The organism is Deinococcus koreensis, assembly GCF_002901445.1.
Classification (GTDB): Bacteria; Deinococcota; Deinococci; order Deinococcales; family Deinococcaceae; genus Deinococcus; species Deinococcus koreensis.
On sequence record NZ_PPPD01000001.1, the window covers coordinates 2,696,360 to 2,751,581 of the forward strand.

General features: G+C 69.8%; 50 protein-coding genes (1 of these 50 only partly in view). 18 read left to right on the plus strand and 32 right to left on the minus strand.

Translation table 11 applies throughout. The features are described 5' to 3' along the window. Positions 1–24: 24 nt before the first annotated feature. A complete protein-coding gene (gene ftsH / locus CVO96_RS12810) occupies positions 25–1,944 on the minus strand; it encodes an ATP-dependent zinc metalloprotease FtsH (protein WP_103312567.1) in 1,920 nt (639 codons plus the stop codon). A gap of 257 nt (positions 1,945–2,201) precedes the next feature. On the opposite strand from ftsH, the gene CVO96_RS12815 reads away from it, so the two are divergent. The 4 genes from CVO96_RS12815 (at position 2,202) to CVO96_RS12830 (ending at position 4,281) form a co-directional block, all read left to right on the plus strand. Continuing rightward, positions 2,202–2,705 carry a DUF4384 domain-containing protein gene (locus tag CVO96_RS12815; protein WP_103312568.1) on the plus strand — a complete coding sequence of 168 codons (504 nt, stop codon included), beginning with the start codon at positions 2,202–2,204 and terminating at the stop codon, positions 2,703–2,705. A 72-nt stretch (positions 2,706–2,777) separates the two neighbouring features. After that, the gene (locus CVO96_RS12820) at positions 2,778–3,155 is read left to right on the plus strand and encodes a nucleotide pyrophosphohydrolase (RefSeq protein ID WP_103312569.1); all 378 of its coding nucleotides are present in this window, start codon (positions 2,778–2,780) and stop codon (positions 3,153–3,155) included. Between the two features lie 99 nt (positions 3,156–3,254). Further along, positions 3,255–3,773, plus strand: coding sequence for a YfiT family bacillithiol transferase (locus CVO96_RS12825; protein ID WP_103312570.1), 519 nt, complete (start codon positions 3,255–3,257; stop codon positions 3,771–3,773). Between the two features lie 4 nt (positions 3,774–3,777). Then, positions 3,778–4,281 carry a Nudix hydrolase gene (locus tag CVO96_RS12830; RefSeq protein ID WP_103312571.1) on the plus strand — a complete coding sequence of 168 codons (504 nt, stop codon included), beginning with the start codon at positions 3,778–3,780 and terminating at the stop codon, positions 4,279–4,281. Between the two features lie 42 nt (positions 4,282–4,323). On the opposite strand, the gene era is transcribed toward CVO96_RS12830, so the two are convergent. Further along, on the minus strand, positions 4,324–5,259 hold the full coding sequence (era, locus tag CVO96_RS12835) for a GTPase Era (protein ID WP_165795294.1): 936 nt from the start codon (positions 5,257–5,259) through the stop codon (positions 4,324–4,326). Positions 5,260–5,560: 301 nt separating this feature from the next. Between era and CVO96_RS12840 the strand changes: the two genes are divergently transcribed. Continuing rightward, a complete protein-coding gene (locus CVO96_RS12840) occupies positions 5,561–6,040 on the plus strand; it encodes a fasciclin domain-containing protein (RefSeq protein WP_103312572.1) in 480 nt (159 codons plus the stop codon). A gap of 123 nt (positions 6,041–6,163) precedes the next feature. Continuing rightward, on the plus strand, positions 6,164–7,444 hold the full coding sequence (locus CVO96_RS12845; protein ID WP_243398342.1) for a VanW family protein: 1,281 nt from the start codon (positions 6,164–6,166) through the stop codon (positions 7,442–7,444). A gap of 76 nt (positions 7,445–7,520) precedes the next feature. Here CVO96_RS12845 and CVO96_RS12850 read toward each other — a convergent pair whose 3' ends face one another. Beyond that, positions 7,521–8,462: a dienelactone hydrolase family protein gene (locus CVO96_RS12850; protein WP_103312573.1), complete on the minus strand. Its 942-nt coding sequence runs from the start codon at positions 8,460–8,462 to the stop codon at positions 7,521–7,523. A 254-nt stretch (positions 8,463–8,716) separates the two neighbouring features. Next, on the minus strand, positions 8,717–9,526 hold the full coding sequence (locus CVO96_RS12855) for an SDR family NAD(P)-dependent oxidoreductase (RefSeq protein ID WP_103312574.1): 810 nt from the start codon (positions 9,524–9,526) through the stop codon (positions 8,717–8,719). Positions 9,527–9,674: 148 nt separating this feature from the next. Here CVO96_RS12855 and CVO96_RS12860 point away from each other — a divergent pair, with 148 nt between their 5' ends. Then, positions 9,675–10,334 carry a TetR/AcrR family transcriptional regulator gene (locus CVO96_RS12860; RefSeq protein WP_103312575.1) on the plus strand — a complete coding sequence of 220 codons (660 nt, stop codon included), beginning with the start codon at positions 9,675–9,677 and terminating at the stop codon, positions 10,332–10,334. A 94-nt stretch (positions 10,335–10,428) separates the two neighbouring features. Continuing rightward, positions 10,429–11,034 carry a YIP1 family protein gene (locus tag CVO96_RS12865; RefSeq protein WP_103312576.1) on the plus strand — a complete coding sequence of 202 codons (606 nt, stop codon included), beginning with the start codon at positions 10,429–10,431 and terminating at the stop codon, positions 11,032–11,034. Between the two features lie 60 nt (positions 11,035–11,094). Here CVO96_RS12865 and CVO96_RS12870 read toward each other — a convergent pair whose 3' ends face one another. The 17 genes from CVO96_RS12870 to CVO96_RS12950 form a co-directional block, all read right to left on the minus strand. Further along, positions 11,095–11,919, minus strand: coding sequence for a transglutaminase family protein (locus CVO96_RS12870; RefSeq protein WP_103312577.1), 825 nt, complete (start codon positions 11,917–11,919; stop codon positions 11,095–11,097). 236 nt (positions 11,920–12,155) lie between these two features. After that, positions 12,156–13,112, minus strand: coding sequence for an alpha-E domain-containing protein (locus CVO96_RS12875; RefSeq protein ID WP_165795295.1), 957 nt, complete (start codon positions 13,110–13,112; stop codon positions 12,156–12,158). Then, entirely contained in the window at positions 13,112–14,929 is a 1,818-nt protein-coding gene (locus CVO96_RS12880) for a circularly permuted type 2 ATP-grasp protein (protein ID WP_103312578.1), read from the minus strand. The genes CVO96_RS12875 and CVO96_RS12880 overlap by 1 nt, the downstream gene beginning before the upstream one ends. Positions 14,930–15,041: 112 nt before the next feature. Next, complete coding sequence (galK, locus tag CVO96_RS12885; protein ID WP_103312579.1) at positions 15,042–16,073, minus strand: galactokinase; 1,032 nt, start codon at positions 16,071–16,073, stop codon at positions 15,042–15,044. Continuing rightward, positions 16,070–17,269, minus strand: coding sequence for a galactose-1-phosphate uridylyltransferase (gene galT / locus CVO96_RS12890; RefSeq protein ID WP_243398343.1), 1,200 nt, complete (start codon positions 17,267–17,269; stop codon positions 16,070–16,072). Before galT ends, galK begins: the two co-directional genes overlap by 4 nt. A gap of 163 nt (positions 17,270–17,432) precedes the next feature. After that, positions 17,433–18,788: an alpha-glucosidase/alpha-galactosidase gene (gene melA / locus CVO96_RS12895; protein ID WP_103312580.1), complete on the minus strand. Its 1,356-nt coding sequence runs from the start codon at positions 18,786–18,788 to the stop codon at positions 17,433–17,435. Further along, on the minus strand, positions 18,781–19,563 hold the full coding sequence (locus tag CVO96_RS12900; protein ID WP_103312581.1) for a hypothetical protein: 783 nt from the start codon (positions 19,561–19,563) through the stop codon (positions 18,781–18,783). Before CVO96_RS12900 ends, melA begins: the two co-directional genes overlap by 8 nt. Continuing rightward, positions 19,560–21,269 (minus strand): FG-GAP-like repeat-containing protein, encoded by a 1,710-nt coding sequence (locus CVO96_RS12905; protein ID WP_103312582.1) that lies wholly within the window; start codon positions 21,267–21,269, stop codon positions 19,560–19,562. The genes CVO96_RS12900 and CVO96_RS12905 overlap by 4 nt, the downstream gene beginning before the upstream one ends. Positions 21,270–21,535: 266 nt before the next feature. Then, on the minus strand, positions 21,536–22,849 hold the full coding sequence (locus tag CVO96_RS12910; RefSeq protein ID WP_103312583.1) for an ABC transporter substrate-binding protein: 1,314 nt from the start codon (positions 22,847–22,849) through the stop codon (positions 21,536–21,538). Positions 22,850–22,939: 90 nt separating this feature from the next. Then, on the minus strand, positions 22,940–23,857 hold the full coding sequence (locus CVO96_RS12915; protein ID WP_103312584.1) for a carbohydrate ABC transporter permease: 918 nt from the start codon (positions 23,855–23,857) through the stop codon (positions 22,940–22,942). 24 nt (positions 23,858–23,881) lie between these two features. After that, positions 23,882–24,814, minus strand: coding sequence for a carbohydrate ABC transporter permease (locus CVO96_RS12920; RefSeq protein ID WP_103312585.1), 933 nt, complete (start codon positions 24,812–24,814; stop codon positions 23,882–23,884). Between the two features lie 94 nt (positions 24,815–24,908). Beyond that, entirely contained in the window at positions 24,909–25,910 is a 1,002-nt protein-coding gene (locus CVO96_RS12925) for a LacI family DNA-binding transcriptional regulator (protein ID WP_165795296.1), read from the minus strand. Positions 25,911–26,475: 565 nt separating this feature from the next. Beyond that, complete coding sequence (locus tag CVO96_RS12930) at positions 26,476–28,467, minus strand: beta-galactosidase (protein WP_103312587.1); 1,992 nt, start codon at positions 28,465–28,467, stop codon at positions 26,476–26,478. A gap of 79 nt (positions 28,468–28,546) precedes the next feature. Next, complete coding sequence (locus tag CVO96_RS12935; RefSeq protein ID WP_243398344.1) at positions 28,547–29,413, minus strand: carbohydrate ABC transporter permease; 867 nt, start codon at positions 29,411–29,413, stop codon at positions 28,547–28,549. Beyond that, positions 29,410–30,321, minus strand: coding sequence for a carbohydrate ABC transporter permease (locus tag CVO96_RS12940; RefSeq protein ID WP_103312588.1), 912 nt, complete (start codon positions 30,319–30,321; stop codon positions 29,410–29,412). Before CVO96_RS12940 ends, CVO96_RS12935 begins: the two co-directional genes overlap by 4 nt. Before the next feature lie 295 nt (positions 30,322–30,616). Further along, positions 30,617–31,888, minus strand: a complete 1,272-nt coding sequence (locus tag CVO96_RS12945; protein ID WP_103312589.1) for an ABC transporter substrate-binding protein — start codon at positions 31,886–31,888, stop codon at positions 30,617–30,619. A 302-nt stretch (positions 31,889–32,190) separates the two neighbouring features. Beyond that, complete coding sequence (locus tag CVO96_RS12950) at positions 32,191–32,520, minus strand: FKBP-type peptidyl-prolyl cis-trans isomerase (RefSeq protein WP_103312590.1); 330 nt, start codon at positions 32,518–32,520, stop codon at positions 32,191–32,193. 156 nt (positions 32,521–32,676) lie between these two features. On the opposite strand from CVO96_RS12950, the gene lepB reads away from it, so the two are divergent. From lepB to CVO96_RS12965, 3 genes are all read left to right on the plus strand, one after another. After that, positions 32,677–33,270, plus strand: a complete 594-nt coding sequence (gene lepB / locus CVO96_RS12955; RefSeq protein WP_103312591.1) for a signal peptidase I — start codon at positions 32,677–32,679, stop codon at positions 33,268–33,270. A gap of 83 nt (positions 33,271–33,353) precedes the next feature. Then, positions 33,354–33,869, plus strand: coding sequence for a hypothetical protein (locus tag CVO96_RS12960; RefSeq protein WP_103312592.1), 516 nt, complete (start codon positions 33,354–33,356; stop codon positions 33,867–33,869). A 150-nt stretch (positions 33,870–34,019) separates the two neighbouring features. Further along, positions 34,020–34,742: a DUF2259 domain-containing protein gene (locus tag CVO96_RS12965; protein WP_243398345.1), complete on the plus strand. Its 723-nt coding sequence runs from the start codon at positions 34,020–34,022 to the stop codon at positions 34,740–34,742. An 18-nt stretch (positions 34,743–34,760) separates the two neighbouring features. On the opposite strand, the gene CVO96_RS12970 is transcribed toward CVO96_RS12965, so the two are convergent. Both CVO96_RS12970 and CVO96_RS12975 read right to left on the minus strand, forming a co-directional pair. After that, complete coding sequence (locus tag CVO96_RS12970; protein ID WP_103312593.1) at positions 34,761–35,288, minus strand: MarR family winged helix-turn-helix transcriptional regulator; 528 nt, start codon at positions 35,286–35,288, stop codon at positions 34,761–34,763. 147 nt (positions 35,289–35,435) lie between these two features. After that, positions 35,436–36,755, minus strand: coding sequence for an aspartate aminotransferase type Ic (locus CVO96_RS12975; protein WP_103312594.1), 1,320 nt, complete (start codon positions 36,753–36,755; stop codon positions 35,436–35,438). Between the two features lie 179 nt (positions 36,756–36,934). Here CVO96_RS12975 and CVO96_RS12980 point away from each other — a divergent pair, with 179 nt between their 5' ends. From CVO96_RS12980 to CVO96_RS12995, 4 genes are all read left to right on the plus strand, one after another. Next, positions 36,935–37,510, plus strand: a complete 576-nt coding sequence (locus CVO96_RS12980; protein WP_103312595.1) for a LabA-like NYN domain-containing protein — start codon at positions 36,935–36,937, stop codon at positions 37,508–37,510. After that, complete coding sequence (gene queA / locus CVO96_RS12985) at positions 37,494–38,591, plus strand: tRNA preQ1(34) S-adenosylmethionine ribosyltransferase-isomerase QueA (RefSeq protein ID WP_103312596.1); 1,098 nt, start codon at positions 37,494–37,496, stop codon at positions 38,589–38,591. The genes CVO96_RS12980 and queA overlap by 17 nt, the downstream gene beginning before the upstream one ends. A gap of 383 nt (positions 38,592–38,974) precedes the next feature. Continuing rightward, positions 38,975–41,029 (plus strand): M3 family metallopeptidase, encoded by a 2,055-nt coding sequence (locus CVO96_RS12990; protein WP_103312597.1) that lies wholly within the window; start codon positions 38,975–38,977, stop codon positions 41,027–41,029. A 129-nt stretch (positions 41,030–41,158) separates the two neighbouring features. After that, the gene (locus tag CVO96_RS12995; protein WP_243398346.1) at positions 41,159–41,683 is read left to right on the plus strand and encodes a CAP domain-containing protein; all 525 of its coding nucleotides are present in this window, start codon (positions 41,159–41,161) and stop codon (positions 41,681–41,683) included. A gap of 141 nt (positions 41,684–41,824) precedes the next feature. Here the strand turns inward: CVO96_RS12995 and CVO96_RS13000 are convergent, their stop codons facing one another. The 9 genes from CVO96_RS13000 to CVO96_RS13040 all read right to left on the minus strand — a co-directional run bounded on the left by CVO96_RS13000 (position 41,825) and on the right by CVO96_RS13040 (position 52,046). Next, positions 41,825–42,607, minus strand: coding sequence for a 3-hydroxybutyrate dehydrogenase (locus CVO96_RS13000; protein ID WP_103312598.1), 783 nt, complete (start codon positions 42,605–42,607; stop codon positions 41,825–41,827). 34 nt (positions 42,608–42,641) lie between these two features. After that, the gene (locus CVO96_RS13005) at positions 42,642–45,644 is read right to left on the minus strand and encodes an AfsR/SARP family transcriptional regulator (protein ID WP_103312599.1); all 3,003 of its coding nucleotides are present in this window, start codon (positions 45,642–45,644) and stop codon (positions 42,642–42,644) included. Between the two features lie 53 nt (positions 45,645–45,697). Further along, positions 45,698–46,120, minus strand: coding sequence for a hypothetical protein (locus CVO96_RS13010; protein WP_103312600.1), 423 nt, complete (start codon positions 46,118–46,120; stop codon positions 45,698–45,700). Positions 46,121–46,284: 164 nt separating this feature from the next. Then, on the minus strand, positions 46,285–47,013 hold the full coding sequence (locus CVO96_RS13015) for an ABC transporter ATP-binding protein (protein WP_103312601.1): 729 nt from the start codon (positions 47,011–47,013) through the stop codon (positions 46,285–46,287). 133 nt (positions 47,014–47,146) lie between these two features. Further along, complete coding sequence (locus CVO96_RS13020; RefSeq protein ID WP_207795312.1) at positions 47,147–47,890, minus strand: ABC transporter ATP-binding protein; 744 nt, start codon at positions 47,888–47,890, stop codon at positions 47,147–47,149. Beyond that, complete coding sequence (locus CVO96_RS13025) at positions 47,887–48,864, minus strand: branched-chain amino acid ABC transporter permease (protein ID WP_243398347.1); 978 nt, start codon at positions 48,862–48,864, stop codon at positions 47,887–47,889. The genes CVO96_RS13020 and CVO96_RS13025 overlap by 4 nt, the downstream gene beginning before the upstream one ends. Beyond that, positions 48,861–49,736 (minus strand): branched-chain amino acid ABC transporter permease, encoded by an 876-nt coding sequence (locus tag CVO96_RS13030; protein WP_103312603.1) that lies wholly within the window; start codon positions 49,734–49,736, stop codon positions 48,861–48,863. The genes CVO96_RS13025 and CVO96_RS13030 overlap by 4 nt, the downstream gene beginning before the upstream one ends. A 28-nt stretch (positions 49,737–49,764) precedes the next feature. After that, a complete protein-coding gene (locus tag CVO96_RS13035; RefSeq protein ID WP_103312604.1) occupies positions 49,765–50,811 on the minus strand; it encodes an alpha/beta fold hydrolase in 1,047 nt (348 codons plus the stop codon). 74 nt (positions 50,812–50,885) lie between these two features. Then, positions 50,886–52,046: an ABC transporter substrate-binding protein gene (locus CVO96_RS13040; RefSeq protein ID WP_103312605.1), complete on the minus strand. Its 1,161-nt coding sequence runs from the start codon at positions 52,044–52,046 to the stop codon at positions 50,886–50,888. Positions 52,047–52,190: 144 nt separating this feature from the next. Between CVO96_RS13040 and CVO96_RS13045 the strand changes: the two genes are divergently transcribed. The 3 genes from CVO96_RS13045 to CVO96_RS13055 form a co-directional block, all read left to right on the plus strand. After that, positions 52,191–53,372, plus strand: a complete 1,182-nt coding sequence (locus tag CVO96_RS13045) for a low temperature requirement protein A (RefSeq protein WP_103312606.1) — start codon at positions 52,191–52,193, stop codon at positions 53,370–53,372. Positions 53,373–53,472: 100 nt separating this feature from the next. Beyond that, positions 53,473–54,567 carry an alpha/beta fold hydrolase gene (locus CVO96_RS13050; RefSeq protein ID WP_103312607.1) on the plus strand — a complete coding sequence of 365 codons (1,095 nt, stop codon included), beginning with the start codon at positions 53,473–53,475 and terminating at the stop codon, positions 54,565–54,567. Then, positions 54,560–55,222: the 5' portion of an alpha/beta fold hydrolase gene (locus CVO96_RS13055; protein WP_103312608.1), read on the plus strand. It continues 84 nt past the right edge of the window; the window shows 663 of its 747 coding nt (coding positions 1–663); it begins with the start codon at positions 54,560–54,562; its stop codon lies off the right edge, out of view. The genes CVO96_RS13050 and CVO96_RS13055 overlap by 8 nt, the downstream gene beginning before the upstream one ends.

A 55,222-nucleotide genomic window follows, 5' to 3' on the forward strand; every position in this document is an offset into this window, starting at 1 on the left:
CTCAGGTGGCAGTGTGCGCGACCCTCAGGCGGGCAGGGGAGGGGGCGGGTTGCCGGCGGGCGAGGGGGACGCCGGGGGCAGCACCACCGGCTCCAGCGTGCCGCCGGCCAGCAGGGTGCTGAATTCCTCCCCGATCAGGGTCTCGCGCTGCATCAGGATGGTCACGATCTCGTGGACGCGGTGCAGATGTTCGCGCACCAGCGACAGGGCGCGCTCGTAGGCGGCCTCGATCAGCGAGCGCACCTCCTCGTCGATCTGCTGCGCGGTCGCCTCGCTCATGGCCGAGAGCTGGGAGCCGCCCCCCAGGTAGGTGCCCTGATCGGACGCCAGCGCCACCTTGCCGATGCGCCCGCTCATGCCCCATTCGGTGACCATCCGCCGGGCGATGGTGGTCGCCTGCTGGAAATCGTTCTGCGCCCCGGTGGTGACCTCGCCGTACACCACTTCCTCGGCGGCGCGGCCCGAGAGCGCCACGCAGATCATGTCCTCCAGCGCCCCGCGCGTGACGTGCAGGCGGTCGTCGGCGTCGGGCATCATGTAGCCCGCCGCGCGGCCCCGGGGCACCACGGTCAGCTTCGCCACCCGGTTGGCGTGCGGGAGCAGCTGAGCGGCGAGGGCATGACCGACCTCGTGGTAGGCGGTGACCTTGCGGTCGGCCTCCCGCACCACCAGCGAGCGGCGTTCCGGCCCCATCAGCACCCGGTCACGCGCCTCGTCCACGTCCCGCCCCGTGATCCGGTGCCGCCCCTCTCTCGCCGCCAGGAGTGCCGCCTCGTTCAGCAGGTTCTCCAGATCCGCCCCCACCATCCCCGCCGTCCTCCTGGCCACCACCCCCAAGTCCACCGAGACGTCCAGCGGCTTCTTGCGCGCGTGGATGCGCAGGATCATCTCGCGTCCCCGCACGTCCGGCGCGTCCACCACCACCTGCCGGTCAAATCTCCCCGGCCTCAGCAACGCGGCGTCCAGCACGTCCGGGCGGTTGGTGGCCGCCAGGATGATGACCTCCTGGCCCGAGGAGAAGCCGTCCATCTCGACGAGCAGCTGGTTGAGGGTCTGTTCGCGCTCGTCGTTGCCGCCCTGCAGCGAGATGCCGCGTTTTCTCCCCACGGCGTCGATCTCGTCGATGAAGACGATGCAGGGCGCAGACTTGCGGGCCTGGTCGAACAGGTCGCGGACGCGGGCGGCGCCCACCCCCACGAACATCTCGACGAAGTCGGAGCCACTGATGGAGTAGTAGGGGACTTTGGCCTCGCCGGCGACGGCCTTGGCGAGCAGGGTCTTGCCGGAGCCGGGGGGGCCGACGAGGAGGACGCCGTGGGGGATGCGGGCGCCGAGGGAGTGGTATTTCTCGGGCGAGCGCAGGAAGTCGACGACTTCCTGCAGGTCGGCCTTGGCCTCGTCGCAGCCGGCGACGTCCTGGAAGGAGAGCTTGATCTGCCCCTCCGCGATCACCGCCGCCTTCGACTTCCCGAACGTGCTGGCGCTGCTGCTGCCCGAACTGCCGCGCATGCTGCGCCACAGCACCAGCAGGATCAGTCCGGTGAGCACCAGCGGCAGCACCTGGCCCAGCCAGCCGAAGGCCGAGCCGCCGGGCACGACGTTCAGGAGCACGCCGGCCGCCCGGATGCGGTCGAGGGTGGCGCCGTCGGCGGGCACCACCAGCGTGTGTCTGGAGCGGCCGTCCAGTGAGCGGGAGAGGTTCACGGTCGCGTTGCCCAGACTGTCCAGGGTCACGCTGGCGACCCGCTTGTTCGCCAGATCATCGAAAAAGCGGTTGGTGGTGTACTCCCCGGAGACCGGTCTGGACGGCGGGGCCGCGCCCTGGCTCAGCCCCTGGCCCCCGGCGGGGGCGGCCCCCTGACCGAGAGCGGCCGGGCCGGCCAGCAGCACGAGGCCGGTCAGCAGCGCCAGGGGCGTGGGCAGAGGGCGCAGCGGGCGGGACATGAGCCATGCTACGCCAGCGCCCGAACCCCGACCGTAATGCCGCTCGGGGAGTCCTGCCCGGAGGCACGCGGCGTGGCCCGGAGGGCTGTGCGTCCCGCTCGAGGCCCTGCCGATCTGTGGGCTCGATCTGTGGGCCCGGGCCGACCCGTCCACCCCACCCGTCCCGCCCCACTCCCTGATGCCGGGCTCCAGAAGGCTAAACCGCTCCCCCGACCCCGGCTCAGGTTTCCGTCAGGCCCGGCCCGTATGCTGCCCGAATGCGTAACGCACCCCTGTCCGTCCTGGCGCTCGGCACGCTGGCCCTGAGCCTCAGCGCCTGCACCGTGTCCGTCCGCCCGAACCTGAGCCTGCAGGTTCAGGGAGGCAACCTGATCACCAACCTGCGCCCGGATCGGGGCGAGGGCGGCACCTACGCCGTGGGCGAGTCCGTGCGCCTGAGCGTCAGCACGCGCAGCGCCGGCTACCTGACCCTGGTGGCCCTGCAGAGCAACGGCTACGCCAGCGTCCTGGCCCGCAACGTGTACGTGAATGCCGGCGCCACCACCTTCCCGCGCGCCCAGGACGGCCAGGTCTACACCGTGGCCCCGCCCCGCGGCATCCAGCGCGTCCGGGCGATCTTCACCCGCGTGCGCCCCACCACCGATCTGGTGGTCAGCGGCGTGTTCGACGGCACCCGCTGGAACACCGTGACCACCGCCTACGTCAGCCCCTACCCGCAGGCCGACCGCGACGTGCAGGAGACCTTCTTCTACATCCGCTGAGGGGTGCAGGACAGACCACCCCACCCGACCAGCCGCCCCCTTCGCGGCTGGTTTTTCTTCTACCCTCGGAACATGACCCCACCTTCCGAGCAAGTCCTGACCTTTCAGCAGGCCAGCGCCCGTGTCGACGCCTACATCTCCCAGTTCAGGGAGGGGTACTTCCCGCCCCTCCTGATGCTGGCCCGCCTGACCGAGGAGGTGGGCGAGGTGGCCCGCGTGGTGGCCCATATGAACGGCAAGACGCCCAAGCCCGGCGAGGACGTGGGCGACCTGGAGCTGGAGCTGGCCGACCTGCTGTTCGTGATGGTGTGCATGGCGAACGAACGCGGCCTGAGCCTGGAACGCGGCTTCGAGCGCATGATGGAAAAGGTCGAGACCCGCGACGCGGAGCGCTGGACGCGCAAGGAGGCGGGGAGCGGGACGCCGGGCGGCGGGGCGGAGCGGGAATGAGCGTCCGCCGGCCGCGCCGTGCCCTACCATCGGGGCAAGCGGCCCAGTCCCCGGGCCTCAGACCGCCCTCCCCAGTCCCTCATCTCCAGGAGCTGCCCAGTGAGCGACCCCCGCTATCCGATCGGCCCGATGCCCATTCACCTGAGCCTGAGCCCCGAGGAACGCCAGGAGGCGCTGGGGGCCCTGCGTGCCCTGCCGGCCGAGTTGCGCGCCGCCGTGCATGGCCTGGACGACCGGCAACTGGATACCCCCTACCGTGAGGGCGGCTGGACGCTGCGGCAGGTCGTCCACCACGTCGCGGACAGCCACATGAACGCCTACGTGCGGGTCAAGCTCGCCCTGACCGAAGAGAACCCGACCATCAAGCCCTACGACGAAGGGCGGTGGGCCGCGCTGCCGGACTCGCTGCTGGCCCCCGGAGTCAGCCTGGAGCTGCTGGAGGCCCTGCACGCCCGCCTGCTGGCCGTGCTGGAGGGCGTCCAGGACTGGGGCCGCCTCTGGACTCACCCGGCGCAGGGCCGCACGACCACGCTCGACACGCTGCTCGGCATGTACGCTTGGCACGGTCGGCATCATGTGGCGCACATCACGGGGCTGCGCGGACGTCAGGGCTGGTAGGCACGTGCAGCACGACGAGAGGACGCATGTTCCGGTGGCTCTGCAGGCGGCGGGCGTGGTCATCCTGAACGAAGCGGGCGAGATCCTGCTGGTGCGCGAACTGGGCACGCCGGGCCAGATGGGGAAGGCCGGGTTGTGGCACATCCCCAGCGGCAGCGTGGATGAGGGCGAGAATCCGCAGGACACCGCCCTGCGCGAGGCCTACGAGGAGACCGGGCTGCGGGTGCAGCTGGTGAAGTTCCTGGGCACCTACCTGGGCCGCTTCCCGGACGGCGCATTCATCCTGCGCCATATCTGGCGGGCCGAGCCGCTGCCCGGCCAGACCCTGCAGCCGACCTTCACCCACGAGGTCGCTGAGGCCCGCTATGTCAGCCGCGAGGAATTCGCGCACCTGTACGACGCCGGCCTGATCCGCATGTACCAGACCGCCCTGTTCTACGAGGACGCCCTGCGCGAGAGCGGCACAGCAAAACGCCCCCCGACCGTGGGGAGCGTTTGTTCCTCATAGCCCAGAGCTCAGACCTCGAAGCCCAGCGCCCAGCGCCCGGCCTTACTCGTACCCGAGTTCCCGCAGCGCCTCGGTGTCTTCGCGCCAGCCGGGGATCACGATGACCTCCAGGCCCAGGTAGACCTTGCGGCTCAGGAAGACCTCCAGCTGCTTGCGCGCGGCCTGGCCGATCTCCTTGAGCTGCTTGCCGCCGGCGCCGATGACCATGCCCTTGTGGGCGCTTTTCTCCACCACGATCTCGCCCTCGATGCGCTGCAGGCCGTCCTCGCGCTCCGTCCAGCGGTTCACGCGGGTCGCCACGGCGTAGGGCAGCTCGTCGCGCAGCTTCTTCATGGCTTCCTCGCGGATGATCTCGGCGGCCCACATCTCGCGGGTCTGGTCGGAAGCGCCGCCGCGCGGGTAGAAGAAGGGGCCTTCGGGCAGGATGTCGAGCACCTGCTGACGCAGCAGCGCCACCGCGTTCGGGTCGTTCTGGGCCGAGAGCATCAGCTCCTGGGTCTCGGCCGCGCGGCCCTCCAGCTGCGCCCGGTAGAGCTTCATGGCCTCGTCCGGGTACTTGGCGATGTCGGTCTTGTTGCCCACCAGGAACAGTGGTTTGGGCAGGTCGCGGATCTGGTGGGCCACCAGCCCGTCCTCGTCGGTGGGCGGGTGGCGCAGATCGACCACCCAGATGATGGCGTCCACATCGGCCAGGGCGGCGTGAACCTCGTGGTTCATGTACTTGCCCAGGGCGTCCTTGGGCTTGTGCACGCCGGGTGTGTCCACGAAGACGATCTGGTGCGTGTCGGTGGTGTGGATGCCGCGCACGCCGCGTCGGGTGGTCTGGGGCCGGGGGCTGGTCGGCGCCACCTTGGTGCCCAGGAAGGCGTTCATCAGGGTACTCTTGCCCACATTGGGCTTGCCGACGATCGCCACGAACCCGGAGTGGGTGTCACCCGGGGTGCTGGCGTCGCCGGAGGTCATGTTGAAATCCATCATCCCGGGCATTGTCTCACGGGCGCTCAGAAATTTGGGCGTGGACGTCACGTTAGGGCGGAGCTTCCGCCTCCTGCGAACCGTGGTGGCGGGCTCCGTTTCCCCGATTTCCGGGCTGTGGAGACACCCCCGCAGACCGTCTGGGTGGGCGTTCAGTCATTCTTCATTGTACGGGCGGGTACGTTGAGAATAGCCGTGCCCATTTAAGGTATGAACTGTCCATTGTGGACTTCTCGTCTATGGCTGGTAAAAAAGAGTCTGTCTAGGACAGATTCTCCTGCTTTCTTTGGCTCTGGAGGGTGTTATGAAGAAGATGCTGCTGCTCGCTGCCTGTCTGCTGTCCGGTTCGGTCGTCGCTGGTGGAGGAAGTGCCGTGCCGTCCGGCAACACCATCGCGGCCATCGTGTCGAACGATCCCAACTTCAGCACCCTGCTGACAGCGGTTCAGGCCGCCGGCCTCGTGGAGACCCTGAGCGGCCCCGGCCCGTTCACGGTCTTCGCCCCGACCAACGCGGCCTTCGCCAAGGTGCCGGCTGCCGATCTGCAGGCGCTGCTGAACGACCGCGCCCAGCTCCGCGCCCTGCTGCTCTACCACGTGGTTCCGGGCCGGGTCACGTCCACCCAGGTCGCTGGCCTGAGCAGCGCCAAGACCGTGAACGGGGCCAACGTGCGCGTCTCGGCCACGGGCGGCATGGTCATGATCAACGAGTCCACCGTCACGCAGGCCGACATCCGTGCCAGCAACGGCGTGATTCACGTGATCGACACCGTGCTGATGCCCTGATCGGAACACCCTGATCGCAACCCGGTATCAGGCTGGAGGGGAGGGGCAGAGTTGGCCCTCCCCTCCGCTTTTCGGTGGACAGGCCACCGCACTTCAAGTCCCTTCGTCTGCACAGGTGATTTCATGACCCGACTGCTCTGGCTGGCCCTCGCCGCGCTCACCCTGGGCGCGGCCGGAGGCGGCCTGATGGCTCAGCGCTCCTCTGCGTTGCCTCTGGCCGCCGTCTCCGTGCCTGCCACTCCGGCCAGCACACCCCCGACACCGGATGGGCAACCGGAGGCTGTCCGTCCGGCACCTGCCCAGCCGGCCCCGGTCGAGACCCTGGCCCTGCGCTGGAGCGTGCCGGAGCCGCGACTGGTCGCCGGACAGGTCGAACGCCGGCTGGTTCACGGTTCGGCCGATCTGGCCGGGCCAGCACAGGTGGAGGCCGCCCGGCTGGGGGGCACCCTGGCCCCGCTGCGGGGGGCGCTGGATGGGGTCTACGCGCAGCTGGAGACCCGTACGCCCCGCGATGTCCGCTTCACGCGGGTGGGCGCGCAGTGGATGGGGGAGGCCCGCACCGGCTGGACGGTCGACCGCGCCGCCAGTGACCGGGCCGTGCTGCGGGCGCTCAGGGCCGGTGGGTCGGCCGCCCTGACGATCCGCCTGACGCCGCCGCCCCGCAGCGTGCGCTGGGCCGCTGCCCAGGGCCTGGGGCACGTGGGCACGGGCACGTCCTCGTTCGTGGGCAGTCCCGAATTCCGGGTGCACAACATCCGCGTGGGCGCAGGGAAGCTGCATGGGCGCTGGATCGAGCGCGGCGCCTCCTTCGACTTCAACGCCCTGGTTGGGCGGGTGAACGCGGCGGGCGGCTTCCGGCCCGGCTACGTGGTCACCGGCACCACCCTGAGCATGGAGGACGGCGGCGGGCTGTGTCAGGTCAGCACCACGGTCTTCCGCGCCGCCATGACGGCCGGGCTTCCCATTCAGGAACGCCACGAGCATTCCTATCAGGTCGGCTACTACGGCGAGCCCGGCCTCGACGCGGCCGTCTACGCGCCCGGCAAGACCCTGCGCTGGCGCAACGATTTCGGCGGCCCCCTGCTGGTGCAGACCGAGTGGAACATGGAAGGAGGCCGGCTGGATGTCCACCTGTTCGCCCGCACGGACGGCCGGCGCGTGACGATCGGAGCGCCCGAGGTGAGCGGCACTATCCGCCCCCCCGATCCCACCTTCATCGCCGACCCGGCCATGAAGCCGGGCGAGACGCGCCGTGTCGATATGCCCGCCCCCGGCGCCCGCGTCAAGGTGGTGCGCCAGATCACCCGCGCCGACGGCACCGTTCGGCGTGACGTGACCCGCAGTGCCTACCGCGCCTGGGGCGGAGTCTTCGCCGTGGCGCCCGGAGACGAACGGGCGCAGTAACGGAGACGACCCTCAGGCTGGAGGCCCGGATCAGCGCACTCGATCCGGGCCTCCTCGTGTTGACCCGGTGGGTGCCCTACAGGTTCCCGCGCAGCCACACCAGCGTGCTGGCCCAGGCGTTCTCGGCGGCGTCCTGCTTGTAGTTGGCGCCGGTGTCGTTGTGGAAGGCGTGCGCGGCGCCGGGGTAGATCAGGAACTCGTGCTTGACGCCAGCGTCGGTCAGGGCCTTCTCGGTCGCGGCCGCGTTGCCGGTGATGCGCGCGTCCTTGCCCCCGTAGATGCCCAGCACCGCCGCCCGGATCTTGGGAATCTCCGCGAACGAGGGCGAGGGGCCGTAGAAGGGGATAGCGGCCTTCAGGTCAGGCAGTTTGGTGGACAGCAGCCAGGTCATGCCGCCGCCCCAGCAGAACCCCACCATGCCCAGGCGCTCGGCCTGCGCGCCCGGCTGCGAGCGCAGGAACCGAACCGCCTCCAGCCCGTGCGCGGCGTGGGTCTCGGCGGGCGTGCGGGCGATGAAACTGGAGATCAGCGCCGTGTCCGTGAACTTCTTCGTGCCGCCCTCGGAGGACACGAAATCGGGCGCCAGCGCGATGAAGCCGGCCTTGGCGACCCGCCGGGCCACGTCCTCGATGTGCGGCTGCAGCCCCCGGTTCTCGTGGATGACCAGCACCACGGGCGCCGCGCCGCCCCCTTTCGGGCGGGCCAGATAGGCGAGATTGGTGCGCCCCAGCGCCTCATACGTCACGGCCCCGGCTTCGATCTCCGGATCGTCGGGGGCGATCTGATAGCGGCTCTTCGCCGGCTCGTTCTGCGGCGCGGCGGTCTGTGCGGCAGCCAGTTCGGCGGCACTGACCCCGGTGATGCCCAGGGTCGCCAGCAGGGTGCGGGCGCCCACCACCGAGCCCCCGAGCAGCACGGAGCGGCGCAGGAACTCCCGGCGCTCCATCTCGCCCTCGCGGTAGTCCTCGGCGAACTCCTCGGCCACGTACCGGAACAGATCCTGCTGGTAATCGTTCATGCCGGCCTCCTTGACAACGCTTAAACGGGAGAGGGTGGGCTGGGGCGGGAAAACCATTCCATCTTGAACGGTCGGCGTCGGCAGCGCTGTAGCCCACCAAACCATCTCCCGAACCAATTCATTGCCAGGAGATGATCCGGCCGCCACAGCCCGTCGTCCTCCCATCCAGAACAGCGCCCACCTCCAACAACCGTGTACTGGAGGTGGGCGCCGGAGGAGCCTCAGAGCCGCTTCGTCAGCCCGTTGTCGTCAGGTCAGCCCTCGCGCCGGGCCTGGATGCCGGCGATCAGGCGGGTCATGGCGGCGCGCGGCAGGAACCGCGGGGCCAGCACCTGAAGCTGGTTGATCCGCCCGGCCACCGCCACCGCCTGACCGCGCAGCATGGCGTCCACGCCGATCTGCGCGACCTGCGCGGCACTCAGCATCGCCACGCGGTTGGGGCCGCTGAGCAGTTTGCTCTGGTTCAGGTCGGCCGCCGCCTGGAAGCCGGTCTCGACCGGACCCGGGCACAGGGCGCTCACGCCGACGCCCCTGCCGCGCAGCTCCTCGTTCACGGCCTCGCTGAAGCTGAGCACGTAGGCCTTGGTGGCGTAGTACACGGCCATCATCGGGCCGGGCATGAAGGCGGCGGTGCTCGCCACGTTCAGCACCCGGCCGCGCCCGCGTTGCACCATGCCCGGCAGGAAACGGCGGGTCAGGTCGGTCAGGGCGGCGATGTTCACGGCGATCATGCGGCCGATCTCGCCGGCGTCCTGCTCCCAGAACTCGCTGAAGCCGCCGAAGCCCGCGTTGTTGACCAGGATGTCCACCTGCAGGCCACGCGCCGCGATCTCGCGCTCCAGCTCGGCGCCGGCTTCCGGGCGGGTCAGGTCGAGCGCAATGACGTGGGACTGGACACCGTGCTGAGCCGAGAGTTCCTGCGCCAGCGCCTGAAGCTTGTCCTCGCTGCGGGCCACCAGGATCAGGTGGGCGCCCCGGGCGGCGAGCTGGCGGGCGATCTCCTCGCCGATGCCGCCGCTGGCACCGGTGATCAGGGCGGTCGAGGGAATCTGAAGGGCAGTCATGGCGTCTCCTTGACCGGGGAGGAAGGGCCGCCCCGGTGAACAGTCTGGAGATTACTAACCGAGGGTTAGTTTGTCAAGAGCCGGAATCCTGCCCTTGCAAAAGCCCAGCTGGATTGACCTGCCCACGGCGGTGCTGTTTAATTGACCAATGGTAACTTTCGCTCGGGCCCGGACAGAGCCGGCCAAGGCCGCCCGGCGGGCCGACATCCTGGCCCAGACCCTGCAGCTGTGGGAGGGGGCGCGCTACGAGGACGTCACGCTGCAGGAGGTGGCTGTCCGGGTGGGGCTGACCAAGGCCGCCCTGTACGGGTACTTTCCCACCAAGGAGAGCCTGTTCCTGAGCCTGTACGAGACGCTGCTCGCGGCGTTCCTGGCCGACCTGCACCGGCATCTGCGGCTGGGCGGCGTCCACTCGCCGGGCAGTCTGGCCGCGCTGCTGGGCTCGCTGCTGGAAGATCACCGTGCCCTAGTGCGCCTGATCCCGCACCACGCCGGGCTGCTGGAACGCAACATCAGCCAGGAGCGGGCCGCGCAGCACAAGCTCTGGATGCTGGGCGAGCTGGCCCCGGTGGCCGAGCGGCTGGAAGTGTCCCTGCCCGGTCTGTCCGGCGGCAGGGGCGTGGAGCTGCTCACCTACACGCAGGCGCTGGTGGCCGGCCTCTATCCCATGAGTGACCCCGCACCCCCCGTCCGGGCCGCCCTGCAGGATCCGCACCTGGCGCCGATGTGCGTGACCCTGGAGACGGCGCTGCCGACCGCTCTCGCTGCGCTGTACCGGGGAATGGTGCGGTCTCCCTCGACGGACTGAACCCAGATGCTGCAGCCACGCCGGCCTCACAATTAAAGGGTCGATAAAGACTCGGGGGTGAAACGTCCCAGTTCCCTCACGCGTACTGTGAGGCATGAGAAGCCCAGTCCAGACCGAAACCAAGGCCAAGGTGCAGGACATGTTCGCGCAGAGCGTGGCTGTCCTCACGCAGCCCAGCCCCGCCACCTTCGAACGCTACGAACGCCGCGGTAGTCTCAACAGCGCGCTGCTGTACGTGATGGTCGCCGCCGTCGTGTCGGCCGCCATCGGCGCCTTCTTCGCGCTGTTCCAGAGCGACGTGACCTTCTTCGGTCAGCTGATCTCGCGGCTGATCATCATCCCCGTGCAGTTCTTCGTGTTCACCGGGCTGGTCTACCTGATCGGCAAGAACCTCTTCAAGGGCACCGGCACCTACCCGGAGGTCGCCTACACCTTCGCCCTGTTCTTCGTGCCGCTGAGCATCGTCAGCACCCTGATCGGCATCATTCCCATCCTGGGCTGGCTGGTCAGCTTCCTGATCGGGCTGGTGATGATCTTCTTCGGCTTCCTGGCCGTGCAGTCCTCCATGAACCTGCGCGAACAGGGGCAGGCCATCGCCACGTTGGTGCTGGCGGGTCTGGCGAACATAGCGGTGGGCGCTGTGCTGGGCAGCTTCTTCGCCGGTCTGTTCGCCGTGAGCCGGGCCGCGACAGGCACCTGAGCCTCCGAACAGAGGCGGGCGAGGCGGATCGGGCCTCGCCCGCCTTCCTGTCCGCCGGCTCTACTGCTCGCCGTACACATGCACGGCCACGTCCAGCTCGCTCTTGCCGCCGCCGTAGTAGGTGCCGCGCACGGGCGAGATGTCGGAGTACTCGCGGCCGTGCCCGATCTTGATGTGCTTCTCGCGGGCCACGCAGTTGTTGGTGGGATCGTAGCCCAGCCAGCCCCAGCCGGGGATCAGGGCCTCGACCCAGGCGTGGGTGGACTCAGCCCCCTGCATCTCGCCGCCGGAGTACAGGTAACCGCTGACATAGCGTGCCGGAATGCCCAGCTGCCGCGTGATCCCCAGCATGGCGTGGGTGAAGTCCTGGCACACGCCCCGCCCGTGCTGCGCGAACTCGGCCAGCGGCGTGCGAACCCCGGTGGCCCCCGTGTCGTAGGTGAATCTCCGGTACAGGTGCGTGGTGAGCGACATCAGGAACTCCGGCAGGTCGTCGTCGGGGCCGGGGCGGGTGACGCCGAAGATGTCCGGCCAGTCGCCGGCCGGCACGCGCGGGCTGGCCACCAGGAACTCGGTGTGTCGCCGCCGCTCGGCCCGCAGGGTGCTCAGCGGCGTCCGGCCAGGATCGGGCAGGGCGTGGGTGTCCACGATGGCCTGCGCCTCGATCACCAGATGCCGGTGCGGCTCGTGCACGTGGACGTGGTGCACGATGGCCCCGAAATAGTCCTTGCGGGACGTGACCTCCGCCTCCGGCGTGACCTCCAGATGGAACAGGCGCACGCTCTGGCGGGCCTCCTGCGAGGGGTGCAGCCTGACCTGATTGAAGGAGTCCCAAGCAGGCACCGGGTAACGGTATTCGGTGGTGTGGCGGATTTCGCAGCGCATAGTACGGACTCCGATTGAATCCTATCTTTCCGGCATTCAATCCGACCAACGGGAGAAGGAGAACTACGGGTTCCGGGCGATGGACGAACATTCGGTGCTCTCCTGAATGTCCGGGAATCAGACGGGATCCGTATAGAGTTGCCTCTAACCGGGCTGCCGGGCAGTGTGACATGCCCGGCGCCCCCCACACCGGTATGGATCAGACGTGAGGCTTCTACAAAGAGGGACGTCGCGTGTCATTCCTGCTCGAAGTACGCCGCGTTGATGGCTGCGCCCACCCGGTTGAAATCGCCCAGCAGCTCCTCGATCGAAGGATGCTCGTCCTCGATGATGTGCTCCACCGTGGCGAACTGCAGCCGCGCCACCAGCCAGCGCGCCAGCCGCAGGGTTTCGGGGTGCGCGCCGGGGTGGTGCCGGTCGATCTGCACCAGGGCGTCGTGCAGGTTCTCGGCGCTGTAGCGCACCGAGCGCGGAAAGTACTCGTCGAGCAGCAGGAACTCGGCGATCCGCATGGGCTCGATCCCGCCATGGACGCGCTTGCGATAGGCCTCGTAGGCGCTGGCCCCCTTCAGGGCACTGACCCAGCGCTGATCCTGCAGGGTGCCGCCCGCCGGGTCGCTCTGCCAGGACTGCCCGGCGCTGTCCCGGAAGCGGGTCTGCAGCACGCGCAGGGTGTTGTCGCCGCGCTCCAGGGTCTGCCCGGCGCGCATGAACGACCAGCCCTCGTCGCGCGGCAGGGTGGCGAAGGCGATGCCGAAGAAGAACTGCGAGGCGTCGCGCGCCGCGCCGCAGTAGTCGAACAGCCCGTCGCGGTCGAGGATGTCGCCGTTCTCGAAACACAGCGTCAGGTAGGCGCGGTTCAGGCTCTCCCACATCTCGCTGGGAATCCGGTCGCGCAGGCCCCGGGCGTTCTCGCGGGCGCGCAGCAGCGAACTGGCGATCGAGTTCGGGTTGTCGCGGTCGAAGGCCATCCAGGCGCTGATCGAGCGGGCGTCCAGCCGGCCGTATTTGGCCCGCAGTTCCCGCTCGCCGCCGGTCATCTCCAGCAGCGGCGTCCAGTATTCGCGCGCCCGGCCGGCGGTTTCCAGCGTGGCGTAGTAGTTCACGTTCAGCAGCCGGGCGGTGTTCTCGGCCCGCTCCACGTAGCGCCCGATCCAGAACAGGTTTTCGGCCAGCCGGGAGAGCAGCAGCATCAGCCCTCACCCCCGTCCAGCTGCTCTTTTTCCAGTTCCTGCTGGTAGGACTGGCCGCCGGGCGAGTCCTGGGACTGAGACTGGCCCTGCGACTGCGAGCCGCCCCCGGACTGGCGCTGCGATTGGCTCTGGGCCTGCCGGAGCGCCGGGTCGTCGTGGCTCTGCTCGTAGGCCGAGGTCAGGGCGTCCTGGGCCACTTTTTCGCGCACGCTGGCCTGCTCGCTGGAAAAGCTGGTCTGCACGCGCTCGGGGCTGGCGTCGATGGGCACCGACCCGAAGCCGCCCTGAAACTGCGATTGCGACTGCGACTGGGATTGGGACTGGACGCCGGACTCCGGCAGCGCGTCTCCGTGCAGGAGCTGGCTCATGCCCAGCGGCGCCGCCGGGCCGTCGTGATCCAATACCCAGGTGTCCTTGGAGCCGCCGCCCTGGCTGGAATTGACCACCAGCGAGCCGCGCCGCAGCGCCACCCGCGTCAGCCCCCCCGGCACGATGGTCACCGGGTCGCCGCACAGGATGTAGGGCCGCAGGTCGATGTGGGCGCCCTCGAAGGCGGCGCTGTCCGGGTAGAAGGTGGGGTGGCGCGACAGGCCCACCACAGGCTGCGCGATGAACTCACGCGGATTGGCCCGCACCTTCTCCAGATACTCGATGATCTCGGCCGAGGTCGCGGCCGGGCCGATCAACATGCCGTAGCCGCCGGCCTCGCCCACCGCCTTGAAGACCAGTTCGCCGGCGTTGGCGAGCATGTGATCCAGGTGCTCGGCGTTCCAGCCCAGGAAGGTGGGCACGTTGTTCAGCAGCGGGGTCTCGTTCAGGTAGTAGCGAATCATGTCCGGCACGTAGGCGTACACCGCCTTGTCGTCGGCCACCCCGGTGCCGATGGCGTTGGCGATCGCCACGCGCCCCTGGCGGTAGACCTCGATGAGGCCCGGCACCCCCAGCGAGGAGCTGCGCCGGAAGGTCAGCGGATCGAGGAAGTCGTCGTCCACGCGGCGGTAGATCACGTCGACCTGCTGGCGGCCCCCGGTGGTCCGCATCCAGACCCGGCCCGAATCGACGAACAGGTCGCGGCCCTCGACCAGTTCCACGCCCATCTGCTGCGCCAGGTAGGCGTGCTCGAAATACGCCGAGTTGTACATGCCCGGCGTGAGCACCACCACCGTGCCCTGCTCGCGCGGACTGACCGAGGACAGCAGCCGCAGCAGCTCGGTCGCGTAGTGCTGCACCGGGCGCACCCCCTGGTTCTCGAACATGCCCGGATAGATGCGGGTCATGGCCTGGCGGTTGGCCAGCAGGTACGACACGCCGCTGGGTGAGCGCAGGTTGTCCTCCAGCACCAGGTATTCGCCCTGCTCGTCGCGGATCAGGTCGGTGCCGACGATGTGCGTGTAGAGCCCCTGGGGCGGCATGACGCCGTGAACCTCGCGCCGGAAGTGTTCGGAGGTGTAGACCAGCTCGGCCGGGATCACGCCGTCGCCCAGGATCTCCGCGCCCGAGTAGATGTCGCGCAGGAAGGCGTTCAGGGCCTTCACGCGCTGGGTCAGCCCGGCTTCCAGGTGGGCCCACTCGCCCGCCGGGATGATGCGCGGCACCGGGTCGAAGGGGAAGGTGCGCTCGGTGCCCTGGGAGTCGCCGTAGACCGTGAAGGTGATGCCCTGGTTGCGGAAGGCGATGTCCAGCAGCTCGTGGCGGCGCTGGAACTCCTTCGTGCCCAGGCGGTTCAGGTAGTCCAGCACGCCCTGGTAATGCGGCCTGACCTCGGAAGGCGCGGAGAACATCTCGTCGAAAAATCGGCTGCCCGGCTCGTACTTCATGCGTCGGCCCCCCTTGGGCATATCCCTGACACGGAAGATAGAGGGTCGGGGGGGCCCGTGGGTGTTTTCTTCGTTCAAGGCCGTCGACCGGTTCGAGGGGTCGCCCGCAGGCTCAGGGCACCACCCGCCGCCCCTCATGGCCGTACCCGCTCAACACGTCGTCGGCCACGGCCACCGCCCGGCCCTCCCGCACCAGCGCCACCACCGCGCCGCCAAAACCCGCGCCGGTCATGCGCGCGCCGAAGACGTCCGGGTGGGCCTGCAGCAGCGCGACCAGTTCGTCCACCCGCGGGTGACTGACGGCGTAGTCGCCCTGCAGGCTGGCGTGGCTGGCGTTCATCAGCCGCCCGAAGGCCGGGGCGTCGGCCTGGAGGGCCGCCAGCACGCGGGCGTTCTCACCCACCACGTGCCGCGCCCGCTCGCGCAGCACGGGGGGCAGTGTTTCGACCAGGGTGATGTCCTGCACGTCGCGCAATTCCTTCACGCCCAGCAGGCGGCTGGCCTCCTCGACCTGGGCGCGGCGCTCGTTGTAGCCGCTCTCGGCCAGCCGGCGGGGCACGCCGGAGTCGATCACCAGCACCTCGGCCCCCGCCGGGAAGGGCACGGCGCGCCTGGCCAGCGTCCGGGTGTCGATCAGCAGCATGGTGCGCGTGTCGGCCAGGCTGGAGGCCATCTGATCCATCACGCCGCACTTGACCCCCACGAACTGGTGTTCGACCTGCACGCCCCGCAGGGCCAGCGCCACGTCGTCCAGCTCCAGGCCGTACAGTTCCCGCAGGGCGCGCAGGGTGGCGACCTCCAGCGACGCGCTGCTGCTCAGGCCGCCGCTGGGCACGGTGCCGTACACATGCACGTCCAACCCCTCCTGCACCCCGCTCAGGTTCAGGCAGCCGGTCAGGTAGGGCGCGAAGCCCGTGCCGACCTCGCCCACCGGCACGCGCAGGGTGGTGTGCGAGTTGGCGCTGTGCAGCACGTGTTCCCCGCTGTCGTTGCGCCCCAGGCTGACCGTGGTGCGCTGCGGAATGGCGGTGGGCAGCACGAAGCCCCCCTGGTAGTCGGTGTGCTCGCCCAGCAGGTTCACGCGTCCCGGCGCGGAGGCGGTGGCCTGGGGTTCATGGCCGAAGACGTCCCTGAAGGTGCTCACAGTCCTTCCTCCAGCTTCAGCTCCCGCAGCTCCTTCGCCGCCACCTCCGGGAACTTGTCGTTGGCGAACTCCCCGGCGCCCTGTTCGGTGCCCGCCAGATACTTCATGCGCCCCGGCGCGCGCAGGTAGGGGTAGATCTCAATGTGCAGGGGGAAGTCCGGGTGAGGCCCGTCCAGCGGGGCCTGGTGCACAGTCATCAGGTAGGGCATCCGCCCGCCGAAGAGGGCGTCCTGGCGCAGCAGCGCGTCTCTCAGCACCCGCGCGAAGCTGGCGCGCTCGGCCGGGCTCAGGTCGGAGAGCAGGCCGACCGGACGCCCGGGCAGCACCCAGGTCTCGTAGGTGTAGCGCGCGAAGGGCGGCACCACGCTCAGCGCCAGCCCGTCATCGCGCAGCAGGCGTGAGGCGTCGGCCCGTTCCTGCGCCACGAAGTCGGCCAGCCAGGGCCGGCCGTGTTCACGGCGGTACGCCCGGGCCTGCTCCAGCATGGTGGCCTGCACGGGCGGGATGTGGTCGTAGGCGTAGATCTGGCCGTGCGGGTGGTGCAGGGTCACCCCGACCTCCACGCCGCGGTTCTCGAAGGCCAGCACGTACTGGATGCGGCCGGTGGCGGCCAGCCGGGTCGTGCGGTCGGCCCAGACCGAGATCAGCAGGCCCATCTGGGCGTCACTCAGGTCGCTCAGGCGGCCCTGGGCGCTCTGGCTGAACACCACGACCTCGCACTTGCCCACCCCGGCGCGCAGGCCCGCCGGGCCGGCCTGGGGCTCCGGGGCGTTCAGGGTCAGGCTGGGGAAGCGGTTGTCGAACACCGCGATGTCGTACTGGCCGCGCGGCAGCTCGGTCGGGTGCTCGGGATCACTGGTGGGCGAGAGCGGGTTGTACTCGGGCGGCGGCAGGAAGGTGCGGCCCATGCGGTGCGCGGCGTACATGACCCACTCGCCGCGCAGCGGGTGCCAGCGCATGACCGGCCGGGCGTCCACCGGCTCGGGCGAGGGGCTGGGAATCTCGGACGTGACCGTGATGGGCGCGAGGCCGTACAGCGTCAGCGACCGCCCGTCGGGTTTGGTGAAGTCCTGGCTGTGGAAGGCCGGGGTGGGCGAGGGGCTGGTGGGCCGCTCCTGAGGGTGCGACTCCTGACTGGACACTTCCTGACTGGGCGATTCCTGAGGGTGCAGCTCCTGATCGGGCATGTGGTTCATCCTACGCTGCTCCTGGTGGGAGTCTGGAGGCCATTCGCCGGTCGCCCAGACCAGCCGCGCTCGAGGGCGGCCGGACGCCTGCCGACACCCGATCACCCCACGTCCAGTCCGTCGAAGGCGCCGGAAGGACATGCCTCCAGCGCCTCAGGAACGGAGCCTGACCTCAGTCGGCGGCCTGCAGCTCCTGCGGAATGAAATCCCCGTGCTGGGCCAGCAGATCGGTGGTGAGCGCCCAGATCTGATCCAGATCCAGCTCCGCACTGGTGTGCGGATCGAGCATGGCCGCGTGGTAGATGTGGTCGCGGTTGCCGGTCACCAGGGCCTCCACGGTCAGGGCCTGCACGTTGATGTTGGTCTGCATCAGCCCCGCCAGCTGGGGCGGGATGCGGCCGATGCGGGTGGGCTGGATGCCCTGCTTGTCGACCAGGCACGGCACCTCCACCGCGCACTCGTCGGGCAGGTTGGAGATCAGCTTGCCGCTGCCCGCGCTGCCGCCCTCGTTCACCGGAGAGTTCATGACGTTGCCGTACACCACGCGCGGCTGCCCGGTCACGACCGAATGGATGATCAGCGAGCCGTATTCCACGGAGCGGGTCACCTCCAGGGGCTCGCCCGGGCTCTGCAGCTTCACGCGCAGCTCCTCCCAGCCGCCGATCTGGCTCACGCAGCGGCGTGGATACTCGTCGAGCGGCACGCCAAACTTCTCGATCAGGTCGTCGCGGCCCGCCTTGATGAAGTAGGGCACGTACTCCGAGAAATGCTCGGAGCTCTCGGTCACGAAGAACCCGAGCCGGCGCAGCATCTCGTAGCGCACGCGGTTGCCCGCCGGCACCTTGCCGGACTCCGCCAGCTCCATCAGGCGGGGGTAGAGATCCTCACCCCGGTGCTCGAACTTCAGGTAGAAGGCCATGTGGTTGATGCCGGCACACAGGAAGTCGATTTCCTCCACCGGAAGGCCCAGGTCATGGGCGAGTTCCCCCGCCGTCCCCTGCACGGAGTGGCACAGCCCCACCGTCCTGATGCGGGGCGAGAGCCGCGCGAGCCCCCAGACGTTCATGGCCATCGGGTTGACGTAGTTCAGGTGCAGGGCGTCCGGGCACAGGCGTTCCATGTCGCGGCTCATCTCGGCCAGGACAGGAATGGTGCGCAGACCGCGCATGATCCCGCCGATGCCCAGGGTATCGGCGATGGTCTGGCGCAGGCCGTACTTCTTGGGCACCTCGAAGTCGGTCACGGTGGCCGGCTCGTAGCCGCCGACCTGGATCATGTTGATCACGAAGTCCGCGCCGTCCAGGGCGCGGTGCCGGTCGGTGGTGGTGCTCACCGTGGGCCGGGCGCCGACCGTCTGGGCGACCCGCGCGGCGACCTGAGCGGTCACGTCCAGCCGCTCAGGGTTGATGTCGAACAGGCGGATGTCGGCGCCGGCCAGTTCGGGAAACGACAGGATGTCGCCCAGCAGGTTCTTGGCGAACACGGTGCTGCCGGCGCCGACGAGGGCAATCTTGGGTGCTTTAGTCATGTGGGCGGGTGTCCTTGGGAAACGGAAGGGGAGGAGAGAGCAGGCGGGGCAGACCCGCGCGGGCGGCCAGCAGCAGGAAGGTCATCTCACCGACGTTCCAGTTGAAATGGATCATGACGCGTGGCAATGAGGCCAGCCCAGGGATTGCCCTAAGCACGGGCACATGGGTCGCCAGCCAGCCGTCACGGCCCAGGATACCGGGCAGGGCCTGTCCCACCGGAAACGAGGTCATGGTCATGTCCATGACGCTCTGTTCCATGCTCAGGTAGCGCGCGAGCATCAGGGTGTGTTCCAGCGAGTGGGCCGTGACCCACAGCAGCAGGGCCCATCCCCACACGCCGCGCATCCCGCGCGCGAACACGAAGTACACGCCCGCCGCCGCCAGCCAGTTCCAGGTGAAATGCACCCACTCGATGTTCAGGCTGGAGATCAGCCCCTGCGAGCGGATGCCGGGCTGCCCCAGGACATAGAACTGCGCCACCTGGACGACGTGCTCGACCGTGTGGAAGCCCTGCAGGGTCAGCAGCACGCTGAGCACCATGACGGCCGGGCCCCAGGCCACGAAGTCGTCGCGCCATTTCAGGCCGGCGGGCACGGCCACCGCGCCCAGGAACAGCAGCGTGCCGCCCCAGACCGGCATCCCGGAGCGCGTGACCACGTATCCCGAGACCAGCAGGCCCAGGGCCGCCGCCGCGAAGAAGAGCAGGGTGCGCGAACGCAGCCGGGCCAGATCGAGCAGCCCGATACCGGGCGGGGGAGGGGATGTCAGGCTCATGGAACGCCTCCGGTGCGCGTGAGGGTCAGGCGGGTATTCAGGGGCGGACGCGGCACGACCGACCGCAGCCCATCCGGCCAGACGACCTCCAGCGCCCCCGCCTGCGCGCCCCCGGCCAGTCCGAAGTGCACCCTGGCGGGCGTGCCGCTCAGGTAGCCGCTGCCGCTGCGGACATCACGCCGCAGGCTCGCCGTGCCGGCCCTGAGCAGCACCGTGGCGCCCAGCGCGTCCAGATTGTGGGTGCCGCTCCACTTCAGGTTCACCTCCAGGGCGCCGCCCCCGCACAGCTGGTTTTCATACAGCGCGGCCGGGCTGCCCACGTTGTTGACCAGCACGTCCAGCCGCCCGTCGTTGTCGAAATCGGCCAGGGCCATGGAGCGGCCGCTGGCGGTGGAATCCAGCTTCCAGCCGGGGTTCAGGGCGTAGCGGCCCCGGCCGGTGTTGCGGTAGGCGCGGTTGCGTTCCACCAGTTCGCCCCCCTTCAGGAACTTGAATACCACCTCGTCGATCATGCCGTTCACCACGTACAGATCCTCGAAGCCGTCGTTGTCGAGGTCGCCGAACTGGGCCGACCAGCTCCAGCCGCTGGAGTCCATCGCCAGGTCGTAGGCCACGTTGCGGTAGGTGCCGCCGCGATGGCGCACCTGCAGGGTGTTCTCGGCGCGCTGGATGTCCCGGTACTGCAATCGCTCATAGGTGCGCTCCAGCAGCCCGGTCCAGATCGCCACCGCCGCCGGGTCGGCAAAGTCGGGCTTCATGTCGGTGGCGAACAGTTCGGGCACGCCGTCGTTGTCCATGTCGGTGCTCGAAAAGCCCATGGTGTTGCGGGTGATGCGCCCGAAGGGGTGGATCTCGGCCCAGGTCGCGCCGGAGCGCTTCCATACCCGGTCGGGCATACCGAAGTCGTTGCCGACCACCAGTTCGCGCGTGCCGTCGCCGTCCAGATCGAAGGGCAGCAGGGCCAGCGTGTGCGCGGTCTTGGCGAGTTTCTGGCCCTGCACGCTCAGGCCGCCCGCGTCGGCCCGGACCGGGCCGTAGACCGCCACCCCGCCGTTCGAGGCGAACAGGAAGGTGCTGCCCATCTCGGCCTCCAGCGCGGCGTCGTAGGAGCCGGTGATCAGGTTCAGCTCCCCTGCGCCGGAGAGGTCGTCCCACTGCATGGTGTAGGCGGGGGTGCGGGCGCCCGAGAGCCACTCGCGCGTGAAACCGCCGCCCTGGCGCCCCAGCCACACCCCAATCCCGCCGCGCGAGTGGGTCAGGGTGATGTCCAGCCGGCCGTCCGCGTTCACGTCCACCAGCTTCACGTCGCGGATTTCGCTGGCCAGGGCGCTGCGGTCTTCCAGCGGCTGGGCCCGGAAGCGCAGCCCGCCCAGGTTCCACAGGATCGTGCCGGTGCCGGCCAGGTTGCCCAGCACAGCGTCCAGTAGGCCGTCGCCGTTCAGGTCGCCCACGCCCAGGCCCGAGCCGTTGGAGTCGTAGAAGCGGGCCCCACCGCCGCGCATGGTCGTGGTGTGGGGCAGGGGATGGGCCAGGAACGCCGCGCCACAGCTCCGGCGGGCCTGCAGAGGCACGCTGGAGACCGTGGCCGCCACGGTTCCTGTCCCAGACACGGTCGCCGGCCCGGACGCCGCGGCCTGCGAGGGGGCGCCCTGGAGGCTCAGGGCCGTGATCGTCAGGGCGGCCGTCATGGGGAGGATGCGATTCATCGTTCACCTCCTGGGGAAGGGAGTGAGGTTCAGACTCGGGGGCCTGAACACGTGTCCAAAAAAGGTGTGTGCCCGGAGAGCCAGGTGTCGGAAGATCCGGGGGCTGCCGGGCGAGCGGAGGCCCTGGACGTTCCTCCGCCCCATGCCAGCCTCCGAACCGTTCCCCCAGAGGGCGGGCGGGACACGGGAAGCTGCCGGGACAGGGCGGCCGAACGCAGCGGGGGGCCGGTGAAACGGGCCCCCTCGCGGTTGGGTGGGGCCTGGGCCTATTTGAACAGGGCGTTGACCTTGTCGTTGGCGGCCGGCAGGACGTCCTTGGCCTGCGCTTTGCCCAGGAACACGCCTTCCATGGTGCTGGTCATGATGTCGTTGATCTTGGAGGCGTTGTCGGTGATCGGGAACAGGAAGGTGCCGCCGGGCGTCTTGGCCTGACGGGTGAAGGCGGTGACGTCCACGCCCTTGGCTTTCAGCACCGCCTGGGCCTTCACGACGCCGGAGTTGATGGCGGGGAAGACCACGCCGTAGCTGCCCACGGTGTTCTGGCACTCGGCGCTGGCGAGGTACTTGACCCACTTCCAGGCGGCGTCCTTGTTCTTGCTGCCGACCCAGATGGAGTCCGCCAGACCGTTGAACATGCTCATGCGCTTGCCGTTGGGGCCCTTGGGCAGCAGGGCGAAGCCGACCTTGAAGGGCGAATTGTCCACGAAGTACTTGATCATCCAGGAGCCGTTCACGACCATCGCCGCCTTCTTCGCCACGAACTGGGCGTCGGGGCCGTTGGCCTGGATGTCCTTGAAGGCGGGGATATAGCCCTTTTTCAGGTTCAGGTCCGCCAGCCACTGGATGCTCTGGACGAAGCGGGGATCGCCGAAGTTGTAGTTCTTGCCGAACACGCCCTCGTTGTGCTTCCAGCCGGTGGTGGCGGTCAGCCAGCTCCACTCGGTCTGGCCGTTGGCCCCGGCGCCGTAGGCACTGGCGAAGCCGAACTGCTTGACGTTGGCCTTGTCGAAATCGGCCGCCAGCCCGTTCTTGCCGTTCTTATCGAGGGTCAGCCTGGCGATGGCCTGCTCGAAGGTGCCGCCGTTGGTGGGGTTCCAGCTCAGGTTGTTGAGCTGCGCGGGGGTGATCCCGGCGGCCTTGAGCATGTCGACGTTGTAGATGACCGCCACGGTGTCCCAGTCCTTGGGCAGCCCGTAGCGCTTGCCGCTCTTGACCCACAGGTCGGCTAGGCCGGGGTAGTAGATGTTGGTGGCCACCTTGTCCTGGGCGATCAGCGGGGCGATATCGACCAGCTGGTTGTTGTCGGCGAACTCGGGGTAGCGGGCCAGGTGGTTGGTGAACACGTCGGGCGCGGTGCCCGAGACGAAGCCGGTGGTGATGCCCGTCCAGTAGTCGTCCCAGCCCTTCTGCGTGACCTTGACCGTGATGCCCGGGTTCTTCTTGGTGAAGTCGGCCGAGCACTTCTGGTAGGCGGGCTGCTGGTTGCTGTCCCAGAGCCAGTATTCGATGCTGGTCTGGGCCTGGGCGGCGTTGGCGAGCAGCAGGCTCAGGGCGGTGGTCAGGACGGCGACTTTTTTCATGGGCATCCTCCAGGGATGGGAAGGGGGCGGTTTAGATCGTTCAAAAAACGGACGTGCGGCGGGGGGGCGCGGTCGTGTCTCATGCCCGGTCTACTTCGCGCCGCTGAACTGCAGCGACTCGACCACGCGGCGGCCCAGCACGGTCATCAGCACGAAGATCGGCAGGATCGAGATGAAGGCGCCTGCCATCAGGCCCGACCAGTCGGGTGAACCCTGCGGCGTCTGGGACTTGAAGGCCTGCAGCGCCACCGGCAGCGGGTAGGTGGCCGGGTCTTTGGAGATCAGGTACGGCCAGAAGAATTCGTTCCACATGCCGATGGTGGTCAGGATCGCCAGCGTGGCGAGCGGCCCCTGGCTCATGGGCACCACGATGCGCCAGAAGATCGTGACAGACCCGGCGCCGTCCAGCACGGCGGCTTCCTCGGTCTCGCGGGGCAGCGACAGGAAGAACTGCCGCAGGAAGAAGACCGCGAAGGGGGTCATCAGGACGAAGGGCGCGACCATGCCCTGGTAGGTGTTCAGCCAGCCCAGCGTCTTGATGGTGATGAAGTTGGGGATGAACAGCACGATGCCGGGGATCATCATCGCGGTCAGGAAGGCGAAGAAGATGGCGTCGCGCCCCGGGAACCTCAGCCGCGCGAAGGCGTAGGCGGCCATGGCGGAAAACAGCGTCTGGAACACCACGATCACTCCGGTGAAGATCACCGAGTTCTTGATCGCGCCCAGGAAGTTGATGGTGGAGCCGCTGCCGCCCAGCGCCTGTGACTGCTCGAAACTGAGCAGCCCCAGCACCCGCCGGAAGTTGTCCAGCGTGGGCTGGGTGGGCCACAGCCGGGCGGATTCCACGAACAGCGCCCTGTTGGTGGTCAGGGCCGTCTTCAGCACGAACAGGATCGGCGTGACCGAGAGGATCACGGCCAGGGCAATCCCCACCCAGGCCAGCGCCAGGCCCCAGTGGAACGGCTTCTTCGGTCGGACAGATGCGCCCGGCGCACTCTGGACAGTCATGGTCTTCCCCCTTTCCCGTCTGGCCTACTCAAGGTCAGAATGGTTGGCATTGAACAGACGCATCTGGATCAGGGTGAAGACCACCAGCAGCACGAACAGGGCCATGCTCATGGCGGTCGCGTAGCCCATCTTGAAGAAGGCGAAGGCGTTCTGGTAGATGTAGAACACCAGCACGCGGGTGGAATCCACCGGGCCGCCCTGCGTGGTCACCGCGACCGTGTCGAAGATCTGGAACGAGCCGATCAGCGAGGTGACCAGCACGAACACCGTGACGGGCCGCAGCAGGGGCAGGGTGATGCGGAAAAACTCCTGCACGGCGCTGGCGCCGTCGATGCGCGCGGCCTCGAACACGGTTCTGGGGATGGCCTGCAGGCCGGCGTAGAACAGCAGCGCGTTGAAGCCGGTGTGCCGCCAGACGTTGATCCCCGCGATGGTCTCGATGGCCTGTTCCGGGGCGCCGAAGAAGGGCTGCCGGGCGATGCCGAGCGCCTCCAGGCCGGCGTTCACCACGCCCAGCAGCGGGTCGAGCAGCCACAGGAAGGTCAGCGCCACCAGCACGTTCGAGAGCAGGTAGGGCAAGATCAGCAGGCCCTTGACGAACATGCTCTTCACGACCCGGTCCATCGCCACTGCCATCAGGATCGCCAGTACCGTCTGCAGCGGGATATTCCACAGCACGTACTTGAAGGTGATGCCCAGCGCGTCCCAGAACTTCTCGTCGGCCAGCAGTTCCCGGTAGTTCGCCAGGCCCACGCTCTCGGGGTCGCTCAGCAGGTTCCAGTCGGTGAAACTGATCATCAGGCCGCGCACCGAGGGGTAGAGGTAGAAGATCAGGAATCCGACCACGGCCGGCAGGATGAACAGGTAGCCCACGACCGCTTCGGTGCTCAGCCGCCGGACGCGTCTGACACGGGTGGCCGAGACCGGGGTGGAGAGGGTGTCGGACGGCACCGTCATACGCTGACCTCCAGGGAGACGTGGGCTGACACGAGCGGGACTGAAAAGAGCGGGAGTGGCGCGGGCCGGGCTGGCCGGAGCGGGACTGGGCACATCAGGCGGACTCGCGGATGACCAGGGACGCCGGAAGAACGACATTGGGCGGGGTCTGGTGCTGCTCCAGCCGGGCCAGCAGGGCGCGCACCGCCCGCCGGGCCATCTCGGCGTGGGGCACATTCACGGTGGTCAGGCTGGGGTGGGTGTAGCGGCTGAATTCGAAGTTGTCGAACCCGCTGATGGCGACCTGTCCGGGCACCCGGAGGCCCAGTTCCAGGGCCGCGCGCAGGGCGCCGGCGGCCATCCGGTCGTTGCCGCCCAGCACGGCGTCGGGGCTATTTCCGCCGCGCCACAGCGTATGCAGCGCCGCCTCGCCAGACGCGTACGACCAGTCGCCGGCGATCAGGTGCGCCTGGAGTCCGTGCTGGGCGGCCGCCGCCCTGAACGCCTCGCGCCGATCCACCGCCGTGCTCGCGGCGTCCTGCAGAGGGATGATCAGCGCCAGATGCCGGCGGCCCTGGGCGGCGTGGTGGGCCACCAGCGCGTGCATCCCGCTGGTGTAATCGGAGCTGACCGACAGCGCCGCGCTGTCCGGCAGGCGGTGGTCGAACAGCACCGCCGGGAGGCCCCATCCCTGGAGCGCCTGCCACTGCGCGGCGTTCAGCGTATTGCCGACCACCACCACGCCGCCGAACTGCCCCTGCCGGTAGCGCTGGCGCAGCGAATCGAAGGACTCCGGGCCATCCTGCACGAAGGCGGTGGTCATGCTGTAGCCGTGGACGTTGGCTTCGGCGATGAACGCCGACTGCACCACATTGCGGTAGGGGTCGTCCACGTTTTCGGCGTCGTGGCCGTAGAACGCGCAGCAGAGGGTGGTCACGCGCGCCTCGCGCAGGGCCTTGGCGGCCTGGTTGGGGTGGTAGTCCAGGGCCTGGATCGCGGCCAGCACCCTGTCGCGCGTGGCCGGACGGATCGAGGGGTGACCGTTCATCACGTTGGACACGGTCTGGTGGGAGACCCCGGCATGGGCAGCGACATCTCGTAACGTGACGCGGGTCATCGACACCTCCCTGGGTGGCCGCACAGGTGATTTGAACGTTAAAACCATCAAACCACAGATTGTTTATCTTGTCAATGAGATGCTCATTCCAGGCTCATCAGGGCGAGCTGGGACTTCAGGTGACGCCGACTGGCACAGCAGCAGAGCAGAGGAAGGCCCGAATCCGTCGACCCACCCTGGCGAGACCTGCCGCTTCATCCAGCGCTGAAGGTCGGGACTGGAGGGATGAGGGCCGGCCCCAGAACCGTGGAAGGTCGGTGGCTTCGGTGGTGGGCTAAGTTCGGGTTCAGGCCGTTCCGGTCGGCCCGAACAGGACGTGCCCCGAGGGGTCATACGGGACTAAAGTGATGGCAAGACATGGCGGAGTCGCCACCAACAGACCCCTCACCCCAACCCTCTCCCCTGGGGAGAGGGAGGGAGCCGCAACGCGGCGGAAGGGTGAGGGGTCTCGGATGTCGCAGGATCACTTTAACTTCGTATCAGTCTCGGGGCACGTGCGTCTGGCTGTGTCTGGAGTCCGGACGCCCTGCCTCCCGGCCGCCGATCTCCTGCTGCCCTGCGCCGCCTACTCTTCCTGCACCATGAAGCTCACCGGCCCCAGGCTCAGCCCGTTCCACTGAACGGCGTCCAGAGTCCAGTTCTGCACCAGCGTCCGGCCCGCCCGGCGGCTGAGGCGCACGCCTTCGGGCAGGGGCGTGGTCTCCACCCCGGCGCGCTGCAGGACGTCGGCCAGCACCGCGCCGATCAGCTCCGGGCTGTGGGCACCGATGGTGGTGACCTGGCCGCGGCGCGTCACGGCCGCCTCGCCGTCCAGCGGGCCTCCGGAATAGCTGTACAGCGCCTCGGCGCCCTGCAGGCGGTAGCTCTCGGCCCAGCCGTGGGCCTGGACGTCGCCGCCCGGCCCCGACACCCGCTGGCTCAGCGTCGGGCGCAGCGAGTCGTACTGCAGCAGCTTCACGCCCAGGGTGTCGCTCAGCGGGCCGGGTTGCCCGGTCTCCCAGGTCTGGCCGCCCGGGGTGCGGAAGGCGGTGCGGGGGCCGCAGACGAGTGCCACGCCGCCCTCGACGGCTTTCGCCCAGCGGGCGGCGCGCTCCGGGGGCACCAGCGTGATCGCGGGGGCCACCACCACGGCGTAGGCGCTCAGCCCGGCGTCGGCGTGCACGATGTCCACGTCGATGCCCAGGCTCCGCAGGGCCGAGTAGTAGGCGACGGTCTGCGTCCAGTAGCTCAGGCTGGCCGAGTGCTTCTGCTGGTCGTAGAGCCACAGGCTTTCATAGTCGTGCAGCAGCGCCACCCGCGCGGGCACCGGCCCGACCGGGAACTGCGTCTGATCCAGCGTCTCGACCTCGGCGTAGCCGCGATCCGGCGTCTCGTCGTGCCGCAGCAGGCCCGAGTGCATGACCTCCTGGGCCATGGTCGCCGCGCGCCAGCGGAAGTAGCTCACCACGTCCGCGCCGTGGGCCCAGGCCTGCGCCGTCCAGAGCTGCACGGCGCCGCCCGCCGGCAGCGGGTTGTAGGGGGCCCAGTTGACCTGCCCGCACTGCTGCTCCATGACCCAGGGGCCGTTCGGCGTGCCGCGCCCCTCGCGGCCCAGGCCCGGCTGCGCCACCAGCCCCCGGTAGAGGTCGTGGTTGAAGGCGATCAGATCCGGGTGGCCGGTGCGCGCGTAGCGGGTCTTGACCTCCTCGCCGCTGCCGCTGGGCGCGAAGAATTCCAGCATCCCCAGCGGGTAGTTGTCCCAGGTGGCGAAATCCAGCCCCTGGGCCACCTGGTAGTGGTCGAAGCCCGACTCGAAGATCATGAAATTGTGCGTGATGAAGCGCCCCGGCGACATCTCCCGCAGGATCTCCAGCTGCTCCTTCTGGAAGTCCGCGACCTGCTGCGAGGCGAAGCGCGCGTAGTCCAGCACGTGCGAGGGGTTGAGTTCGGTGACCGTGAGCATGGGGGGGCGAACCTGCGAGAAGTCCGTGTATTCCATGCTCCAGAACACGTTGCCCCAGGCCTCGTTCAGGCGCTCGACGACCCCGTAGCGGTGCCTCAGCCACTCCGGGAAGGCCGCGGCGCTGGCCCCGCCATAGGAGCGCGTGGTGCCGTGACAGCCGAACTCGTTGTCGGTCTGCCAGCCCACCACCGCCGGGTGCCGGCCGTAGCGCAGCGCCATCGCCAGGGTCAGGCGCCGGGAATGCTCGCGGTACACGGGCGAGGCGAAATCGTAGTGGCGGCGCGACCCAAACTCGCGCACGCGGCCCTGTTCGTCGGAGGCCAGGATCTCGGGGTGCGCGCGGATCAACCAGGCGGGGGGGGTGGCGGTCAGGGTGCACAACACGACCCTCAGGCCACAGCCGTGGTACGCCTCGATGGCCTGATCCAGCCACGCCCAGTCGTATCGGCCACACTGCGGTTCGATCCGGCTCCAGGCGAACTCCGCGATCCGCACGAAGCTCAGGCCCAGCTCCTTTTGCATCCGGGCATAGGTCGCCCAGCGGTCACGGGGCACATGCTCGGGGTAGTCGCAGGAACCGAGGAGAAGGTGGGGAGGCGTCGGTGCAGTGGTCATGTGATGAATCCTCTCAGATGAATCCGTGTGGAGTGGGGCGGCCTGGGCGACGCTCGCCGCGCCCATAGCCTCGTGCGCCTCAGTCCTTGACCGCGCCGCCCGCAATGCCCGCCACGAAGTGCCGTTGCAGGGCCAGGAACAGCGCCAGGAAGGGAATGGTGGCAATAGCCGTGCCCACCATGATCCCGCCCCACGACACCCGCGTCAGGCCGACCAGGGTGCCCAGCGCGACCGGCATGGTGTAGCTGTCTTTCTGGGTCAGCACGATCAGCGGCCACAGGTAGTCGTTCCACGACGCCAGGAACAGCAGGATCGCCAGCGCGGCCAGCGCCGGGCGCACGATGGGCAGCGCGATCTGCCAGAAGATGCGCCATTCGTTTGCACCGTCGATGCGCGCTGCGTTCAGCAGGTCCGTGGGCACCGTCTGGAAGGCCTGGCGCATGTAGAAGATGCCGATGGTGTTCGCCAGCGTCGGCAGGATGACTGCCCAGTAGGTGTTGCCGATCTGCAGATCGCGCGCCACCAGGATGAACTGCGGGATGATGGTCACGAAGGCGGGGATGGTCAGGGTCGCCAGGATCAGGCCGAAGAGCGGCCCCTTGCCGGGGAACTCGAACTTGGCGAAGGCGTAGCCGCCCATCGAGGTGAGCAGCATGCTCAAGACGGTGTAGATCGAGGCGATCATGGTGGAGTTCAGGAGAGTACGCAGGAAGTTGGTGTCGGCCTGCAGGCCTCGGAAGTTCTCGGCGAAGGCCCCACCGAACCACAGCGGCGGATTGGGGCTGAAGATCGCCGTCTCTGGCTGGGTGCTGAAGACCAGCATGATCCACAGCGGCGCCAGGAACAGCAGCGCCAGCGGCACCAGGGCCACGTACAGCAGCGCAGCGTTCAGCCGCCGCTGGGCCCGCACGCCGGCCGTGGGCGGGGCCACCGGGGCCGCCGTCACTGCTCCCTCCCGAACAGCCGCAGCTGCAGCACGCTGAAGATCGCCGCGATGGCGGCCACCGTGTAGGCGATCGCGCTGGCGTACCCGAAGTTGAACGAGCGGAAGCCCTGCTGGTACAGGTAGGTGCCCAGGGTCATGGTCGAGTTGCCGGGGCCGGAGTTGGTGATCAGGGCGGGCTCGGTGAACAGCTGCAGGGTGCCGATCACGCTGAGCACCAGGCAGAACAGCAGCGTGGGCCGCAGCAGCGGCAGCGTGATCTTCCAGAACTGCTGGGCGGGCGTGGCGCCGTCGATGGCGGCGGCCTCGTACACGTCCTCACTGATGCCCTGCAACCCTGCAAGCAGGATGATGGCGTTGTAGCCCGTCCAGCGCCAGGTCATTGCCAGGATCAGCACGCTCATGGCCGGCCCCGACTGGTTGAGCCAGTCCACGGCGGGCAGGCCCAGGCCGGTCAGGGCGCGGTTCACGATGCCGAAGTCGGTGTTGAACAGCAGGCGGAACACCGCCGAGTACGCCACGGTGCCCACCACCAGCGGCGCGAAGAAGGCGAAGCGGAACAGCCCCGCCGCCTTCAGGAGCTTGCTGTTCAGCGCCACCGCCAGCACCGTCGCCAGCGACAGCATCAACGGCACCTGGATCACCAGAATCACCAGCGTGTTGCGCAGCGCCGTGCGGAAGAATTCGTCCTGCACCAGCCGCGACCAGTTGGACAGGCCGTAGGGCGCGGCGGCCCCCAGGCGCGAGTCCTTGAAGCTCATCAGGAAGGAGCTGACGATGGGCCAGGCCCAGAAGGTGGCGAAGATCAGCAGGTAGGGCAGGATGAACAGGTACGGCGCCAGCGGAGGCCGTTTGCGGCGCGGTGGGGTCGCCACGGGCGGCGAGGTGGTGGATCGTGCGGTCGTGGTCATGGCAGCCTCGGGAGTGGGGAAGAGGGGGAGGGCGCGGCACGGGAGAAAGCCGGCAGCTCACCTGGAGAAACGTGGCGGACGCGGCGCAGGGACTCGTGTGCCCAGCATGACACTCCGGCGGCGGAACGGGTTCAGACGAATTTCCCTGCACAGGGCGCCCGTGCGGGCTCCGGGCCGGGAAGACAGGGGAAGGAGAGGGTCGATGCCCTGCCGGGCTCCGGCCAGCTCTGGCCCACAGCGGAGGCGGGCGAGGAGGGCCGCTGTGACCCCTCCCCGCCCGCCTGAGCCCTGCGCCTTACTTCGCGATGGGCAGGCCGGTCGCGGAGCTGATCTTCTTGGCAGCGTCGTCCAGCGCTTCCTTGGCGGTCTTGTACTTGCCCTTGATGTAGTCGGCCTGCACGACCACCATCACCTGCCGGGCGTCCTGGAAGTACTGGGTGCCGCGCGAGGGGGGCACGTCGCCCAGGGTGCCCAGGATGGTCTGCCAGACCTTCTGGTTGGCCCAGTAGGACTGCCCCTGCGCCACGTAGGGGTCGCGGGTGGCCGAGAGCAGGCTGGGCACCAGGCCCTGCGACTTAAGCATCGTGACCTGGCCGTCGGCGCTGCCCAGGGCGTGCTGCAGGAAGGCGAAGGCCGCTTCCTTGTTCTTGCTCGCACTCGGGATGGCCAGAGCGCTGCCGCCCAGGTTGGAGGCGCGCGGGCCGCCGGGCCGGCTGGCAGGCATCAGGTACACGCCCCACTTGCCCTTCTGGTCGGGCGCGTTGGTGCGGATGGTGCCCTCGTACCACGCGCCGAACATGGCGCTGGCGGCCTTGCCAGCCTTGAAGGAGGTGATCTGGCCGCCCCAGTCGCCGGTCGCCACGACCTTGGCGTCGTACAACTTCTTGATGGTGCCCAGCGCCGTGACGCAGCCGGGGCGCGCCACCGTGACCTGGCTGGCCGCGTTGTCGAAATAGAAGCAGCCGTTCTGGTTGGCCAGCATGCGGAACCACTCGTCATCCTGGCCGTTGGCGATGGTGCCCATCTTGACGTTGCCGCCGAATTTTGCATTCATCTTCTTGCCGGCGGCGATGTAGTCGTCCCAGGTCTTGATGTCATTCGGGTTGATCCCGGCCTGCTGGTACAGGTCGCGGCGGTAGAACATCACCACGGGGCCGGAGTCCCAAGGCATGGCAAAGCGCTTGCCATTCGCCGTCAGCTCCGTCCACTTGAAGGCCGGGAACTGGTTGACGATTTTATTTGCGCCCAGCGTGTTCAGATCGACGAAGCAGTCCGGGAAGCGCGCCCAGAACACCTCGGCCTCGCCGTTCTCGATCGAGTAGACGTCGGGCATGTCCGCGCCGCCCGCCGCGCAGCCGGCCAAGCCACGGTCGTACACGTTCTGGTTGCCCAGATCGACGACCTCGACCTTCACGTTGGGGTGCTTCTTGTTGAAGCCGGGTACCGTGCTTTGCAGCGCCTTGGCGGCCACATCCCACGACCAGATGGTGACGGTACCGGAAAGGTTCGTCTGCGCAGCGGCGCTTGAGATGAGCAGGGCGGACAGCGTGAGCAGTGCTTTTTTCATAGAGCCTCCAGAGGAGAGAACGTCGTCAGCGGGGGATAGGGAACACGGAGCGGCGGGCGCAGAAGGATCAGGATCGGCCCGCCATCGGCGACGGGCCGGCGAACAGCAGAGGTGTAAGCGCTTACAAACGCTTTTCGGCGCACGTCCGCGCCTGTCTACACGAGTTTTGATACGTCCGGAGTGTATGTCAGTTTTCAGGGGCCGTCAAACCCCACGGTGGGTTCCGCCGGACAACAAAAAATCCCAGGCCCGGAAGCCTGGAATACAGAAGGAGGGTCGGCCGCTGTCTGCCCGCCCTCGGCTCAGCCGACGTCCACCAGTTCCACGTCGAAGATCAGGGTCGCGCCGGCCGGGATCACGCCGGGGACGCCCGCCGCGCCGTAGCCCAGGTGGGCCGGGATGGTCAGCTTGGCCTTGTCGCCTACCCGCAGCTGCGCGATGCCGTCGTCCCAGCCCTTGATGACGTAGCCGACGCCCAGGGGAAACTCGATGGGCTGCCCACGGTCACGGCTGGAGTCGAACTTCTGGCCGCTTTCCAGGGTGCCGGTGTAGTGCACCTTCACCATCTTGCCGGCCTGAGCAGGTTCCCCCGTGCCCTCGTGGTACTTCTCGACTTTCAGCTCGTCGCTCATGGCGAGCAGCGTACCCCTGAGCGGCGTGCCCTCCCTGGACTCTGAAGCGTTTATGAAGGTGCTGGTTTGAGAGCTGCCCTGGGGAGCGGTCAGAGCGCGGCGCCGCGCTGCCCGCAGGACACCCTGCCTGCGGCCGATGCTCTAGCCTGGGCCGGCATGAGTGCCCGGACTGCCCCCACCAGAGACAGCCCCTGGCGCCGCGCCTGGAGGACATGGATCCTGGGCGCGCTGCTGCCGGTGTGGGGGCTCACGACCTTCGGCGGCACGCTGGCCCGCGTGGACGGCGACTCCATGAACGAGACCCTGCGCAGCGGCGACGTCCTGCTGCTCCTCAAGTATCCGCGCTGGCTGCGGGCCTGGGGCCTGAGCGGGGTCTATCCCCGGCGCGGCGATCTGGTGGTGTTCAAGGGGCCGCAGGACAGCGACTATTCCTACGAGACCCTCTGGGGCGTGCGCCACCGGCCCTACAACATCAAGCGCGTGCTGGCCCTGGCCGGCGACACCGTGGCGGTCAGGGACGGCCGGGTCGAGGTCAATGGCCGCGCCCTGCTGGAGCGCTACGCCAGCGAGGGCTTCGTCTCCGATCAGGCGGCGATCCGCGTGCCGCCCGGCCACCTGTGGGTCATGGGCGACAACCGGCGCCTCGGCGAGAGTCTCGACAGCCGCGCCTACGGCCCCGTGGCCCTGCGGGACGTGGCCGGCCCCGCTGACCTGCGCCTGTGGCCCCGCCCCGGCCTGATCCCCCGCTGAGCTGATCCGACGCTGCCCCGGAGTGCCCGGCCGTTCATGTGGGCGATCCGTGGGCCTCACCCGCGCCTGCTACGGTGACCCCCATGAACGCCGTTCGCCCCCTGTGCGCTGCCCTGATCGTGACCCTCGCCGTGCCGGCCGCCCAGGCCCAGACCCTGGTGCCTATCAAGGACGCCCGGCTGCCCTTCAGCGTCAGTCTGCCCAAGGGCTGGCTCGGCGCCGACTTCGGGGACGGGGCGCAGGGCCTGAGCGTCGTGTCGGCCAAGGCGCCGCCCGCGACCCTGATCCGCCTGCTGTTCACGCCCAAGAATGGAGCCGCCGTGAACCTGAACACCGAATTCCAGAAGTTCGAGGCGGGCATCAAGGCCAGCGGCGCCACCACGCGGCAGCTGTCCAGCCGGGCGGCGCGCTACGGCGGGGTCAGCGGCACCGAGCGCGAGTACACCCTGAGCCACCCCGGCGGCCAGCTGCGGATGCGCGTGTGGTACGGCAACGGCGCGAAGAACCTCTATTCCTTCCAGCTCACCGACGCTCCGGCGCGGTTCGTGCAGGCGAACGCCGTGTTCGGCAAGGTACTGGCCTCGCTGCGCTTCAACTGAGGTGGCACCCACTGAGGCTGCACTGAGTGGCCCCGCTCAGGGGTTCTTGCTCGTCTGATCCCAGGGCGGGAGGGGGCCGCCCGGTCAGGTGCAGGCTGACCCTCCCGCCCCGGGTCTGGCGGCGCGCGCAGGCGGGAGGTACGCTCGATCATGCCGACCATGCGACGCCTGAAGACCCTGCTGCTCGCCTCGTGCGCCACGGCGCTGCCTCTGTGTTCCCCGGCGCGGGCGAGCGACCGCATTCCGGTGGATCAGGTGCGCTTCTCGGCCAGCGGCGCGCGGGTCATGGTGCTCAGTTCCGGCGTGCAGGATGGCAGCGGCTTCGGCACCGCCACCCTGAGCGTACTGGACACGGCCAGCGGGCTATTGGTCTACCGCCGCACCCGCACCGCCGATCAGGCGCCGAACGCCCTGCGCCTGGAGCTGCTCCGCACGCCGCCCACCCCCGCCACCCTGCGGGCCGCCGGGCTGCAGCCGGGGCAGGTCTCGGCGGCCCGCTTCAACCGCGTGTATCCCACGTTCCTTCCGCAGTGGTCGGATGCCGTCCCCGCCGGGCAGACGCAGCTGACGAGCGTGGCGCTGTGGTCGCCGCCCGTGCCGATCCGCCTGGAGGTCTACGCGCTGCCCTCCACCTGCCCGTATCCCGATCTGCTGCCCGCCGGCACCTCGCCGGCCGGCTTCCGCCTGAGCGTGCGGGGGCAGACGGTTCACCGCGATCTGGCGCTGCCCTCCGGCCGGCGCTGCGCCGGCGGCTACACGCTGGAACGGGTCGACGTGCAGGGCGACCGCGCACTGCTCACCGTCCGCAGCTACTCGCCGGGCTTCGAGGGGCCGGACGCCACGCCGGTCTTCATCGCCGTGACCCTGAAGTGAACCGGGAGGTCGGCCGGCTCAGGCGCCGTGGACGTTGCGGCGCAGGGTGGATCGGCGGGTTCTGGCCTTGACCGCCACCGCCTCGTCGTCCAGGCGTCCCTGCAGGGCCAGCCCGAGCTTGCGCGCGATCGTGGAGAGCTGCTCGATCTCGGCCGGCTCCAACACCTTGAAGACCTCGTGGATGCCCGCCACGTGATCCGGTAACAGCTGGGTGATCAGGGCCTCGCCCTGGGTGGTCAGGGTCACGTTCACCACCCGGCGGTCGGTCGCCATGCGCTCGCGGTGCACCAGCCCGTCGCGTTCCAGGTTGTCGATCACCATGGTCAGGTTGCCGCTGGAGCGCAGGATCTTGTCGGCCAGCAGGCGCTGGCTCATCGGCCCGAGGTGGTAGAGCGCCTCGATCACCGCGAACTGGCTGGTGGTCAGGCCATACGCGGCCAGATGCCGGTTGGCGACCACTTCGACCGCGTGCGCCGCCCGCCAGAGCTTGACATAAGCGTCCAGCGCCGAGCGTTCCTCCGGCGAGCCAGCGTAGCGGTTGGGCATGTCGCCATGGTGGGGGGGGCCCCTCCGGAAATCAAGCCCGACCGGTCAGTCAGCTAGGGGAGTCTTAAGGCCCCTCTGGCCGGGAAGGGTGGGGCCGGACGTGTGGGCCGCCCGCTATCCCGTTCCGCCGCCGGCCCTGCGCCGCGTTCAGCTGTCCTGCTGCCCGCCGGCCCGGCCCTCGCTCGCCCGGTACTCCTCGGTCGCCAGGCGGATACAGGCCGCGACCACCTGCATGGAGGTATGCACCTCGTTCAGCGGGGGGCGGGTGGGGGCCAGGCGGATGTTGCGGTCGTGCGGGTCGTTTCCGCCGGGGTAGGTCGCGCCGGCCGGGGTCAGGCTCACGCCGGCTTCCTCGGCGAGCTGGATCACTCGCTTCGCCACGGGCGCGGCCGTGTTCAGCGAGCTGAAATAGCCGCCGCGCGGATTCGTCCAGGTGGCGTATTCGCCGCCCTCGCCCAGTTCGGCGCGCAGCACCTCGTCCACGGCGCGGAACTTGGGCGCGATCAGGGCGGCGTGATCCTTCATCAGGCCGTCGATGCCGCCCGGGTAGGACTCCAGGAATTTGACGTGCCGCGCCTGCTCCAGCTTGTTGGGGCCGATGCTCTGCGCGTTCAGGTAGGTGCTGAGCCACCTGATGTTGTCCTCGCTGCTGGCGACGAAGCCCAGCCCGCCCCCCGCGAAGGTGATCTTGGAGGTGCTGGCGAACACGAAGGCCCGGTCGGGGACGCCGGCGTCGCGGCACAGGGCCACGAAGTTCACGGTCTGCGCCGCGTCGTCCAGATGGTGCGCCCGGTAGGCGTCGTCGGCCAGGATCGTGAAGTCGGGGGCCGCTGCCTTCAGGCCCGCCAGCCGCGCGGCCTTCTCGGCGCTGATGGTCTCGCCGCCCGGATTGGAATAGGTGGGCACGAACAGCAGCCCCTTGACCGCAGGGTCGGCCGCCGCGAGGGCCTCGGCCGCCTCCACGTCCGGGCCGTCGTCGTGCATGTCCACGCTCAGCAGCTCGAAGCCCAGGGTCTGGAGCAGCAGGAAGTGCCGGTCGTAGCCGGGGGTCGTCACGATGAACTTGGGTTTCTGGTGCACCCAGGGGCCGGTCGAGTGCCGCGTGCCGTGCAGCAGCGCGAAGGTCAGCACGAAGGCCTGCAGCTCCAGCGAGGCGTTGTTCCACACCACGATGTTCTCGCTCTTCACGTCCAGATACGCCGCGAACAGCCGCCGCGCGCTGGGCAGGCCCGCCACGCCGCCGGGGTAGTTCCGCAGGTCGAGGCCGTCCATGCTCAGGTCGGTCTCGCCCAGCGCCCCGAGCAGGCCGTTGCTGAGGTCGAAGTCGGCGTCCGAGGGCTGGCCGCGCTGCATGTTCAGCTTGAGCCCACGGGCGCGGAAGGCGTCGTAGGCCGCCTGGGCCTGCGCCAGCGCCTGCGGTTCCCGGGCCTGTGCCTGCGGGGCGGTGGACTGCGGATCGGAGGTCATGCCCCCAGGGTATAGGTCGGGGCGGCGCCGTGGGCCCGACTTGTTTGATGTGGCGTTCAGGGCCGGGCCAGCTGGAGGGGGGTGCTAGACTCCGCTCGCCTGCCCCGCAGGTGCCGTCCCCTTTTTAGCGCCCGTCCGGTGCCGCTTCATTTGTTTCCACCCACAACAGGAGAATCCCAATGCACTACGTCGTTCACCGCCCCCGCGTGGGGGTCTTCATCGATACCCAGAACCTCTACCACTCGGCCCGCGACCTGCTGGAACGCACCGTGAACTTCGAGACCATCCTGAAGGTCGCCACCCACGAGCGCGAACTGCTGCACGCCATCTCGTACACCGTCGAGCGCGAGAACGAGGCGACGGCGCGCCCCTTCATCTACAAGCTGTCCACGCTGGGCTTCAAGGTGCGGCGCATGAACCTGACCCTGCACCACGTCACCGACGGCGGCAAGCCGATCTACGAGGGCAACTGGGACATGGGCATCGTGGCCGACATGGTGCGCCTGATGGATCACCTCGACGTCGTGGTGCTGGGCAGCGGCGACGGCGACTTCACCGACATCGTGGAGGTGCTGCAGGAGCGCGGCAAGCGCGTGGAGGTCATCGCCTTCCGCGAGCACACCGCCCAGAAGCTGATCGACGCCGCCGACCGCTTCACGCACCTGCCCGACATCGAGGACGCGCTGATGCCGGCCCGCGTGAAGAACGGCGGCAAGCCGAGCGCCGAGCCGACCACCGATGAGCCCACCGCCTGAGCTGGACGCCGTGAACGTTCCTGGAACCGATCCCGACGCGGTGCTGGCCCGCCTGAACTTCGAGCTGCCCGCCGGGCGCATCGCGCAGACCGGCGCCGAGCCCCGCGACGCCTCGCGCCTGATGGTGGTGGGGGAAAGCGTGGATCACCGGATCTTCCGCGACCTGCCGGAGCTGCTGCGCCGGGGCGACCTGCTGGTCTTCAACGAGAGCCGCGTGATCCCGGCGCGCGTGCTGGCCCGCAAGCCCCGAACCCCGGACGGCCACGGGGGCGGACAGGTCGAGGTCATGCTGCTGCGCGAGGAGGAGCCGAACCTGTGGAGCGCCTACCTGAAGCCGGCGAAGCGGGCGGGGAAGGAACTGCTGCTGGGCGGGCCGGGGGAGCACGAGCACCGCGCCGAGGTCGTGGGCGTGCAGGCCGACGGCGCACGGCTGCTCCGCTTCGACCACGACATAGGGCCCCATCTGGACGACATCGGGCGCCTGCCGCTGCCGCCCTACATCGACGCCGGCGACTCCGACGAGACCTGGCGCGAGCGCTACCAGACCGTGTACGCCCGCACGCCGGGCTCGGTGGCGGCGCCCACGGCCGGCCTGCACTTCACGCCGGGGCTGCTCGCGCGGCTGGACGAGCTGGCGGTGGAACGCGCCCACGTCACGCTGCATGTCGGGGCAGGCACCTTCAAGCCCATCAGCGGGCCGGTGTCCGAGCACGTCATGCACGCCGAGCGCTACTCGGTCAGCCCGCAGACCGCCGCGGCCATCAACCGCGCCCGCGCCGAGGGCCGGCGGGTCGTGGCCGTGGGCACCACCACCGTCCGCACGCTGGAGAGCGCCTGGGACGGCGCTGAGGTGCAGCCCGGCGAGGGCGACACGAGCATCTTCATCACGCCCGGTAAACCCGTGAACGTGCCCGACGTGCTGATCACCAACCTGCACCTGCCGGGCTCCACCCTGATGCTGCTGGTGGCGGCCTTCGCGGGCGTGGAGCGCATCCGGGCCGCCTACGACGCCGCGCTCTCGGAGGGCTACCGCTTCTATTCCCTGGGCGACGCGATGTGGCTGGAGAACGCAAGCCGGTAGGGCTGTTCCCCGGATGGAGCGACCAGAAGCTCTCTTTTCTGGTCGCTCCATGTCTCCCTGGTAGCCGTGCAGTCCCGTCCTGCCCGCTCAGATTCACTCGCTCCATTCGGGCAGGAGGTGAGTCTTCTGTCGCCCGCTGCTCTGGGCATCAAGGCTTCGCCCGGCAGGCGCACTCCGGCCTGACGCTCCAGCGTGCGGGCCAGGGTCAGGAAGGCAGCGCGCCGGGGCACGTCGTCCGGGCCGGCGGGACGCATCCCGGCGCCATCAGGAAGCGCTGTGGGGAGGGGTCTGGACATGGCCCTGTGCAGCACGCGGCGGCCCCAGGGGCGCGTCCGTCGTCAGGCTTACCCACCGCCGGGCGGCTCTTTCCTATACTTTTCAGGATGTCCAGCGACCTTGTGCCGAGCGCCAACCCCCTGCTCAATCTGGGGTTCAAGATTCCCTTCGACCAGATCCGGCCGGAGCACGCCGAAAGCGCGGTGGACACGCTGCTGGCCCTGACCGCCGGGAAGCTGGAGCACCTGGCCGCCGCGCCGGATCGGGGCTTCCAGAACTTCATGGCCGATCTGGACACCCTGACCGAGCAGCTCGACACGGTGAACACCATCGTGTCGCACCTGGACGGCGTGGTCACCAGCGACGACTGGAAGGCGGCCCGCAAGGCGATCATTCCCAAGGTCAGCGAATTCCGCAGCGCCCTGAGCCTGCATCCCGGGCTGTGGGCGGCCCTGAAGGCCTACGCCCGGACGCCCCAGGCCCAGGCCCTCGACCCGGTGCAGGCGCGGCACCTGAAGCTGACCATCGACGACTTCCGCCGGGGGGGCGCCGACCTGCCGGACGAAGCCAAGGCCCGCCTGACCGAGCTGAACACCCGCCTGGCCCAGATCACCAACGACTTCGGCAAGAACGTGCTGGACGCCACCGCCGCCTATGAACTGTACGTGCCGCAGGGGCGCCTGGCGGGCGTGCCGGCGCGCGTGCAGGACGCGACCCGCCGGGACGCCGAGGAGCACGGCCAGGAGGGCCACCGCCTGACCCTGCATTTTCCGGTGTACGGCCCGGTGCTGACCTACGCCGACGACCGCTCGCTGCGTCAGCAGCTGTGGGAGGCCCAGGGGCAGGTGGGCCGCCAGGAGGGCCGCGACAACCGCCCGCTGATCCGCGAGATCCTGGCCCTGCGGCGCGAGAAGGCGCAGATGCTGGGCTTCGCCAACTTCGCCGATTACGTGCTGGAAGACCGCATGGCCGGCGCGGGCGAGGTCGCCCTGAACTTCGAGCGCGACCTCGAGGCCCGCACCCGCCCCAGCTTCGAGGCCGAGAACGCCGAGCTGCAGGCCTTCTACCGCGCCCAGGCCGGCCAGGACGCGCCCACGCTGGAAGCCTGGGACGTGGCCTACTGGGCCGAGAAGCAGGGCCAGGCGAAGTACGATTTCGACGAGGAGCAGCTGCGCCCGTATTTCCCGCTCGACAGCGTGCTCAGCGGCATGTTCGAGATCACCCGGCGCGTGTTCGGCGCCACGGTCAAAGAAGCCCAGGCGCCCGGCTGGCACCCCGAGGTGCGCTACTTCGACATCCTGGCCGAGGACGGCACCCACATCGCCTCGTTCTACACCGACTGGTTCCCCCGCGACACCAAGCGCGGCGGCGCCTGGATGAACGCCTTCATCACCGGCGGCCCCAGCCAGGGCGGCGTGGAGCCCCACCTGGGCCTGATGTGCGGCAACATGACCCCGCCCAGTGGCGACACGCCCGCCCTGCTGTCGATCAGCGAGGTCGAGACGGTGTTCCACGAGTTCGGCCACCTGCTGCACCACGCCCTGTCGCGGGTGCCGGTGCGCTCGCTGGCGGGCACCAACGTCGCCTGGGACTTCGTGGAACTGCCCAGCCAGATCATGGAGAACTGGGTCATGGAACGCGAGGCCCTGAACCTGTTCGCCCGCCACTACCAGAGCGGCGAGGCCCTGCCGGACGAGCTGTTCTCGCGCATGGTCGCGGCCCGCAACTACCGCGCGGCGAGCGCGTCCATGCGGCAGTACTCGCTGGGCCTGACCGACCTGACCCTGCACGTGGAGTACGACCCGGCCTCAGATACCGACCCGGTGCGGCTGGCCCGCGAGGTCATGTCGCGCTTCTACCCCTACGAGCTGCCCGAGGACTACGCCATGGTGGCGGCCTTCGGTCACCTGTTCTCCTCGCCCGTGGGCTACGGCGCGGGCTACTACTCCTACAAGTGGGCCGAGGTGCTGGACGCCGACGCCTTCTCCCGCTTCGCCCAGGAGGGCATCTTCAACCGCGAGACCGGCCGCGCCTTCGTGGACAGCGTGCTGAGCCGGGGCAACAGCGACGATCCCGGCGCCCTGTACCGCGAGTTCATGGGCCGCGACCCCGACCCCGACGCCCTGCTGCGCCGCAGCGGGATCTTGAACGCCGCGCGCTGAGCGCAGAGGATCTGGGACACCACCGGCAGGCGAACTCCGGTGGTGTTTCCGGCGTTGGGCGGCTTCATGAGCCGGGACGCGTTCATGAGATGAAACCTGTGACACCGCAGGCTCTATGCTCCGGCCACCATGCCCGCGTTCCATCCGACCATGACGGCCCTCGCCGCCCTGAGCGCCCTTTGCCTGACTGCCGTGGGGTGGGGCGCCGCCTCCGCGCAGACGGTTCCGCTCCAGTCGGCCGCCGAGCGCCAGCTGCTGGCCCAGCTGAACGAGGTGCGCGCCCAGGGCGTGACCTGTCCCGGCAGCGGCCGGCGACCGCCGGCTCAGACGCTGATGCCCTCGGCCCAGCACGCCCAGGCGGCGCGCCTGCAGGCGACCTACATGGGCCAGTCCGGGCGGGTCTCGCACGACGGCCCCGGCGGCAGCACCCCGCGCATCCGGGCCGCCAGCACCGGCATCGACGCGGTGAGCGTGACCGAGATCATCTACATGAGCGGCGGCCTGAACCCCGAACAGGCCATGCAGTGGTGGCTGAACAGCCCCGTCCACTGCTTCTGGATGACCGAGGGGCGCTACACCCACGCCGGCGCCAGCGTGATCCAGAGTTCACGCGGCACGGCCTATGTGGTGGTGCTCAGCAGCGGTCAGAGGTAGGGGAGGCAGAGGGCAGACGGCAGATGGCATAAGGCCAGGGACGGCAGGGCGGTTAAATGGTGGGCGGTGCACAACCTCGCCCACCAGCGCACGCCCTCATCTTTCAAGCCTTCTGCCATCCGCCATTAGCCTTCTGCCTCCTCACCTCGCCGTCCAGCCCAGATCGAGGTTGAGCACCGCTCCGGTCATGCCCCAGGCGGCGGGGCTGATCACGTAACTGGCGAGCGCGGCCACGTCCTCCGGGTTCAGGAGCTGCTTGATCGCGGCCGGCTCCAGCATGACCGTCTGCTCGATCTGCTGGGTGCTGATGCCACGCGTCCGGGCCTGGTCGGCGATCTGGTTCTCGACCAGCGGTGTGCGGACATAGGCCGGGCACAGCGCGTTGGCAGTGATGCCCTGGGCGCCGCCCTCCAGCGCGGCCGTGCGGGTCAGGCCGATCACTCCGTGCTTGGCGCTGATGTACGCGGCCTTGTAGGGGCTGGCGACCTGCCCGTGGATGCTCGCCACGTTGAGGATGCGGCCCTGCCCGCTGCGGCGCAGGTGTGGCCAAGCGTACTTGCTGAGCAGAAAGGGCGCGGTCAGCATGACCGCCAGCATGGTGTCCCAGGTGTCCTCAGGGAAGTCCGCGATGGGGTCGATGTGCTGGAAACCGGCGTTGTTCACGAGCACGTCCAGGCCGCCCAGCGCCGCCACGGCCTCGTCGATACCGCACCGGCAGTCCGGGCGCCGCGACAGGTCGGCGCCGATGAACGTCAGCCCGTGCCCGGCCGCGACCTCGCGCGCCTGGGGCCGATCCAGATCCAGCACCGCGACGCGCAGGCCGTCCGCGCGCAGTTTCAGGGCGATCGCCAGCCCGATGCCGCTGGTGCCGCCGGTCACGAGGGCCACCCGGTCTTCCGTGCGCTGTTGCCCCTGAGTCGTCATGGGCGGAGTCTAGAGCCCGGGTATCACGCCGCCGTTACCCGCCCAGCGCGCGGGACAGGGCCACCGTCTCGGGCAGGGGCTCCAGCGCCAGTTCCCGCAGGGCGACCTTCAGGGCGCTGTACACGCGCTGCGCGGCGGCCGCGTTGCCCCGGCTGTGGTGGGCGCGCATCAGCACCCGCGCGGCGGGCTCGTGCGCGGCGTCCAGCGCCTGGGCCCGTTCGGCGGCGTGCTGGGCGCGCTCCGGCTGATTCCTCTCCAGCGCCCACTGGGCTTCCTCGCACAGCGCCTCGGGGAGCCGCAGGGCGTAGCGCCCGGCCTCGCGCTGGACGTCGGGCAGGTCGCAGTCGGCCAGGCGGCCGGGCAGGGCCAGCAGCGCCTCCAGCCGGCCCGGGTCGCCGGGAGGGGCCTCCAGCGCCCCCTGCGCCGCCCACAGATCCACGTGCAGGTCGGGGCCCGGGCGCAGGCGCAGCCACTCGCCCCGCTCCACAAACACGCCGCTGGGGGCGCCCTCCTCCAGCACCTGCCCCAGCGCGTGCAGGGTGACCCGGAAGTTGCGCTCCCCCACGCCCGGATCGGCCTCCGGGAACAGCGCCTCCTGGGCCACCTCGCGCGGCAGGCCGCCGGGGTGGACGACCAGCAGGGCCAACAGGTCGCGGGCCTTGGCGCGGCCCCACTCGCGCGCCCGGGGTTCCACGCTGCGCGTGACCTGCACGCGGCCCAGCACCTGAACGTGGGCCTCGAAGCCCGGGGTGTCGGCGGGGGTGGGCAGTTCGGCGTAGCCCAGGGCCCGTGCCGCCGGCATGAGCGCCGGGCCGACCTCCGGGTGCGCCGCCACCAGCCGGGCCAGCAGGGCGCCGCGCCCGGCGCGTTCGAGCGCCGGGGAGAAGAGCGAGCGGCGGGCCAGCAGGAAGGGATAGCGCGCCGCCGCATGCGCCGCCGGGAGGGCCGCGCTGCCTGGTTCCAGGGCAAAGCGGGCCAGCGCCACACAGGCCAGCCCGAAGGCGTCGGTGCAGGCCTGGAAGGCGTCCTGCGCGGCGTCGAAGTCTGCGATCCCTGCCCCACCGGCCTGGAGCCGGCCTAGCGCTCCCATCAGGTGCACCAGCCCCGCCACGTAGCCGTCGCCGCTGGTCTGCGCGAGCGCCTCCTGCGCCAGCGCCGCCGCCTGGCCCGCGTCTCCGGCGCGGCCCGCCAGGAAGGCCAGGCCCATCAGCGGCTCGACCCGCAGCCGCGCGGCCACCCCCTGCGCCAGTTCCAGCGCCTGGGCGTAGGACGCCCGTGCCCCGGCCTCGTCCTGGGCGCCCAGCTGCGCGTGCCCCAGGCGGGCCAGGGCGAGCGACTGCACGAAGGGGCTCTCCAGCCGCTCGCCCTCGCGCAGCCCCTCCCGGGCGGCCAGCGCGGCGGCCTCCGGGTCGCCCTGCAGGGCGTGCAGGAAGCTGGCCAGCAGCAGCCCCTCGCGGTGGTTCTGGGCCGCCCGTGCGCCGCCCATCTCGCCCTGGGCCGCCTGCCGGGCCAGTTCCAGGGCCCGGTTCAGGTCGCCCGAGCGCAGGGCGTAGCGGGCGCCCAGGGCCAGTGCGGGTTCGGCCTGCACCGCCGCTCCCAGACGGCCCGCGTTGAGCAGGTTCTCGGCGCGCAGACGGCTCAGGAGGGCGCCCTTGTCCTCACCCGCCAGGGTCTGGGCCACCTCCAGGGGCGCCCAGGCCAGATCCGGCTGCACCGTGTCCAGCGCGACCTGGATTTCGCCTAGGGCCCGCTGCAGGGGGGTGGCCTGGGCGTATTCCGCCAGCGCCTCGGCGTAGCGCGACGAATGCCGCAGCGCGTCGCCCGCCAGCGCGTGCAACTGGGGGGTCCAGGCGGCGCGTGGCAGACGACTGAGGCTCCGCAGGGCGAGGGTCACGCGGCCCTGCGCCAGCCAGCCCCCGCCGTGTTCGGCCAGCAGTTCGGCGGCGCGCGGCGCGTGCCCGGCCAGCAGGTGCGCCGCCATGGCCCGGCGCGGGCGGCCGCTGCGCTCGAAGAAGGCGGCCCCCCGCGCGGCGAGCGCCTGCCCCTCGGCGGCGGGCAGCAGGCCGCGCAGGTGGGCGCGCAGCAGCGGGTGGGCGCGGTACACCCGATCGCCAGCGCGGGTCAGGAAGGTGCCGCTGCGGGCCAGCGCCTCCAGCAGCGCCCCGGCGTCGGGCTGCTCCAGCACGTCCGCGAGCAGTTCCGGAGTCAGTTCCTCGAAGACCGAACTGCGGGTCAGGAGGGTGCGGAGCGAGGGCTCCAGCGGCCCCAGCACCTCCTGGGCCAGATAGCTGAAGAGGGTGCCCAGCTGGGCCTCGCCGCCGTCCAGATCGGCCAGGTCGGCCAGCCGCACGCGGCCCTGGGCGGCGGCCTGGGCCAGAAAGCGCGCCGCGATCGGCCAGCCCTCCGTGAGTGAGTGGGCCAGCCCCAGATCGGCGGCGCTGGGGCTCAGCCCCTGGGCCTGCAGCAGTTCCCCCAGTTCCTCCCGCGTGAAGCTCAGGTCGGCGGCCGAGAGCCGCCTCACCACCCCGGCCGCCTCCAGCCGCGTCAGTTCGACCAGCGGCAACGGCAGCCGCGAGAGCAGCGCCACTCGCCCCGCGCCGCAGTCGAGCAGTTCGCGCAGCAGGTCGCCGGTCAGCGGCCCGGTCAGGTGCTGCGCCTCGTCCAGCACCAGGGTCGCGCGGCTGGCGTCCAGCACGTCGGCCACCTTCGCGGCCACCCGGCGCGGCGCGGCGCCGGCGTCCAGCAGCGCGCCGGGGCCCGCGCCGCCCGTCAGGCCCTCGACCGCCAGCGCCAGCCCCGCCGCCAGTCCCTGCGGGTCGGCGGCGTCGGCGTCCAGGGTCAGCCAGACCTGGGGGTGGCCCGCGGGCGCTGCCCCCGCTGCCAGCGCGGTCGTCTTGCCGTAGCCGGCCGGGGCGACCACCAACAGCACCTGCGAGCCGGCCCAGGCCGCCTGCAGCCGGGGCCTGGGCATCGCGCCGCGCACCGCCGGCCAGCGCGCACGCCGCGCCGAGGTCAGGTCACGCCAGTTGAGGGTCATAGTCGGGGGTCATCGCCGCCCGGATGCTAGCAGGGCGGGGGACGGGACTGAACTCAGCGCCGACGCGGGAGGACGCGCACGCTCAGCAGCCCCGAGACCGAGAAGGCCATGCAGATCAGCATGTTCCGGCCCGCCTCGCCCCAGCTCCAGTGTCCGCCGGCCACCATTGCCAGCGGGATCACCACGAACAGGCCCATGCACAGCAGCCGGAGTCCTGCCGCGATCCGCCGCGCCTCCTCCGGCGTGTACCCCTCCGGCGACGGCGAGTTGACCACTCCCACGCGTTCCGCGTGTCCCAGCACCCCGTAGACCAGCGTCATGGCGAGCGGGATGATCACGATCCGCCACGGGCTGCCCGGTGCCGGATCGTCGTCCAGTCGCATGCGGATAGGCACGGTCGGGGGCGCCGACACGAGGAACCAGAACGTCCAGCCCAGCACGGCCAGCAGCAGGGTGGCCGAGGTGAGGGCGAACACACTCCGCCTGTGTGCCTGAGCGTGGGTCGACTCCATCAGCCCTCCGTCCGGACAGTCTGAAGCCGAGTCCCAGCACAGGGGTGAGGGCGGGATTTATGGTCTGCCGTCTGTGCTGGCAAATCCCCTACCCCACGTCGAAGCGGCCCCGCCCTCACCGCCCCGGATCACAGCGCCAGATACGCCTCGCGCACGGCTGGATCGGCCAGCAGTTCCTGTCCGCTGCCCGTTTTGACCACCTGTCCGTTCTCCAGCACATACGCGCGGTTCGCCAGCCGCAGGCTCAGGCCCACGTTCTGCTCGACCAGCAGCACGCTCACGCCCTCGGCGTTCACGGCCTTCAGGGCGCCGAACACGGTCTGGGTCATCAGCGGCGAGAGGCCCAGGCTGGGCTCGTCCACCACCAGCACCGAGGGGCAGCCCATCAGCGCGCGGCCCACCGCGACCATCTGCTGCTCGCCGCCCGACAGCGTGCCCGCCAGTTGCCCGGCGCGTTCCTGCAGCCGGGGGAACAGCCCGTAGACCTGCTCCAGGGTCTGTGCCCGCGCGTGGCGGGCCTCCTCACGCATGGCGGCGCCGAGTTCCAGGTTTTCCAGCACGCTCATGTGCGGGAACAGCTCGCGGCCCTCGGGCACATGGCCCAGCCCCAGCGCCACGATCTGCGACGGGCTGGCCCGCGTGATGTCCTGCCCGCCCAGCGTGATGCGCCCCGCCGAGGGCTTCACGACACCGCTCACGGCGCGCAGCGTGGTCGTCTTGCCCGCCCCGTTCGCCCCGATCATCGCCACGAACTCGCCGGGCGCGACCCGCACCGAAACGTCCCACAGCACCTGCACCTTGCCGTAGCCGGCCGCGAGGTTCTCGATGACCAGTTCCTGGCCGTGAATGTTCGTCATCCAGCCCTCCGGGTAGTGGACTGAGCCATCTGTCCTGTGTTATCCGCTCTCTGCTTCTCGCCCATCAGGCTCGCCCCTGTTGATCCCCGCTCGCTCCGCTCGGGAACAGGGGCGGATGCCGCTGTTCCGCCCCTCATGCCTGCAACTCCGCTTCCGTTCCCAGATACGCTGCGACCACCTGTGGATTCCCCGTAACCTCGCGGTAGGTGCCCTGGGCCAGCACCTGACCCTGATCCATGACCACCACCCGGTCGGCCAGATCGCGCACCACCGGCATGATGTGCTCGATAAACAGCACGCTGATCCCGCTGTCGCGCACGCTGCGAACCAGGGACACCGCCTCCTGGGCCTCGGCCGGCCGCAGCCCCGCCATCACCTCGTCGAGCAGCAGCACCTGGGGCTGGGTCGCCAGCGCGCGGGCCACCTCCAGGCGCTTGTCCTGCAACAGGGTCAGTTCGTGCGCGGCCTTGTCGGCGTGGGCGGCCAGGCCGGTGCGTTCCAGCAGGTCGTAGGCGCGTTCGCGGGCGGTGGGCAGGGTCATCCCGCGCTGACCGAACAGCGCGCCCACGGTCACGTTCTCATGCACGGTCATCTCGGGGAAAGGGCGCACGATCTGGAAGGCACGGCCCAGGCCGAGCCAGCAGCGGTGCTCGATGGGCGCGTCGGTCACGTCCTGGCCCAGCAGGTGCAGGCGGCCCGCGCTGGGGCGGTAGACGCCCGAGAGCAGGTTCAGCAGCGTCGTCTTGCCGGCCCCGTTCGGCCCGATGACCGCCAGGATCTCGCCCTCGTACTGGGTAAAGCTCACGTCCTGCACGGCGTTCAGGCCCCCAAAACGTTTGGAGAGACCCTCGGCCCGGAGCACGATCTCGCCGCTCACAGGTCGCCCCCGTGCCGCCCGCGCCGCCACAGCCCCACGATGCCACGCGGCAGCCACAGGATGCTCAGCATCAGCACCAGGCCGTAGACGACGAGGTAGCCGTTCTTCACCGAGTTGTGCAGCAGTTCTTCCGCCACGCGCAGTACGGTGGCGCCCAGGATCGGCCCCAGGGTGGTGTACAGCCCGCCAAAGATCGAGGTCGTGAGGGGCGCGATGGAGTTCGCCAGGGAGAAGGTCTCCAGCGGGTTGATGAAGAAGGTCTTGCCCGCGTACAAGCCGCCCGCCAGCGCCGCCAGCGCACTGGAGATGAAGAAGGCCGCCAGCTTGTAGCGCACCACCGAGACGCCCAGCACCCGCGCCGTTTCCTCGCCCTGCCGGATGGCGGCGAAGGCGTGGTGCAGGCGGGTCAGGCGCACGGCGAGGCTCACGAGGGCGGTCAGGCCCAGCAGGCTCAGGGCCACCAGATACTGCCCGCGCGAGTTGCCGCCCAGCAGCGCGGGCACCAGCATCCCGTTCGCGCCCCCGGCGACCGACTCCGGCAGGTTCTGGATGACGGTGCGCAGCACCTCGGTGAAGGCCAGCGTGGCGATGGCGAAGTACATGCCGCTCAGGCGCATGGTCACGGCGCCCAGGATCAGGCTGACCCCGCCCGCGAGCAGCGCGGCGAGCGGCAGGGCCAGGCCCCACGGCAGCCCCGCCCTCAGCAGCAGCGCCGACCCGTACGCCCCCAGCCCGTAGAAGGCCGCGTGTGCCAGCGACACCTGCCCGGAGCGCGCCAGGATGTCCCACGACAGCGCCAGGATTCCGGCCACCAGCGTGAAGAAGCCGATCTGCAGCAGGAATTCGCGCCGGTCGCCCAGCGGCAGGAAGGGGAAGGCAAGGGCCAGCGCGAAGAAGAGGGCCAGCGGCAGCAGCTTCGTCCAGCGGAATTCCGCCGCGCGTCTGGACGCGGGCATGGACGCTGCGGCGCTCACGTGGCCCTCCGGAAGAAGGCACCCTGGTACGAGCGCCAGACCAGCGTGCCGAAGATCATCAGGAAGAACACCGCGTCGCTCCAGCCGCCGCCGCCCGGCACGTAGGTCTGCACCAGCGCCTCCGAGAGCCCCAGGATCACCGAGGCCCACAGCACGCCCGTCAGGTTCCCCAGCCCCGCCATCACGATGATGGCGAACGCCTTGAGGGCGAACACCAGCCCCACGGTGGGCGAGGCGAACAGCAGCACGGAGACCAGCACGCCCGCCACCGCCGCCAGCGCGCACGACACCCCGAAGGCCAGCAGGTACACCCGATCCACGTCGATGCCGATGAGTTGGGCGCCCCGGCGGTTCTGGGCCACGGCGCGCATCTGCCGGCCCAGGGTGGTGCGGTACAGCACCCCATACAGCGCCCCCAGGATCAGCACGGCCAGCCCGAAGGCGATGGCCTTGGGGCCGCCGACGCTGAGTTCTCCGAGGCTCAGGCTACTCGCCTGGTACGGGGTGCTCACCGTGCGGGTGTTGCCGCCCATGATCATCAGCGCGAGGTTCTGCAGCAGGATGCCCAGCCCGAAGGTCAGCAGCATCTGGTTCAGCTCGGGCGCCAGCAGCACGTGCCGGATGCTGACGCGGTAGGTCAGGGCGCCCACGCCGAAGACCGCCAGCGCCACCAGCGGCAGCGCCAGCAGTGGGTCGATCCCGAAGTAGGCGCTGCCCGCCCAGGCCAGGAAGGCCCCGATCATCAGGTACTCGCCGTGCGCGAAGTTCACGATGCCCACCACACCCACCGCCAGCGCCAGGCCGGAGGCCACCAGGGCGTAGATGCCGCTCTGCAGCAGGCCGTTGATCAGCGTCTGTAGAAAGAGTTCCATGTACCGTCCTTGTTTTGAACCGATATGTTCAGGTGGTGTCGAGATGTGAGGTCAGGGCGGCCAGGAACTCGCCCGGCGCCTCGATGAAGGGGGCATGGCCCACACCCGGCAGCACGATCTCGCGGCAGCTTCCTCCGTTGGCCTGGGCCCGCGCCAGCAGCGCCCTCAGCTGCGTGACCATCGGTTGCGGCGGGCACACGTCCGCGCCGGGCCAGCCGGGCACCGCCCCCAGGGCGCCGAGCTGCGCCAGATCGAAGAGGCTCGTGTCGCTGACGATGGTGTCGGCGTCGCCGCGCACCCACAGCACGGGCGGCGGCGGGGTCAGGTGGGCAAAGGCCGAGAGGTTCAGATATTTCGGAGAGAAAGCGTTCGCCACCCCCCGCGTCCCCGGCGCAACGCTGGGCCAGGTGGGGCTGGGGCTCAGGTCGCCGGGGTAGAAGTCGTCCCCGGTGCGGGTGCTCAGCATGGCGTCCAGCCACGCCTCCTCCTGCTCAGGGGTGGGCGTGAAGGTCGCCGGATTCACGTAGTACTTCCGCAGCACGTCGCGTGGGCTGCCCGGCTCGTCCGAGCGGTCGCCCGCCGCCACGGCCGCCACGAAGCCCGCGTTCACCGTGCCGCCGCCCGAGCCGGCGAAGTCGGCGGCGTTGGGCGCGCCCTCTGGCCCGTGGGTGCCGCCGAAGCCGAAGGGGGAGATTCCGGCCACCAGCGTCAGCGACTGCACCCGCCCCGGGGCGTCCAGCGCCGCCTGCAGGATCACGCCGCCGCCCAGGCTCCAGCCGAGCCAGTGCGCGCGCTCCCAGCCCAGAGCGTCCAGCAGCGAGAGGAGATCGTCCGACCAGTCGCGTAGGCCGCGCGTGGCGTCGATGCCCTTCGCCTCGCTGGCCCCGTAGCCGCGCAGGTCGGGGGCCACCGCGTGGATGTCCGCCGGCAGCGCGTCCAGCAGCTCCTGGAAGAAGGCCGAGCCCGACACGTTGCCGTGCACCAGCAGCAGCCGGCGCCCCGACTCTCCGGTGGCGGGCCGCTCCAGGACATGCGTGTTCAGGCGGCCTGTGTGGATCATTCTGGGCGTGATCATGGGTGCCTCCCTTCCCGCAAAGGGGGCCGCGCACCCACAAGCGGCGCGGCCCCCAGAGCAGCGTCCCCCCGACTTTACTTGCCGTACACCATGGGCTTTTGCGCGAACTTGATCGGGAAGACCGGGGCGCGGGCGTCGTTCAGGTACTGGAAGTGCAGCCAGTTGCCGGCCTTGAAGCCCTGGTACTGCGTCTTCAGGCTCTTGCTGAAGGTCAGCTGCCCGAAAGGCGTGGGCACGTTGGTCTTCGCCAGCTCGGCGGCGACCTTGTCCTTGTCCACGCTGCCCGCGCGGTTGATGGCGGCGGCCAGGGTCTTGAGGTTCACGTAGGCCAGCGGCGCGAAATACTCGTCGGTGGTCGTGCCGAACTTCTTCCTGTACGCGGCCACGAAGGCGCGGCTCTCGCGGGTGGGGCTGCTCGACAGCCACAGGCTCAGGCCCGCGACGTTGTCGGACAGCGGGTTCTTCTCGAAGCCCACCGGCCAGGAGGGGGGCGTGCCGTACATCAGGCCCAGCTTGAGGTTCTGCTGCCTGACCTCGGTCGCCAGCGGCAGGGCGTCGGTGTCGTAACCCACCCAGTACAGGATGTCGGGGTTCACGGCCTTGGCCTTGCTCACCAGCGGCCCGAAGTTGCCGCTGCCGGTCTTGAACTTCTCGGTCATGACGACGTTGAAGCCGGCCTTCTTGAAGGCGTCCACGGTCGCGTCGATGCCTGCCGAGCCGAAGGGGCCGTCCTCGTAGGCGATAGCGATGTTCCTGGCCTTCTTGTAGGTCTTGAGGTACTTGAAGTAGCCCAGGATGGCCTCGAAGTTGTAGTACGACCAGGGGTGGTAGTGGAAGAAGTACTTGTGGTCGGCGAAGGCGTCCTCGACGGGCACCGCCGCCGCGCCGATCCAGGCCATGAAGGTGCCGTACTGCTTGGCCGGGCCCGACAGGGCGATGCTGACCGCGCTGCTCACGCCGCCGACCATAAAGTCCACCTTGTCCACCGTGACCAGCTTGACGAACTCGGGCACCGCCTTGGCCGGCGCGCTGCCGTCGTCGGCGAAGTCCAGTTCCAGGGGTTTGCCCAGCACGCCCCCGGCCTGGTTGATCTCGTCCAGCGCGAGCTGGTAGCCGCTGCGGGCCGCCTGCCCCGTCACCGAACTCGGGCCGCTCAGGGGAAGCAGCACGCCGACCTTCACTGCGCCGGCCGAGGAGAGGGCCAGCATGACGCCCGTCAGTAGGAGTGTTTTCATGTTCCTGCGGAGTCTAGGACAGGCCCGTCACGGGGGCGTTACACCCTGCCCACCGCCGCCTGCCCACCTCTGCCTGGGGCCTGACCGTTCGGCCGGGGCGCCCTTGCCCCGGCGGCGGGTACGCTGGAGACACAGGAGGGCTCAGTGCTGCACGACTATCGCCGCTGGTGGCACAAACCGCAGCTTCACCAGGAGGGCGAGGACGCCCGGCGCGTGACCTTCCTGGAACTCTTCTTCGACCTGATCTTCGTGGTCGTGATCGCACGGCTGGCCCACCACCTGACCGAGCACCCGGACTGGGGCTCGCTGCGCGACTTCGTGCTGCTGTTCGTGCCGGTGTGGTGGGTGTGGATCGGCATCACGTACTACAACGAGCGCTTCGAGACCTACGACCTGAGCTTCCGGGCCTTCACCTTCCTGCAGCTGCTGGCGGTCGCCGGCATGGCGGCCAGCGCGGAATACGGCCTGAGCAAGACCGCGGCGGGCTTCGCCCTCTCCTACGCGTTCGCGCGCACGGTCATCACGCTGATGTGGTGGCGGGCGGGCCGGCACAACCCGCAGCTCCGGCCGGTCACCGACATCTTCGTCAGGGGCTTCAGCCTCAGCATCGCGCTGTGGGTGGTCTCGGCCTTCGTGGGCGGCCCGCTGGCGCTGCTCCTGAGGGGCGCGGGCCTGCTGATCGACCTGCTCACCCCGGTGCCGACCCTGCCGCGCCAGCGGCGGCTCTTTACCTCGGCCGCCCGCAAGCTGCCCGAGCGCTTCGGCCTGTTCGTGATCATCGTGCTGGGCGAGGGGCTGGTGGGGGTGGTGAACGGGCTGGCCGATCTGGAGGCGCTGGGCGCGCTGGCCCTGACCCGCTTCGTGCTCAGCCTGCTGCTGGGCTTCGGGCTGTGGTGGATCTACTTCGACTTCATCGGCCGCCGCGAGCCCCGGCGCGACACCATCAAGCTCTTCGCGTGGTCGTATCTGCACCTGCCGCTGGTGCTGGGGATCACCATGACCGGCGCCATGCTCTCGCACGCCGTGGCGCTGGGCGCGGGCGCGGCCGAGGAAGCGACCCGCTGGATTCTGGTGCTGGGCTTCGCGCTGTACTACCTGTCGGTGGCGGCGCTGGAATACACCGTCGAGGAGGAGCGGCTGGTCGATCAGCGCATGGTGACCGGGCTGCGGGTGGGCACGGCCCTGCTGGCGCTGGCGCTGCCGCTGCTGCCCATGCCGCTGGGCGCGCTGGTGGCGGCGCTGGTGGCCCTGCACCTGCTGCACATGTGGGTCGGCGTCGCTGCCTGGTTCCGCAGCGATCAGGCCGGCCGGGTGGACGTGCATTGAGCCCGCTGGGAACGGGGCGCGGTGTGTTGGCCGCTTGCCGCGGTGGCGTGAAGTGGCGCTGTGACCGCCGCGTAACGCCCCCCCCGTAGGCTTGGGCCCGATGCAAGACCACGGGGGCAGGGACGAGGGGGGGGCCGTGCAGGGGGCGGGGCCACCGGGCGCGCTGGTGCTGGAGGTGGCCCTGAAGCTGGCAGGGGTCGAGGTGCCGGTGCGCCTGGGCGGCCAGTCGTGGGGCCAGCTCAACGCGGCGCGCGACAACGCGGTGCTGGTCTGCCACTACTACACCGGCACCATGCGCGCGGCGGGGATCACGCCCGACGGCTCGCCCGGCTGGTGGGACGCCCTGATCGGCCCCGGCAGGGCCGTGGACACGCAGCGCTATTTCGTGGTCTGCCTCAACTCGCTGAGCAACGTGCAGGCGGGCGACCCCGGCGTGGTGACCAGCGGCCCGGACACGCCCCACCCGGACGGTGGGCGCTGGGGCGGGCGCTTCCCGGCCTGGGACTTCGCCGACCTGCACGCGGCGCAGCTCGCACTGATGCGCCAGCTGGAGCTGCCGCGCTGGCACGCCGTGATCGGCCCCAGCTTCGGCGGGATGCAGGCGCTGCAGTGGGCGGCGCGCGCCCCGGAACTGGCGCCGCGCGTGGCGGCCATCGCCAGCTCTCCCAGGGCCGGGCCGGTGCTGCGGGGCGTCTTCAGCCCGCTGCTGCGTGACGTGGCCCCGGCGGGCGGCCTGGAGGGGGCCCTGCGCCTGATCACCCTCTTCGGCCTGGGCCCCGACGGCATCGAGACGCTGTTCCGGGACGCCGATTTCGGCGCCTACCTGCGCGGCCGCATGGGCACGGCCAGCCTGCCGCACATCCTCGACATCGGGCGGGTGGTGCTCACCCACGACCTGGAGGCGATCTGCCCGCCGGACGTGCTGTTCGCCCACTGGCGGCGCAGCGGCCTGCGGCTCCTGAGCGTCAACATCCACGGCGACGGGTTCTTTCCGGCGGCCGAGATGCGCGCCTTCGCCGCCCAGAGCGTGGCGGCCGGCGTAGGGCACACCCATCTCGAATTCGACTCGCCTCATGGTCACCTGGGGTGCATCATGGACACACACGCTTTTGCCGAGCCGCTGCGCGCCCTGCTGGATTCAGGGCCACGTGGCGTGGCGCAGGTCGGCGTGAGGTCGGGGGAGACGCATGGCTGAGCGGGGAGCGCGGGATCGGGGAGCAGACGAACGGGTGCTGGTGGCCATCCACGGCAATTTCGCCTCCGCCGTCTGGTGGTTCGACCTGCTCAGCGAGCCGCCCACCGGCTGGCGCGTGCTCGCGCCCACGCTACCGGGCTTCGGCGGCACCTACCACCAGGGGCCGGTCGGCATCGCGCTGTACGCCGAGTGGCTGGCGGGCTGGCTGAACGAACGGGGCGCGAACCGACCGGTGCTGCTGGGGCACTCGCTGGGCGGCGCGGTCGCCCTGGAACTGGCCGCCCAGGAGCCGCGCAGCGTCGCGGGCCTGGTGCTGGCCGCCAGCGCCCCCCTGGGGGGTCTGGTCACGCCGGAGGAGAATTACCCGGTGCTGGACATGCTCCGCACGAACGCGGTGCTGCTGGAGACCAGCCTGGGCGCCCTGTTCCCCTCGGGGCGGCCCGCCAACTTCGCGCAGTTCATCGAGGACGGCGCCCGCATGGCCCCGGAGCACTACCAGGGCAACGCGCGGGCGCTGGGCGAGTGGCGGGTCGGGGCGGCGGCGCTGCAGGGGGTGCCGGCGCTCGTGATGGGCGGCGAACTCGACCTGCTGATCACCCCGGACATGGTGCGCGCCCAGGCCGAGGCGCTGGGCACCCGCGCCGAGATCGTGCCG

What these genes read in the sequence shown, in the direction of transcription:
- CVO96_RS12875 (WP_165795295.1), bottom strand. Translation starts at nt 13,112, where the DNA reads ATGCTGCTGCTCTCCCGGCTGGCCGAAAACCTGTTCTGGATCGGGCGC.
- CVO96_RS12845 (WP_243398342.1), top strand. Translation starts at nt 6,164, where the DNA reads ATGACCCGACTGCTCTGGCTGGCCCTCGCCGCGCTCACCCTGGGCGCG.
- CVO96_RS12940 (WP_103312588.1), bottom strand. Translation starts at nt 30,321, where the DNA reads ATGACCACGACCGCACGATCCACCACCTCGCCGCCCGTGGCGACCCCA.
- CVO96_RS12870 (WP_103312577.1), bottom strand. Translation starts at nt 11,919, where the DNA reads ATGCGCTGCGAAATCCGCCACACCACCGAATACCGTTACCCGGTGCCT.
- CVO96_RS12860 (WP_103312575.1), top strand. Translation starts at nt 9,675, where the DNA reads ATGGTAACTTTCGCTCGGGCCCGGACAGAGCCGGCCAAGGCCGCCCGG.
- CVO96_RS12945 (WP_103312589.1), bottom strand. Translation starts at nt 31,888, where the DNA reads ATGAAAAAAGCACTGCTCACGCTGTCCGCCCTGCTCATCTCAAGCGCC.
- CVO96_RS12905 (WP_103312582.1), bottom strand. Translation starts at nt 21,269, where the DNA reads ATGAATCGCATCCTCCCCATGACGGCCGCCCTGACGATCACGGCCCTG.
- CVO96_RS13040 (WP_103312605.1), bottom strand. Translation starts at nt 52,046, where the DNA reads ATGAAAACACTCCTACTGACGGGCGTCATGCTGGCCCTCTCCTCGGCC.
- CVO96_RS12960 (WP_103312592.1), top strand. Translation starts at nt 33,354, where the DNA reads ATGAACGCCGTTCGCCCCCTGTGCGCTGCCCTGATCGTGACCCTCGCC.
- lepB (WP_103312591.1), top strand. Translation starts at nt 32,677, where the DNA reads ATGAGTGCCCGGACTGCCCCCACCAGAGACAGCCCCTGGCGCCGCGCC.
- melA (WP_103312580.1), bottom strand. Translation starts at nt 18,788, where the DNA reads ATGACTAAAGCACCCAAGATTGCCCTCGTCGGCGCCGGCAGCACCGTG.
- CVO96_RS12950 (WP_103312590.1), bottom strand. Translation starts at nt 32,520, where the DNA reads ATGAGCGACGAGCTGAAAGTCGAGAAGTACCACGAGGGCACGGGGGAA.
- CVO96_RS12965 (WP_243398345.1), top strand. Translation starts at nt 34,020, where the DNA reads ATGCCGACCATGCGACGCCTGAAGACCCTGCTGCTCGCCTCGTGCGCC.
- CVO96_RS12995 (WP_243398346.1), top strand. Translation starts at nt 41,159, where the DNA reads ATGCCCGCGTTCCATCCGACCATGACGGCCCTCGCCGCCCTGAGCGCC.
- CVO96_RS12930 (WP_103312587.1), bottom strand. Translation starts at nt 28,467, where the DNA reads ATGACCACTGCACCGACGCCTCCCCACCTTCTCCTCGGTTCCTGCGAC.
- CVO96_RS12850 (WP_103312573.1), bottom strand. Translation starts at nt 8,462, where the DNA reads ATGAACGATTACCAGCAGGATCTGTTCCGGTACGTGGCCGAGGAGTTC.
- CVO96_RS12855 (WP_103312574.1), bottom strand. Translation starts at nt 9,526, where the DNA reads ATGACTGCCCTTCAGATTCCCTCGACCGCCCTGATCACCGGTGCCAGC.
- CVO96_RS13015 (WP_103312601.1), bottom strand. Translation starts at nt 47,013, where the DNA reads ATGACGAACATTCACGGCCAGGAACTGGTCATCGAGAACCTCGCGGCC.
- CVO96_RS12925 (WP_165795296.1), bottom strand. Translation starts at nt 25,910, where the DNA reads ATGACCCGCGTCACGTTACGAGATGTCGCTGCCCATGCCGGGGTCTCC.
- ftsH (WP_103312567.1), bottom strand. Translation starts at nt 1,944, where the DNA reads ATGTCCCGCCCGCTGCGCCCTCTGCCCACGCCCCTGGCGCTGCTGACC.
- CVO96_RS12815 (WP_103312568.1), top strand. Translation starts at nt 2,202, where the DNA reads ATGCGTAACGCACCCCTGTCCGTCCTGGCGCTCGGCACGCTGGCCCTG.
- queA (WP_103312596.1), top strand. Translation starts at nt 37,494, where the DNA reads ATGAGCCCACCGCCTGAGCTGGACGCCGTGAACGTTCCTGGAACCGAT.
- CVO96_RS12820 (WP_103312569.1), top strand. Translation starts at nt 2,778, where the DNA reads ATGACCCCACCTTCCGAGCAAGTCCTGACCTTTCAGCAGGCCAGCGCC.
- era (WP_165795294.1), bottom strand. Translation starts at nt 5,259, where the DNA reads ATGATGGATTTCAACATGACCTCCGGCGACGCCAGCACCCCGGGTGAC.
- CVO96_RS12915 (WP_103312584.1), bottom strand. Translation starts at nt 23,857, where the DNA reads ATGACTGTCCAGAGTGCGCCGGGCGCATCTGTCCGACCGAAGAAGCCG.
- CVO96_RS12980 (WP_103312595.1), top strand. Translation starts at nt 36,935, where the DNA reads ATGCACTACGTCGTTCACCGCCCCCGCGTGGGGGTCTTCATCGATACC.
- CVO96_RS13035 (WP_103312604.1), bottom strand. Translation starts at nt 50,811, where the DNA reads ATGATCACGCCCAGAATGATCCACACAGGCCGCCTGAACACGCATGTC.
- CVO96_RS13000 (WP_103312598.1), bottom strand. Translation starts at nt 42,607, where the DNA reads ATGACGACTCAGGGGCAACAGCGCACGGAAGACCGGGTGGCCCTCGTG.
- CVO96_RS12880 (WP_103312578.1), bottom strand. Translation starts at nt 14,929, where the DNA reads ATGAAGTACGAGCCGGGCAGCCGATTTTTCGACGAGATGTTCTCCGCG.
- CVO96_RS12840 (WP_103312572.1), top strand. Translation starts at nt 5,561, where the DNA reads ATGAAGAAGATGCTGCTGCTCGCTGCCTGTCTGCTGTCCGGTTCGGTC.
- CVO96_RS13005 (WP_103312599.1), bottom strand. Translation starts at nt 45,644, where the DNA reads ATGACCCTCAACTGGCGTGACCTGACCTCGGCGCGGCGTGCGCGCTGG.
- CVO96_RS12920 (WP_103312585.1), bottom strand. Translation starts at nt 24,814, where the DNA reads ATGACGGTGCCGTCCGACACCCTCTCCACCCCGGTCTCGGCCACCCGT.
- CVO96_RS12900 (WP_103312581.1), bottom strand. Translation starts at nt 19,563, where the DNA reads ATGAGCCTGACATCCCCTCCCCCGCCCGGTATCGGGCTGCTCGATCTG.
- CVO96_RS12910 (WP_103312583.1), bottom strand. Translation starts at nt 22,849, where the DNA reads ATGAAAAAAGTCGCCGTCCTGACCACCGCCCTGAGCCTGCTGCTCGCC.
- CVO96_RS13030 (WP_103312603.1), bottom strand. Translation starts at nt 49,736, where the DNA reads ATGGAACTCTTTCTACAGACGCTGATCAACGGCCTGCTGCAGAGCGGC.
- CVO96_RS12975 (WP_103312594.1), bottom strand. Translation starts at nt 36,755, where the DNA reads ATGACCTCCGATCCGCAGTCCACCGCCCCGCAGGCACAGGCCCGGGAA.
- galT (WP_243398343.1), bottom strand. Translation starts at nt 17,269, where the DNA reads ATGAACCACATGCCCGATCAGGAGCTGCACCCTCAGGAATCGCCCAGT.
- CVO96_RS12970 (WP_103312593.1), bottom strand. Translation starts at nt 35,288, where the DNA reads ATGCCCAACCGCTACGCTGGCTCGCCGGAGGAACGCTCGGCGCTGGAC.
- CVO96_RS13050 (WP_103312607.1), top strand. Translation starts at nt 53,473, where the DNA reads ATGCAAGACCACGGGGGCAGGGACGAGGGGGGGGCCGTGCAGGGGGCG.
- CVO96_RS12865 (WP_103312576.1), top strand. Translation starts at nt 10,429, where the DNA reads ATGAGAAGCCCAGTCCAGACCGAAACCAAGGCCAAGGTGCAGGACATG.
- CVO96_RS12990 (WP_103312597.1), top strand. Translation starts at nt 38,975, where the DNA reads ATGTCCAGCGACCTTGTGCCGAGCGCCAACCCCCTGCTCAATCTGGGG.